This window comes from Candidatus Nitrosopumilus sp. bin_6a (assembly GCF_054095695.1).
In genome coordinates this window covers 112311-169981 of the sequence record NZ_JBSWSR010000003.1, presented here as the reverse complement: position 1 = coordinate 169981, position 57671 = coordinate 112311, and the positions used below count along the sequence as shown (strand labels likewise).

General features: G+C 32.7%; 55 protein-coding genes, 3 tRNA genes, 1 other RNA gene and 1 pseudogene (2 of these 60 cut by a window edge). 31 read left to right on the top strand and 29 right to left on the bottom strand.

Annotated elements, in window-relative coordinates; translation table 11 throughout:
- Positions 1 to 1136 (bottom strand): annotated as a pseudogene (locus tag ACW9XA_RS04870) (hypothetical protein); its annotated part reaches 168 nt to the left of the window's first position; the annotation flags it as partial.
- Between the two features lie 28 nt (positions 1137 to 1164).
- On the opposite strand from ACW9XA_RS04870, the gene ACW9XA_RS04865 reads away from it, so the two are divergent.
- Positions 1165 to 3273: a hypothetical protein gene (locus ACW9XA_RS04865; protein WP_457763256.1), complete on the top strand. Its 2109-nt coding sequence runs from the start codon at positions 1165 to 1167 to the stop codon at positions 3271 to 3273.
- Positions 3274 to 3290: 17 nt separating this feature from the next.
- Here ACW9XA_RS04865 and glyS read toward each other — a convergent pair whose 3' ends face one another.
- Positions 3291 to 4748 (bottom strand): glycine--tRNA ligase, encoded by a 1458-nt coding sequence (gene glyS, locus ACW9XA_RS04860; protein WP_457763255.1) that lies wholly within the window; start codon positions 4746 to 4748, stop codon positions 3291 to 3293.
- A 31-nt stretch (positions 4749 to 4779) separates the two neighbouring features.
- Positions 4780 to 5619, bottom strand: a complete 840-nt coding sequence (locus ACW9XA_RS04855; RefSeq protein ID WP_457763254.1) for a deoxyribonuclease IV — start codon at positions 5617 to 5619, stop codon at positions 4780 to 4782.
- Positions 5620 to 5702: 83 nt separating this feature from the next.
- Here ACW9XA_RS04855 and ACW9XA_RS04850 point away from each other — a divergent pair, with 83 nt between their 5' ends.
- The 5 genes from ACW9XA_RS04850 to ACW9XA_RS04830 are packed head-to-tail and all read left to right on the top strand — an operon-like array spanning position 5703 to position 12291.
- Complete coding sequence (locus ACW9XA_RS04850; RefSeq protein ID WP_457763253.1) at positions 5703 to 6728, top strand: DNA primase; 1026 nt, start codon at positions 5703 to 5705, stop codon at positions 6726 to 6728.
- Complete coding sequence (locus tag ACW9XA_RS04845) at positions 6728 to 7849, top strand: DNA primase small subunit domain-containing protein (protein WP_457763252.1); 1122 nt, start codon at positions 6728 to 6730, stop codon at positions 7847 to 7849. The genes ACW9XA_RS04850 and ACW9XA_RS04845 overlap by 1 nt, the downstream gene beginning before the upstream one ends.
- A 47-nt stretch (positions 7850 to 7896) precedes the next feature.
- Positions 7897 to 10752 (top strand): UPF0182 family protein, encoded by a 2856-nt coding sequence (locus ACW9XA_RS04840; RefSeq protein ID WP_457763251.1) that lies wholly within the window; start codon positions 7897 to 7899, stop codon positions 10750 to 10752.
- Entirely contained in the window at positions 10753 to 11295 is a 543-nt protein-coding gene (locus ACW9XA_RS04835) for a type 1 glutamine amidotransferase (RefSeq protein ID WP_457763250.1), read from the top strand. It begins immediately after the preceding gene.
- Between the two features lie 33 nt (positions 11296 to 11328).
- Positions 11329 to 12291: a tetratricopeptide repeat protein gene (locus ACW9XA_RS04830; RefSeq protein WP_457763249.1), complete on the top strand. Its 963-nt coding sequence runs from the start codon at positions 11329 to 11331 to the stop codon at positions 12289 to 12291.
- Here ACW9XA_RS04830 and ACW9XA_RS04825 read toward each other — a convergent pair.
- Positions 12292 to 12365, bottom strand: a tRNA-Gly gene (locus ACW9XA_RS04825). It lies immediately after the preceding gene.
- 52 nt (positions 12366 to 12417) lie between these two features.
- Between ACW9XA_RS04825 and ACW9XA_RS04820 the strand changes: the two genes are divergently transcribed.
- The 6 genes from ACW9XA_RS04820 (at position 12418) to ACW9XA_RS04795 (ending at position 17524) form a co-directional block, all read left to right on the top strand.
- On the top strand, positions 12418 to 12591 hold the full coding sequence (locus ACW9XA_RS04820) for a zinc-domain-containing protein (RefSeq protein WP_457763248.1): 174 nt from the start codon (positions 12418 to 12420) through the stop codon (positions 12589 to 12591).
- Between the two features lie 198 nt (positions 12592 to 12789).
- Positions 12790 to 13191, top strand: a complete 402-nt coding sequence (locus ACW9XA_RS04815) for a 30S ribosomal protein S6e (RefSeq protein WP_457763247.1) — start codon at positions 12790 to 12792, stop codon at positions 13189 to 13191.
- 31 nt (positions 13192 to 13222) lie between these two features.
- Complete coding sequence (locus tag ACW9XA_RS04810) at positions 13223 to 14485, top strand: translation initiation factor IF-2 subunit gamma (protein WP_457763246.1); 1263 nt, start codon at positions 13223 to 13225, stop codon at positions 14483 to 14485.
- On the top strand, positions 14478 to 14846 hold the full coding sequence (locus ACW9XA_RS04805; RefSeq protein ID WP_457763245.1) for a PIN domain-containing protein: 369 nt from the start codon (positions 14478 to 14480) through the stop codon (positions 14844 to 14846). Before ACW9XA_RS04810 ends, ACW9XA_RS04805 begins: the two co-directional genes overlap by 8 nt.
- Before the next feature lie 34 nt (positions 14847 to 14880).
- Positions 14881 to 15333 carry a YbhB/YbcL family Raf kinase inhibitor-like protein gene (locus ACW9XA_RS04800; RefSeq protein WP_457763244.1) on the top strand — a complete coding sequence of 151 codons (453 nt, stop codon included), beginning with the start codon at positions 14881 to 14883 and terminating at the stop codon, positions 15331 to 15333.
- 64 nt (positions 15334 to 15397) lie between these two features.
- On the top strand, positions 15398 to 17524 hold the full coding sequence (locus ACW9XA_RS04795; RefSeq protein ID WP_457763243.1) for an STT3 domain-containing protein: 2127 nt from the start codon (positions 15398 to 15400) through the stop codon (positions 17522 to 17524).
- Here ACW9XA_RS04795 and ACW9XA_RS04790 read toward each other — a convergent pair.
- Genes ACW9XA_RS04790 through cobO form a run of 3 tightly spaced genes read right to left on the bottom strand, consistent with a single transcriptional unit; the run spans position 17521 to position 19068 of the window.
- Positions 17521 to 17676 (bottom strand): RNA-protein complex protein Nop10, encoded by a 156-nt coding sequence (locus tag ACW9XA_RS04790; RefSeq protein ID WP_457763242.1) that lies wholly within the window; start codon positions 17674 to 17676, stop codon positions 17521 to 17523. The genes ACW9XA_RS04795 and ACW9XA_RS04790 overlap by 4 nt on opposite strands.
- Before the next feature lies 1 nt (position 17677).
- Positions 17678 to 18475, bottom strand: a complete 798-nt coding sequence (locus ACW9XA_RS04785; RefSeq protein WP_457763241.1) for a S1 RNA-binding domain-containing protein — start codon at positions 18473 to 18475, stop codon at positions 17678 to 17680.
- Positions 18476 to 18516: 41 nt separating this feature from the next.
- Entirely contained in the window at positions 18517 to 19068 is a 552-nt protein-coding gene (cobO, locus tag ACW9XA_RS04780) for a cob(I)yrinic acid a,c-diamide adenosyltransferase (RefSeq protein WP_457763260.1), read from the bottom strand.
- 69 nt (positions 19069 to 19137) lie between these two features.
- Here cobO and ACW9XA_RS04775 point away from each other — a divergent pair, with 69 nt between their 5' ends.
- On the top strand, positions 19138 to 20493 hold the full coding sequence (locus ACW9XA_RS04775) for a cobyrinate a,c-diamide synthase (RefSeq protein WP_457763240.1): 1356 nt from the start codon (positions 19138 to 19140) through the stop codon (positions 20491 to 20493).
- Here the strand turns inward: ACW9XA_RS04775 and ACW9XA_RS04770 are convergent.
- From ACW9XA_RS04770 to ACW9XA_RS04755, 4 genes are read right to left on the bottom strand one after another with little or no spacing between them, the layout of a single operon-like run.
- Positions 20482 to 21123, bottom strand: coding sequence for a precorrin-8X methylmutase (locus tag ACW9XA_RS04770; protein ID WP_457763239.1), 642 nt, complete (start codon positions 21121 to 21123; stop codon positions 20482 to 20484). The genes ACW9XA_RS04775 and ACW9XA_RS04770 overlap by 12 nt on opposite strands.
- Positions 21113 to 21865 carry a sirohydrochlorin chelatase gene (locus tag ACW9XA_RS04765; protein ID WP_457763238.1) on the bottom strand — a complete coding sequence of 251 codons (753 nt, stop codon included), beginning with the start codon at positions 21863 to 21865 and terminating at the stop codon, positions 21113 to 21115. Before ACW9XA_RS04765 ends, ACW9XA_RS04770 begins: the two co-directional genes overlap by 11 nt.
- A complete protein-coding gene (locus tag ACW9XA_RS04760) occupies positions 21862 to 22914 on the bottom strand; it encodes a cobalt-precorrin 5A hydrolase (protein ID WP_457763237.1) in 1053 nt (350 codons plus the stop codon). The genes ACW9XA_RS04765 and ACW9XA_RS04760 overlap by 4 nt, the downstream gene beginning before the upstream one ends.
- Before the next feature lie 31 nt (positions 22915 to 22945).
- Positions 22946 to 24049, bottom strand: coding sequence for a cobalt-precorrin-5B (C(1))-methyltransferase (locus ACW9XA_RS04755; RefSeq protein WP_457763236.1), 1104 nt, complete (start codon positions 24047 to 24049; stop codon positions 22946 to 22948).
- Positions 24050 to 24128: 79 nt separating this feature from the next.
- Between ACW9XA_RS04755 and ACW9XA_RS04750 the strand changes: the two genes are divergently transcribed.
- Complete coding sequence (locus tag ACW9XA_RS04750) at positions 24129 to 24989, top strand: SDR family oxidoreductase (RefSeq protein WP_457763235.1); 861 nt, start codon at positions 24129 to 24131, stop codon at positions 24987 to 24989.
- Here the strand turns inward: ACW9XA_RS04750 and metK are convergent.
- Both metK and ACW9XA_RS04740 read right to left on the bottom strand, forming a co-directional pair.
- Positions 24975 to 26141 carry a methionine adenosyltransferase gene (gene metK, locus ACW9XA_RS04745; protein ID WP_457763234.1) on the bottom strand — a complete coding sequence of 389 codons (1167 nt, stop codon included), beginning with the start codon at positions 26139 to 26141 and terminating at the stop codon, positions 24975 to 24977. The two genes, ACW9XA_RS04750 and metK, sit on opposite strands and share 15 nt — an antisense overlap.
- 15 nt (positions 26142 to 26156) lie before the next feature.
- On the bottom strand, positions 26157 to 26402 hold the full coding sequence (locus ACW9XA_RS04740) for a U6 snRNA-associated Sm-like protein LSm6 (RefSeq protein ID WP_012214473.1): 246 nt from the start codon (positions 26400 to 26402) through the stop codon (positions 26157 to 26159).
- A 108-nt stretch (positions 26403 to 26510) separates the two neighbouring features.
- Between ACW9XA_RS04740 and ACW9XA_RS04735 the strand changes: the two genes are divergently transcribed.
- On the top strand, positions 26511 to 27170 hold the full coding sequence (locus tag ACW9XA_RS04735) for an ATPase domain-containing protein (protein WP_457763233.1): 660 nt from the start codon (positions 26511 to 26513) through the stop codon (positions 27168 to 27170).
- A 98-nt stretch (positions 27171 to 27268) separates the two neighbouring features.
- Positions 27269 to 30010 (top strand): DEAD/DEAH box helicase, encoded by a 2742-nt coding sequence (locus tag ACW9XA_RS04730; protein WP_457763232.1) that lies wholly within the window; start codon positions 27269 to 27271, stop codon positions 30008 to 30010.
- Here ACW9XA_RS04730 and ACW9XA_RS04725 read toward each other — a convergent pair.
- Positions 30007 to 31404, bottom strand: a complete 1398-nt coding sequence (locus ACW9XA_RS04725; protein WP_457763231.1) for a single-stranded DNA-binding protein — start codon at positions 31402 to 31404, stop codon at positions 30007 to 30009. The two genes, ACW9XA_RS04730 and ACW9XA_RS04725, sit on opposite strands and share 4 nt — an antisense overlap.
- 223 nt (positions 31405 to 31627) lie before the next feature.
- Here ACW9XA_RS04725 and ACW9XA_RS04720 point away from each other — a divergent pair, with 223 nt between their 5' ends.
- Positions 31628 to 32566, top strand: coding sequence for an ABC transporter ATP-binding protein (locus ACW9XA_RS04720; protein WP_457763230.1), 939 nt, complete (start codon positions 31628 to 31630; stop codon positions 32564 to 32566).
- Complete coding sequence (locus ACW9XA_RS04715; protein ID WP_457763229.1) at positions 32550 to 33311, top strand: ABC transporter permease; 762 nt, start codon at positions 32550 to 32552, stop codon at positions 33309 to 33311. The genes ACW9XA_RS04720 and ACW9XA_RS04715 overlap by 17 nt, the downstream gene beginning before the upstream one ends.
- 3 nt (positions 33312 to 33314) lie before the next feature.
- Here ACW9XA_RS04715 and ACW9XA_RS04710 read toward each other — a convergent pair.
- Positions 33315 to 33387, bottom strand: a tRNA-Gln gene (locus ACW9XA_RS04710).
- Between the two features lie 71 nt (positions 33388 to 33458).
- Positions 33459 to 34487, bottom strand: coding sequence for a DUF354 domain-containing protein (locus ACW9XA_RS04705; RefSeq protein ID WP_457763228.1), 1029 nt, complete (start codon positions 34485 to 34487; stop codon positions 33459 to 33461).
- Positions 34488 to 34550: 63 nt separating this feature from the next.
- On the opposite strand from ACW9XA_RS04705, the gene ACW9XA_RS04700 reads away from it, so the two are divergent.
- From ACW9XA_RS04700 to ACW9XA_RS04675, 6 genes are all read left to right on the top strand, one after another.
- On the top strand, positions 34551 to 35702 hold the full coding sequence (locus ACW9XA_RS04700; RefSeq protein ID WP_457763227.1) for a hypothetical protein: 1152 nt from the start codon (positions 34551 to 34553) through the stop codon (positions 35700 to 35702).
- A gap of 22 nt (positions 35703 to 35724) precedes the next feature.
- Positions 35725 to 36279 (top strand): nucleotide exchange factor GrpE, encoded by a 555-nt coding sequence (locus ACW9XA_RS04695; protein WP_457763226.1) that lies wholly within the window; start codon positions 35725 to 35727, stop codon positions 36277 to 36279.
- 10 nt (positions 36280 to 36289) lie between these two features.
- Entirely contained in the window at positions 36290 to 38179 is a 1890-nt protein-coding gene (dnaK, locus tag ACW9XA_RS04690; RefSeq protein ID WP_457763225.1) for a molecular chaperone DnaK, read from the top strand.
- 48 nt (positions 38180 to 38227) lie between these two features.
- Positions 38228 to 39286 carry a molecular chaperone DnaJ gene (dnaJ, locus tag ACW9XA_RS04685; RefSeq protein WP_457763224.1) on the top strand — a complete coding sequence of 353 codons (1059 nt, stop codon included), beginning with the start codon at positions 38228 to 38230 and terminating at the stop codon, positions 39284 to 39286.
- 9 nt (positions 39287 to 39295) lie between these two features.
- Complete coding sequence (locus ACW9XA_RS04680; RefSeq protein WP_457763259.1) at positions 39296 to 39835, top strand: 5' nucleotidase, NT5C type; 540 nt, start codon at positions 39296 to 39298, stop codon at positions 39833 to 39835.
- Between the two features lie 235 nt (positions 39836 to 40070).
- Positions 40071 to 40155, top strand: a tRNA-Leu gene (locus tag ACW9XA_RS04675).
- A gap of 5 nt (positions 40156 to 40160) precedes the next feature.
- Here ACW9XA_RS04675 and gatE read toward each other — a convergent pair.
- From gatE to ACW9XA_RS04660, 3 genes are read right to left on the bottom strand one after another with little or no spacing between them, the layout of a single operon-like run.
- On the bottom strand, positions 40161 to 42071 hold the full coding sequence (gene gatE / locus ACW9XA_RS04670; protein WP_457763223.1) for a Glu-tRNA(Gln) amidotransferase subunit GatE: 1911 nt from the start codon (positions 42069 to 42071) through the stop codon (positions 40161 to 40163).
- Between the two features lie 12 nt (positions 42072 to 42083).
- A complete protein-coding gene (gene gatD, locus ACW9XA_RS04665; protein WP_457763222.1) occupies positions 42084 to 43373 on the bottom strand; it encodes a Glu-tRNA(Gln) amidotransferase subunit GatD in 1290 nt (429 codons plus the stop codon).
- 32 nt (positions 43374 to 43405) lie between these two features.
- A complete protein-coding gene (locus ACW9XA_RS04660; RefSeq protein ID WP_300323704.1) occupies positions 43406 to 45592 on the bottom strand; it encodes a CDC48 family AAA ATPase in 2187 nt (728 codons plus the stop codon).
- 105 nt (positions 45593 to 45697) lie between these two features.
- On the opposite strand from ACW9XA_RS04660, the gene ACW9XA_RS04655 reads away from it, so the two are divergent.
- Together ACW9XA_RS04655 and ACW9XA_RS04650 are read left to right on the top strand one after the other, a co-directional pair.
- Positions 45698 to 46432 (top strand): 50S ribosomal protein L2, encoded by a 735-nt coding sequence (locus ACW9XA_RS04655; RefSeq protein WP_300323701.1) that lies wholly within the window; start codon positions 45698 to 45700, stop codon positions 46430 to 46432.
- 49 nt (positions 46433 to 46481) lie between these two features.
- Positions 46482 to 46760, top strand: a complete 279-nt coding sequence (locus ACW9XA_RS04650) for an acylphosphatase (protein WP_457763221.1) — start codon at positions 46482 to 46484, stop codon at positions 46758 to 46760.
- Here ACW9XA_RS04650 and ACW9XA_RS04645 read toward each other — a convergent pair.
- The 4 genes from ACW9XA_RS04645 to ACW9XA_RS04630 all read right to left on the bottom strand — a co-directional run bounded on the left by ACW9XA_RS04645 (position 46757) and on the right by ACW9XA_RS04630 (position 49573).
- Positions 46757 to 47089, bottom strand: a complete 333-nt coding sequence (locus ACW9XA_RS04645; RefSeq protein ID WP_457763220.1) for a hypothetical protein — start codon at positions 47087 to 47089, stop codon at positions 46757 to 46759. The two genes, ACW9XA_RS04650 and ACW9XA_RS04645, sit on opposite strands and share 4 nt — an antisense overlap.
- 31 nt (positions 47090 to 47120) lie before the next feature.
- Positions 47121 to 47431, bottom strand: an RNA gene (gene ffs, locus ACW9XA_RS04640) — signal recognition particle sRNA.
- Positions 47432 to 47464: 33 nt separating this feature from the next.
- Complete coding sequence (locus tag ACW9XA_RS04635) at positions 47465 to 48379, bottom strand: TIGR00269 family protein (RefSeq protein WP_457763219.1); 915 nt, start codon at positions 48377 to 48379, stop codon at positions 47465 to 47467.
- Positions 48380 to 48421: 42 nt separating this feature from the next.
- Positions 48422 to 49573 carry a site-2 protease family protein gene (locus tag ACW9XA_RS04630; protein WP_457763218.1) on the bottom strand — a complete coding sequence of 384 codons (1152 nt, stop codon included), beginning with the start codon at positions 49571 to 49573 and terminating at the stop codon, positions 48422 to 48424.
- An 88-nt stretch (positions 49574 to 49661) separates the two neighbouring features.
- Between ACW9XA_RS04630 and cutA the strand changes: the two genes are divergently transcribed.
- Positions 49662 to 49973 (top strand): divalent-cation tolerance protein CutA, encoded by a 312-nt coding sequence (cutA, locus tag ACW9XA_RS04625; RefSeq protein WP_300323686.1) that lies wholly within the window; start codon positions 49662 to 49664, stop codon positions 49971 to 49973.
- Here the strand turns inward: cutA and ACW9XA_RS04620 are convergent.
- Positions 49970 to 51022, bottom strand: a complete 1053-nt coding sequence (locus ACW9XA_RS04620; protein WP_457763217.1) for a pelota family protein — start codon at positions 51020 to 51022, stop codon at positions 49970 to 49972. The genes cutA and ACW9XA_RS04620 overlap by 4 nt on opposite strands.
- A gap of 32 nt (positions 51023 to 51054) precedes the next feature.
- Positions 51055 to 51468 carry a hypothetical protein gene (locus ACW9XA_RS04615; RefSeq protein WP_457763216.1) on the bottom strand — a complete coding sequence of 138 codons (414 nt, stop codon included), beginning with the start codon at positions 51466 to 51468 and terminating at the stop codon, positions 51055 to 51057.
- 171 nt (positions 51469 to 51639) lie between these two features.
- Between ACW9XA_RS04615 and ACW9XA_RS04610 the strand changes: the two genes are divergently transcribed.
- Positions 51640 to 52059 (top strand): secondary thiamine-phosphate synthase enzyme YjbQ, encoded by a 420-nt coding sequence (locus ACW9XA_RS04610; protein ID WP_457763215.1) that lies wholly within the window; start codon positions 51640 to 51642, stop codon positions 52057 to 52059.
- Here ACW9XA_RS04610 and ACW9XA_RS04605 read toward each other — a convergent pair whose 3' ends face one another.
- The 3 genes from ACW9XA_RS04605 to ACW9XA_RS04595 are packed head-to-tail and all read right to left on the bottom strand — an operon-like array spanning position 52060 to position 53492.
- A complete protein-coding gene (locus tag ACW9XA_RS04605) occupies positions 52060 to 52224 on the bottom strand; it encodes a hypothetical protein (RefSeq protein ID WP_457760885.1) in 165 nt (54 codons plus the stop codon).
- Between the two features lie 49 nt (positions 52225 to 52273).
- Positions 52274 to 52723, bottom strand: coding sequence for a metal-dependent transcriptional regulator (locus ACW9XA_RS04600; protein WP_457763214.1), 450 nt, complete (start codon positions 52721 to 52723; stop codon positions 52274 to 52276).
- 1 nt (position 52724) lies between these two features.
- A complete protein-coding gene (locus ACW9XA_RS04595; RefSeq protein ID WP_457763213.1) occupies positions 52725 to 53492 on the bottom strand; it encodes a TrmB family transcriptional regulator in 768 nt (255 codons plus the stop codon).
- Positions 53493 to 53608: 116 nt separating this feature from the next.
- Here ACW9XA_RS04595 and tes point away from each other — a divergent pair, with 116 nt between their 5' ends.
- Both tes and ACW9XA_RS04585 read left to right on the top strand, forming a co-directional pair.
- Complete coding sequence (tes, locus tag ACW9XA_RS04590; protein ID WP_179361020.1) at positions 53609 to 55273, top strand: tetraether lipid synthase Tes; 1665 nt, start codon at positions 53609 to 53611, stop codon at positions 55271 to 55273.
- 51 nt (positions 55274 to 55324) lie between these two features.
- Positions 55325 to 56275 carry a glycosyltransferase family 4 protein gene (locus tag ACW9XA_RS04585; RefSeq protein WP_457763212.1) on the top strand — a complete coding sequence of 317 codons (951 nt, stop codon included), beginning with the start codon at positions 55325 to 55327 and terminating at the stop codon, positions 56273 to 56275.
- Here ACW9XA_RS04585 and ACW9XA_RS04580 read toward each other — a convergent pair.
- Entirely contained in the window at positions 56264 to 57178 is a 915-nt protein-coding gene (locus ACW9XA_RS04580) for an NAD-dependent epimerase/dehydratase family protein (RefSeq protein WP_457763211.1), read from the bottom strand. The two genes, ACW9XA_RS04585 and ACW9XA_RS04580, sit on opposite strands and share 12 nt — an antisense overlap.
- An 82-nt stretch (positions 57179 to 57260) precedes the next feature.
- Here ACW9XA_RS04580 and ACW9XA_RS04575 point away from each other — a divergent pair, with 82 nt between their 5' ends.
- Positions 57261 to 57671 carry the 5' portion of a nucleotide sugar dehydrogenase gene (locus ACW9XA_RS04575; protein WP_457763210.1) on the top strand. 969 nt of this gene lie beyond the right edge of the window, so 411 of the gene's 1380 nt are visible here — the first part of the coding sequence; the start codon lies at positions 57261 to 57263; its stop codon lies off the right edge, out of view.

Below are 57671 nucleotides of genomic sequence, written 5' to 3'. Positions count from 1 at the left end.
AAATCTGTCTCCCTGTCAGAGTCACTATCACTATCTGACGGTACAGTTAACACTGATGCAGCATTTACCACTTCCCTATCAGAGTCACTATCACTATCTGATGGTACAGTTGGTGTAACTGGAGCCAAATCTGTCTCCCTCTCAGAATCACTATCACTATCTGACGGTACAGTTAACACTGATGCAGCATTTACCATTTCTCTATCAGAATCACTATCACTATCTGACGGTACAGTTGGTGTAACTGGAGCCAAATCTGTCTCCCTCTCAGAATCACTATCACTATCTGACGGTACAGTTAACACTGATGCAGCTAAACAAGTCTCCCTCTCAGAATCACTATCACTATCTGACGGTACAGTTGGTGTAACTGGAGCCAAATCTGTCTCCCTCTCAGAATCACTATCACTATCTGACGGTACAGTTAACACTGATGCAGCTAAACAAGTCTCCCTCTCAGAATCACTATCACTATCTGATGGTACAGTTGGTGTAACTGGAGCCAAATCTGTCTCCCTATCAGAGTCACTATCACTATCTGACGGAACAGTTGACACTGATGCAGCATTTACCACTTCCCTATCAGAGTCACTATCACTATCTGACGGTACAGTTGGTGTAACTGGAGCCAAATCTGTCTCCCTCTCAGAATCACTATCACTATCTGACGGTACAGTTAACACTGATGCAGCATTTACCATTTCTCTATCAGAATCACTCCCACTATCTGACGGTACAGTTGGTGTAACTGGAGCCAAATCTGTCTCCCTCTCAGAATCACTATCACTATCTGACGGTACAGTTAACACTGATGCAGCATTTACCATTTCTCTATCAGAATCACTCCCACTATCTGACGGTACAGTTGGTGTAACTGGAGCCAAATCTGTCTCCCTCTCAGAATCACTATCACTATCTGACGGTACAGTTAACACTGATGCAGCATTTACCACTTCCCTATCAGAGTCACTACTCATTGCTGGCGGTACATTTACACAAAGAACACCATCTAATCCTTCTACTTCTAATCCAATCATTATTAATCCGGCATCTGATGCTAAAATAATCTCTGTCACGTCAGTTAACACTAATGTTGTAGTTCCTACAGGAGGACTTACTTCAGCTACAATCAACATTAATGCTGCAAACACTGATAATGTATTCTTGGATTCTAGTGCTCTTGCAACTACAACTGCAACAACAAAAACAGTAACTTACTCTTCTGGATGGACAGTCAATCGTGATGCTGATAATAATTCTAGCATAGAAGCAAAAACAACAGTATTTGATAACACTACTTTCTCTGGTACAAACACCTGGGATGGAAAAATTGAATTACTTAGTGCTACTACAGCAACAGTTCCACCTACTACATCAGGTGATACCACCACCACATATGAAACTCCTGTACTGGTAATAGAACTTGGATCTGATCAATCTTTATCGCTAAGTAAACCTATACGAGTAGAATTCCCAACACAAGGTAACAAAGGACTATTTGCATTCTTCAAACAAGGTACTGATGCAGCCAAAGTTATAACTACTATTTGTAATGGTGATACTCTTGCTATAATTGATGGAATTAATGGAGCAGGGCAACTCAAAGCTGGTCAAGAATGTTGGAAAGATGATGGTTCTCATATCTATATCTGGACTACTCACTTGACTCAGTTTGGTGTAGCAAAAGGTACTTCATCTTCATCAGCTACTTCATCTTCATCAGATACTTCATCATCATCTAGTGGTGGCGGTGGTAGAACAGGTGTAAGTGGAGGTGCAGGTGCAAGTGCAGCAGGCTTTGGCGGAATCTTAGGCTCTCCACTTGCAATCAATGAGATTTCCTATGACAAGTGTTCAGACAACATGGCAAAAATTCTAATCTCCAGCGATGCCGATGTTCCACCAACAGTTAGAGTATCTACTGCAAAATCTGGAGTTGTATTTGGAACGTTATCTGACATACAACCATATGCTGAACTCAACGAATTCTCTGCTGTTGACAAATATCTCTATGAAATACCAATCTCATCTGATGAATCATTTATGATGGTGGTTGTTACAGAAGAAATCGGAAACACTTCCAATGTTGTACAGACTTCAGTTAAACTACTTTCATGTGAAGGAACAACAATAGTTGTTGCACTCCCTGAAGATGTTCTTCCAGAAGTTCCTGAATCCTCTACAAGATTCTTTGACACTAAAGTTAAGATTGGAAACAATACTTCAATTGATGCATCTGAATCAGAATTTTTATTCATTAACAATGAAGAGTTAACAGTATCTTCAATTGTTGATAGTCAAACAACAGTACAAAGTGTTGAACTAAGATCAATTACAATGGGACAAACGGATGCTGATTATATTGCAGTAAAGATGAGTCTGACCCAACTATTTGCTGAAAGCAATACATATGCTGTAAGTGGATCAATCCCATCATTCTTCCTTGTAGAACCAGGAATGACTTATTGGTTACACGTTACTGATGAAAATGGCGCACAAACCGAATCAACTCATTACAACATTGGTGTAAAACCAAGCATTGTATCTGACATTACACTTGAAGTTGACATACCAACAATTAGTGCATCTAACTCTATTGTAAAACCAGAGTTTTATCTATTCAACGAAGATGAGCCATCATATGGAATTGTATCGTTAGTAGTTGATGGTGAAACTGTATCACAAAAATCACAACTAATAGGTACTGGGCAAACCCAAGTCATCTTTAATTGGAATGTTCCAAGCTCTGATAGTTACGTATCATATGATATTCAAGGTATAGTTGAATTATTTGACGGAAAAGTTACCACTTCTTCTTCTCCACTTGTTACCAATCCAAAGACAATAACTGTATCTGGAACTGATATGCCTACATTAGAAATCATAGAAAGAGATGGCTCAGTCCTTGCAGATCCAGCACTAATGTATGCATCAAATACTGACTCTACTGTTAGATTTACAGTAACTGATCCGCAAGGCCAATGTATCATTGGTGGCGGAGATGAATGTCTTGTTAATGATAGTACTATGGAACAACGTGGTGGATTAAAGAGTGTTCCATATGGAGATCAAATACTTAGAATAAAGTACAGTGGTGCAAATAATTCACTTGAAAGATTCTCAATTACATCAATCGATCCAATCATTGGTCAATGGAATATATCATTAGAATCAGAAGATGGATTAATTCAACATGCAGATGCATCTGAAGATATTGATGTGAAAATAAAGTATAGATTTAATCATGATATTGTTACAATCTATTCTCAATAATTCATAAAGTAATTTGTTTATGGAAATGCAATTGATTGGATAACTTCAGAATCTAAATCAGAAATATTGATTCTTTTTTGTTCCATGGAATCTCTCATGCGTATTGTTACTGTCTCATCTTCTAGTGTCTGATGATCTACTGTGATTGCAAAAGGTGAACCAATCTCATCGAGTCTTCTATACCTTCTACCTATTGCGCCAGAATGATCCAAAAATGCATCACATTTTCTTTTTAGTTTCAAATAGACCTCATCAGTTTTCTCTTTTAATCCGTCTTTTTTCACCAAAGATAAAATTCCAATATGAACAGGAGACAAGTATGGTTTTAGGGCTAAAACTATTCTCTCATGTTCTTTGTCGTCTTTCAAACTGTGCTCTAATATGGTGTATAAACTTCTATCAATTCCCATTGAAATCTCAAATACATGTGGCAAAACTTTGTCATCTCCATCCATTATTTCGAACTTTTGTTTACTCTTTTTTTCATGACTAGACAAATCATAGTCAGATCTATAGTTGCATGCCACTAACTCCAACCACCCAATTGTAGTCTCTACTTCAAAATCAAATGCAACTTCAGCATAGAATGCTTTTTCTTTGTCACCTAGTTTTCTGAATCTACTTTTTGTAATATCTATTCCAGTTTTCTCATAAAATTCAGTCAATATTCCCAAGTAGTATGCAACAAATTTGTTTGGAATAATACCTGATTCTACTGCATCTTTACATGTCATGGAAACAGATTCTGCATCTGTTTGAACTCTAATGATGACATCTTGAATTTCTGAAAACTTTTCCATCTCTGATAGTTTATTTGGATTACAAAATACCTCAATTTCTGCCTGATAAAACTCTCTTAATCGAAGCAGACTCTGTCTTGGAGCTATTTCGTTTCTGAAACTCTTTCCAACTTGGGCAATTCCCAAAGGCAGTTTGCCTCTCATGGTCTTGTATAGTCTAGGAAAATCTACAAAAATTGATTGACATGTTTCTGGTCGTAGATATGCTTCTTCTTCTTCAGGACCAATACCTACTTTGAACATCATGTTGAAATTTTTGGTTTTGCCAAAATCACCTTTACATTTTGGACATTTGATATTATTTTGTGCAATTGCATTATCAAACTCTTCCAAGTCTGCGCTTTCAGGAATTTCAATTTGTATAAGTTCTGCAATAGTTCTATCTGCTCTAAATGTTGCATTACATTTTGTGCATTTTATAATCGGATCAGCAAAATTTCCCAAGTGCCCTGATGCCTCAAAAACTGACTTTGACATTATTTGAGAACCGTCAATTTCTAGCATTCCATCCCTTCTGACAAGTTCTCTTCTCCATAATTCTAAAAATTTATTTTTCAGACTAACTCCTGATGGACCATATTCCCAAAACCCTGCTTGCGCATCAGCATATACTTCACAGCTAGGAAAGTAAAACCCTCGCTCAAGTGCCAATTTCATAACTGCTTCATAATCCATTATAACATCAATTCACTCATGAAATAAATTTCTACGCAAATCCTTTTGCAACTCTAACGTTCTCAAAGTCATCACGGTCATCATCAATGGGAGTTTCTAAAATTATGGGGATCTTTCTCTTGTTGGCAAATTTAACAACAGATGAAATCCCTTTTTCTCCAATTCCACCTAATCCCAAATGATAATGTCTATCCAAATTACAACCTACTTCTCCTTTTGCATCATTTAGGTGAAGAATTTTTAAATTATCAATCCCAACATGTTTGTCAAATTCTGAAAAGGTTTTCTTTACGTCTTCTTCAGTTTTCAAATTATATCCTGCAACAAACGCATGACAAGTATCTAAACAAACACCAAACTTTTTTGCAGGCTTTAACTGTTTGAAAATTTCCCCCAATTGTTTAAAATCAGAACCAACAGAATTTTTTTGTCCTGCTGTATTTTCTAGCAAAATCATTACGTCATTTTTTGTCTTTCCAGCTCTGGTCAATCCTTCAACGAGCCTTTTAATTCCAGCTTCATCGCCTGTTCCCAAATGACTTCCAAGATGTGTCACTAGATACGGAATTCCTAACTGTGCACATCTTTCCATCTCATCTATCAAAGTTTTAACAGACTTCTCAAATCCATCATCTTTTGGTGTTGCAAGGTTTGGTAAATATGGCATATGTGCACAAGTTGCCAATCTATCAATTTTGCTTGCTTTGAGTTTTGCTTTAAAATTATCAATATCTTCTTTGGCAAGTGGTTTTGCATGCCATCCTCTTGGATTTCTTGTAAAAATTTGAAATGCAGAGCATTCTCTCTCAATAGCATTATCTACTGACTTGTCAATAGATCCAGATATTGAGACATGGCAACCGACTTGCATATGCAATGTTTCTTAAAACATAATTTAAACCAGAGTCAAAATCTAAAAATCAGATTTTTAAGTGAACTTAGCAAATTACTTTCATGCTTGCACTAGGACAAGATGAAATTGCGAAATATCCCTTTCTAGCAGATGCAGGACAGTATCTCAAAGATCAAGGGTTTTCACTTGAACAATTTGGATCTGATCCTGACTTGAAACAGCTTGTTGAGAAAGCATATGAAAGAATCAGAGTTGCAGCAGACGGAAAAATCTACAAATCTGATTTAGATGGAGATCATGTCTCAAAAGAGGCTGCTTTACCAAGAGAAGTCTTCTCCTTTTTGTTAGCGATTGTATTATTGAAACTAAGTGGAATGCATACTTTGATCAAAAGATTTTCCTTAGCTGAGGCAAGAAGAGCAGAAAAATACCTGGAAAAAGATCTTGCCAACATTTCAGATGAATCAAAAAATCAACTTGCAATAAGAGTAATTGATGATCTTTTTTCAGTTCAAGTAGAAAAACTAGATGACTATTTTGTTATTCCAGTATCTAATTACCTAAAACACTCTATTAATTTCCATGAAAGAGAATGGAAACTAATTAATCGACATGTAGAAGATGGCAAAGTCTATCTTTCACCACACGAAACAGTCAGACTGATAAGAAAAGAATTAGGGACATACATCAACTCAAAAATCATTAACGCAAGAACCCCTACCATGATTCCTGGTTTTGAAGACTCTGTAAGCAAACTAGTATCACTATCAAAAAAGTTTGTAACTTATACCGTTACTACTGGAGAATATCCGCCATGTGTAAAACATGCAATTGAAATCCTTGAAAAGGGAGAAAACCTCCCTCATTCTGGACGATTTATGCTGGCAACTTTTCTTTTATCAAAAGGACAGTCAGTTCAACAAATTGCACCATTATTCAAAAATGCTCCTGATTACAATGAACGTGTTACTTTGTATCAGCTTAATCATCTGGCAGGTACATCAGGATCTGGAACTCATTATTCATGCCCATCATGTGAGAAATTAAAAACACAAAATCTATGCTTTGCAACATCAGAGTGTGATAATATAATCAATCCCTTACAATTTGGAAGGAAGAAAAAATAATGCAAGATGCTGATATACAATTTCTGGAAAATTCTTTTAAGAAATATTATTTTGAACATTTTGATCAAATCAAAGTTCCAGAAAGAACCTCTGAAAGAGAATTTGGCTATCAAAAATTCAATTCTGGAATGACTCGTCATATTGCAATAAAGGATGACAAAGAATTACATCTAATGTTAATACAAAACATTCCGTCTGATGTTTACTGCTCTAATGCATACTATACATTTCCTAATTTACCTATGAATGAAAAAGATTGGAAAGAGGCTGATCTAATTTTTGACATTGATGCAAAAGATCTTAATTTGTCATGTAGAGAAAATCACACAGTATCAATTTGCAATGAATGTAATGAGGTAACAAAAAACTCTCTACAATGTCCAAAATGTAATTCCACTAAATTAGAAAAAAAATCTTTGCCATGCAAAAATTGCATTGATGCATCAAAAACAGAAGTCTCAAAACTGTCTCAAGTTTTAATTGATGATCTTGCAATAATCAAAGATAACATACATGTCTATTTTTCTGGTAATGAAGGATTTCATGTTTATGTGTATGATTCACAGTTTCAGGAAATTGGATCAAGAGAAAGATCAGAGTTAACTGATTATATTTCATTGCGTGGAGCTATTCCCGAAACATTTGGAATGAAAAAACTAAAACAAGATCGTGCATCATTTCCTGACTTTAATGAGAAAGGTTGGAGAGGAAGATTTGCAAAACAAATTTTTGGCTCAAAATCTAAGCGCTCAAAAATAATCACAGAATTACTTGCAAATGGCTATTCTTCTTTTCAAAAAACTCTTGATGATTTATCTGAAAGCATTGGAGTAAAAATAGATCCTAATGTAACTATGGACATTCACAGAATTTTTAGATTGCCTGGTTCAATTAACAGTAAAAGTGGATTAACAAAGATTCAATGCAATGATTTGACAAAATTTAATCCATATGTAGAAGCATCTTTTCTTAGCGATGATACGGTAGAAGTTTTTGCAAACTGTCCAATTGAATTTAAATTAAAAAATAAAACATTTGGACCCTACATCAACGAAAAAGTAACGGTTCCCACATTTGCTGCAGTTTACATGATTTGTAAAAAACTAGCTAGAATCGCTTGATTTTGCTGGTAAGACATTAATTTACCGAATCTGAATAAAATTTAGTTTTGTATAGCGCCTCTACTGATAAGCAAGCTCCACCCCCTGATGCTGGAAAATACATCAGATTAGGTATTGTTGCAATTATTGGAATTGTGATTTTCACTATGGTGGGTAACCAGGCAGTAATTTTATCAATGAATTTCACTGAATTTGGCGATCAATTTTCTAAACCTCTCTACTATACACTTGTTTCTGCAATAATTTTATCTGCTATTGCTCTTATTCGGGTCAACATCGCAGGACGTTCTTCAATTTTCTGGTATGCAATTAGTACTGGAATCGGATTTCTAGGTGGCGGTGGACAACAACCAATCTCAAACACACTGAAAAGTTTTAGAGATCACAAATTATCTATACCGCAATTTGTAATCTGGCAAATCACAAAGATTCTGCTTTTTGGAGCTTTCTTTGCAAATATCATGTTTGGATTTGCAGCCATGTCCTTTATTGATGGAAATACTTTGGGATTGGAACATTTACCATCCTTGTTTACTTTGCCATTTGTAACTCCAGATACCAATCCAAACTATGCATCAGAAAATGTTATTCCGATGATTCCTGCTTTGGCAATTTTGATTCCACCATTACTTGCAGCCATTGGACTACGTCTAGTTTTGTATGTTGGAATTCACAGAATAATTAATGTAATTACGTCTTATCTTCAAGATTCTAATGAAGGAAAACCACGATATCTAAATTACGTTTCAACAATTGAAGGAATAATTGGTATAGGCATTATTTGGGCTGGAATCAATTTATTTTTTACAGATCAAATTGATTACAACACAAGATATGTAATTGGAGGTACTCTTGTCATAGGTTTTGCATTAATTGCATTTTCAGTAGTTGATAGAATCAGAGCACGTGTTTTAACTCATATGTTTAAGAGAGATGTGTATATCAGATTTTTGACAATCGTTGCTATTGCAATAATTGTAGCTGGAGTTGTTTCAGTTAACAATAGTATTGCAGATGCTAAAAAGATTGAATTTTTGGGCCCATATACAGCTCAACAAATAGGAGTAAATCGTTATTTGGGTGAACTAAATGATGTACAAGAAAACATTCATGACGTTCAACTAAAATCTGTCTCAGCAAATAATATCAAAAATTATGTAAAACAAAACAGTGATGTTCTTGATGTCATTCGAGTTTGGGATTGGGAAGCAGCTTTTGCTAAATTAAAACCAGAGATAGGATTGATTCCATATGTTGACTTTGAAGACAATGATATTCTCCGCTTTAACAATACTTTGTACTGGACAGCCTCAATGAAACCAATCTTGCCAACATCTGTCAGCCTTGAAAACAGATGGTACAATGAACATCTTGTTTATACACATGTTCCTGATGGATTTCTTACTCTAGAAGCAACTGATGGGCAAATTGTTGACAGTGGTGAGTTCTTCAAGCAACGAGAAATTTACTATGGTGAGGGCGGATTATTTGAGCAGACATGGTCTGCTTATCCTAATTCACGAGGCGATAATAGTGCAGAACTTGGAGGAGCATCTTATTCAGGACTAGGTGGACTGGATGTTTCACCACCATTAAGTTGGATATTTGAGCCAAACTTTTTGCTTTCATTTCCAGGAGAATCAGTACACATTATGAGATACAAAGATGTTCATGATAGAATGGAAATCCTATATCCTTACTTTCTTTATGATTTGTTTGGAAAAGAATTAGATTCACTTCCTGTAACTGATGGGGAAAATTCCTATTGGCTTATTCCACTAATTATTGGATTTGATACTGGAGATGTTCCATGGTCTGTCGGAAACCCATACTTGCGTTTAGTAGGTTATGCACTGGTCGATTCTTACAATGGTGATATTCAGTTATTAAAAACTGGAGATGATTTCTTTACTGAAATGTTTGCTAGCCAATACTCTGAACAATTCAAACCAATGCCTGCTTGGTTAGAAGAACAAATCAGATATCCTGTTGAATTATTCAATTGGAAAACAGAGATGTATAACATATACCACGTTACTAATGTAGAGACATTTATCCAAGCCAATGAATTTTATGAAATTCCTCGTGGACTTGACACATATTATGTTGAAGCAAAACCTCCTGGTTTTGATCAAACAGAATTCGTGGGATTACTCTCTTTAGAATTACGAGGATCTCAAGGCAGAAACCTTGCAGGATACATGGTAGTAGAAAATGATCTTACTAACTTGGGAGATATGCAATTTTATGAAGTACCGTTAGATTCTACAACTAAACTTATTGGTCCTACAGCAGTCAGAGAGGCACTTGATAGAGATCCAGAATTTGCTCAACTGAAAACTCTTCTAAGAAATCCAAGAGTCGGTGATAATATTCTGTACCGTGTAGGTGATCATGATATTTACTTTATTCCTGTTTATACTGCAGGTGCTGGTGGAGTTGTTGCTCAATTAGGAACCATTGCAGCAGTAGGTGCTGCATTTAATGGAGAATATTTTGTGGGATTAGGTGAAACTCAAGAAAAAGCATTTGAAGCATATTTGAAGAAAGTTTCTGGTGTGTCATCTACAACAACCACAGTTGATGATGATTATGTAGAATTGATTAGAAGTGATAGGATCGATATTATAAAATCGCTATTTGAAAGAAACGGAATCTCTGTTTCAGAGCCAACATCTATTCAAATTCCACTATCATTTAATGAAGGAGAGTTATTTTTCTTTACTGAAAGTGATCGTGTAGATGCAGAAGAATTCTTGCTTGAATTCATAGATGACTTTGTAAAACCACGTAGTGACAGAGTCTTCATGTGGCAAGAAGATACAAATCTCAACATTGGAACTGTATTTGTAAAAGATGGACTTCCTGAGATACATTATGTCTCAATAGAGGTAGGCAACTAATTGCTTCTTGTTGTTGATAACGGTTCTATATACACAAAAAAATTAACTGATTTTTTAACTCAAAAAAATATTTCATTTGAAAAGCAATCTCCACAACTTCTAAACTTGGATCTCCTTTCAAACTATGAATCTTTCATTCTTTCTGGAAGAAGAAAAAATGAAAAAAAGATCAATGAAATAAACTCCAAAATTATTACATATTGTATAAAAAACAATAACAAATTACTTGGAATATGTTATGGTGCAGAAATTTTGGCTCTCACTTTAGGCGGTACTATAAGAAAAACTCTTTCACTTCAAAAAGGAAGTGAATCAATACAAATTATGATGGAAAGCCCAATCTGTAAAAATTCAATAAAAGTTTTTGAAAGCCACAGTTATGAAATATCTAAACTACCTACTATCTTGATTCCACTAGCTGAATCAAAGAATTGTAAATATGAAATTATCCAATATGAAAAAAAACCAATCTTTGGAACCCAATTTCATCCTGAAATGAGTCAAGACGGTAATGACTTGATTGAAAAATTCTGTTCACTCTGATTGATTTTAATAACTCCAGAATTTCTTCATTTTATGGAAGAAGAAAATCATGAATTATTATTGCCACTTGTAGATGAAGAAAATATTTGTCTCCCTTTACCAATTAACGTGGTATCAAAATATTGGAATATTGATTTGCCTATGGCAGAAGCCTTAGAATCTGCAAAAAAATATTCTGGATTTGATGGCAGTATTCTGATTGAGGGAATAGAAACAGCAGAAAGACATGGATTAACCTGTAAAATAATTCATTCATCCTTGTCTGAACTGAAAAAAATTATTGATTTAGGAATTCCGCCAATTGTTATCCTTCCAGGTATTCCTGAGATCACACAACACGCTTCTGTAATTACTGGTTATGATGAAGTAGAGAAAACAATTTTGCATTATATTCAAAAGGGAAATCAAGAGGGCGAGCAACAAGAAGGTGCAATTCCTCAAGATGTTTTTGAGAAAGAATGGTCTGAAGAAGGAAGATTGATGATAATCTTGGCTCCCTCTGACATTTTACATTCAATAGATTTGAAAAATGACTCTAATGAAAAATCAAATAGATTATGCCTTGTTTCTGAAAAACAAAATATTTTAAAAAATAATGCTGAAGCACTTGAATCATTAAAACAAGCTTTAGATCTTGATGAAGACAATTCTACTGCACTTAATCTATTTGGCGCGATGCTTAACGCTCAAAATTCTCTAGAATGCATAAAATATTATGAGAAATGCTTGCAAGTCAACAGTAATTCATACTTGAGTTATAACGGCCTAGGAAATTTTTATCTTAAAACAGGCCAATTTGATAAAGCAGAAAACTCATACGATAAAGCAATTAAAATTAATCCTAAACGTTCTGCAAAAATATACAAAAACCGTGCTTATCTTAGGGAAAAACAAAACAATAATTCTGGAGCAAAAGATGATCTTAAAAATTATCTAAAATATTTTCCTAAAGCTCCTGACAGGGGAATAATAGAGCAAGCAATAAGAGAATTATAATGCGGAGTGCGGGATTTGAACCCGCGGCCTTCAGCTTGGGAAGCTGACATCTTACCAGACTAGACAAACTCCGCCCAATAGAAATTCATTGATTATGATTAAATATCTTAATTTGTTAACAAAAACATGGATGCAAGATGTCCTGAATGTGAAAAAGTTGCAATATTAGATGATGATATAACCAATGTGAAATGTCCACATTGTAACTTTAAAGCAGATTACGAATCATACATTGAAATTATGAAAGATCAAGCAATCAACATGTCATCTGATTATATTCCAGATAGACCTGGACTTTAATTACCAATAATTTCCTTTATCAGAACAATCTAAATGAGCTCCACAATTAGGGCAGAACATATGACACACTTGCATGTCTACCATCTTATTATCACATCTTGGACATCTGATCTCATCCACCATGACTATCTTTGTTAATCTTGATTTAAAAATAATGTCCAAAGGTTAATTAGTCGTTCAACTTTTATTTTGAAATAATTGGCAAACTTCAAGCTTACAATATCTGACATTAAAGGAAAATCTGTTTCAAAGGAACTCAAAGACAGTGATGCCAACCCTTTGTTGGGATTGCAGTTAGGAAATGAAACTGATGCATCAGTTGTCGGATTGACTGGAAAACTAAAACTCACTGGAGGCAGTGATAAATCTGGTGTTCCAATGAGAAATGATGTTCATGGTGCAGCAAGAAAAAAAGTTTTGCTTTCAAAAGGTGTTGGTTTACAGGATGCAGAATATGGACAGAGAAAAAGAAAACTAATGCGCGGAAATACAATATCTGAAGAAATCTATCAAGTAAATTGTAAATTTGATGGAGAATTGCCAGTTGAAGCTCCTACTGAAGAATCTGCAGAAGAAAAAACTGAAGATAAAAAAGAATAACTTAACATATACCGATTTTACTTTTTGACTCATGCATTGGAGAGAAACTCTTCCTGATTGGTACATCAAAAAATATGGTTATCAGCCATGTGTTAACATTGGTACTGCCGGCCACGTAGATCATGGAAAAACTACTCTAATTCAAGCTTTGACTGGTTCATGGACTAGTGTACATAGTCAAGAACTAAAACGTGGAATTACTATACGTGTTGGTTATTCTGATGCAGCTTTTTACAAATGTAAAAAATGTGAAGAGCCTTTAGGATATTCTACAACTCCAAAGTGCAATAATTGTGGAAAAGAAAGTGAATTATCAAGAGTCGTTAGTTTTGTAGATAGTCCTGGACACGAGAGTCTTATGGCAAACATGCTTTCAGGTTCAGCATTAATGGATGGAGCTTTACTTTTAGTTGCAGCAAATGAAAAAGTTCCTAAACCGCAAACAAAAGAACATTTGTTAGCTCTTCAAACACTTGGAATTCAACAAATTGTAGTTGTACAAAATAAAGTAGATTTACTTTCTTACAATGAAGCTCTTAAAAATTATCAAGATATTACAAAATTTGTTAAAGGAACACATGCTGCAAAAGCACCCGTAATACCAATTTCTGCGCAATCTGGATTAAATATAGATGCATTAATTGGAGCAATTGAATCAACGATAAAAACTCCTGACAGAGATGAGAAAACAGACACTGTTATGCATGTTTTACGTTCTTTTGATGTAAACAAGCCTGGAATAAAACTAAAGGATATGAAGGGCGGTGTAATTGGTGGGAGTCTTACTCAGGGAGTTTTCAATATTGGTGATGAAATTGAGATAAAACCTGGAATTATGAATGAAAAGAAAAAGACTTACGAACCACTCTTAACAGAAATCACTTCGTTAGGAACTGCCGCAGGAATTGTTGAATCAGTAAAGCCTGGAGGTTTGGTTGCAATTGGAACAAAATTAGATCCTTCCATGACTAGAAGTGATTCGTTTATTGGATCAGTTATTGGTAAACCTGGAACCCTACCAGAAAATTCCACTCTATTAAAATTAGAAGTAAATTTGTTTGATTCTGCTGTAGGCATAACTGAAGATGTAAAAGTTCAACCAATTCAATCAGGTGAATTACTCCGATTAAATATTGGAACTGCACCTGTATTGGGCAAAGTAATCCAGGTTAAATCAAAAAATATTGAAATTGAACTAAGAAGGCCTGCATGTATCTTTGAAGGTGGTAATGTTGCAATTAGTAGGAGAATTGCTGAAAGATGGAGATTAATTGGTGCAGGAATAGTTGGTTGAAGTAATCTGTGATACATCTTTCCTTATTCATCTAGCTACTAATAGAATTAAAAATATTGATAATTTGGATGTAGAGATAGGTCAAATCACTTTTGTCGTTCCACAAGTTGTAAAAAATGAATTATTACAATTGGAAAAAATCCCAGAAAAAAAACAAGAAATTAGACTAACTCTAGATTATATCAAAAATTTCAAAATAATTCCAATTCTAGGTTCATTTGCTGATAAAGAATTGATTAGTTATGTTTCAAAAAATCGAGTGATTATAGCCACAATGGATAAAGAATTAAAAAAAAAGATCAAAAATAATGGGAGTTCAATTATTTCATTTTCAAATAATAGAATAATTTTAGAATCTTAGAAATATTTAACTTAAAGATCTACCAAGTGATAATATGGCTTTAATATTGACAAGTACAGCATTTGAAAATAATGGAATTATTCCAAAAAAATATGGATATAAACATGGAAACATTAGTCCTCCTTTGAAAATACACGAAATTCCTGAAAATACAGTTTCTCTTGCATTGATAATGGATGATCCTGATGCGATGGGAGCTGTTGGAAAAGTTTGGGTACATTGGGTTGTGTGGAATATCGAAACTGAAAATAATGAATTTAAAGAAAATTCTATTCCTTCAACCTGTATTGAAGGAGAAACTGATTTTGGTGAAATTGGTTATGGTGGGCCAGCTCCTCCAGACAAGGAGCATACATATATTTTCAAATTATATGCATTAGATCAAAAATTAATTGCGAATAAAGGCTCGACTAAAAAAGAAATTGAATTAGAAATGAAAAACCATATTATTACAGAGACTGTCCTTCGAGGAAAATATGCTCCTTGATTTTTAACTATTTTAGGATTTTTTATACAAAGAATAATAAGCAAAGTTTTTTGGGAAATAATGATTGATAACTAACTCTAAACTTGTTTCCATTGGTAACTTTGATTTCAAATTAAACCATTTACTAGTCATTGGAATTCTTATTTTATCATTTACTGTGTCATTTCTTTTACGTGTTCAACCTGCTGATTTTGGTTTTGAATTAAATGAATTTGATCCTTTTTTTAATTATCGTGCAACTCAATACATTATTGATAATGGTATTCCAGCATATTTTGAATGGAATGATGATCTTAGTTGGTATCCTCACGGTAGAGATGTGTCTTCAAACTCTCAAGTTATGCTTCACCTTACAGCAGCTATAACTTATTGGATTTTTGGTGGAGGTATAGATCTATATGATTTTACAATTATGTTTCCAGTGATCTTTTCTTCATTGTCTGTAATTGTAATCTTTGCATTGGTTAGAATAATTGGTGGTACAACCGCTGGATTATTTTCAGCTATTTTGTTTTCTGTTTCTATTCCATTGATACTTAGAAGTCCTCTTGGATGGTTCAAATCTGAACCTCTAGGAATATTTTTTAGTCTTTTGTTTATTTATTTATTATTAAGTGGAATAAATTCAAAAAATAAAAAAATTGCATTTATCAAACTTGTCGGTGCAGGAATTTTTACAATTTTTTCTATTTCTGCTTGGGGTGGCAATCAATTTTTTATTATTCCAATAGTAATTCTATTTTTAGCTTTACCTTTTTTGAGAACAGATCATAAATTCATAATGTGGGCTATTCCAGTTTATGCAATTACTGCAATTTTAATTTCTTTCATGTTTGAGCGAGTGAATATATTTGGATTGTGGGGAATTTCATTAATATTTTCTACTATACTTTCAATTTCTTGCATTTTGATTCAAAGGAAAAGCTCAAAAAACAAACAAAGAAATGGTTTGTTATTTTTAGTTGCTCTTTTAGTCATCACTGGTATTATTTTTATAATAGGTTCTGAATCAGACTTTTTACCATCCGCAAGTCATAGATATCTTAATGCTATAAATCCATTTTTAACTACAACAGATCCATTAGTAGATTCAGTTTCTGAGCATGCAACAACAACATTAGCTCAATCATTTTTATTTCATTCTGTTTTAATGATTTTCTCAGGTATTGGAATTTGGTTAATAATTAAAAATATTCAAACAAAAAATTCTAATTTTATAAATAATGACATGTTATCTTTTTCATTAGCTTTAGGTATTTGTGGAGTTTATATCAGTTCAACATTTGTTAGATTAGAAGTTTTTGGTTCAATTGCTGTTATTATTTTAGCATCTTTGGGTTTAACAGCATTAACAAAAGGATTTTTTAAAAATAATTCTCAATCTAAAAAACCAATTCATAAATTATTACAACTTTCATTTGTTGCAGGAATAATTCTTCTTTTGCTATCTCCGTTAATTTATCCTATAGGTTCAGAACCTTCATCAATTGCACATGCTCCGCCTACAATTTTGAATGGTGGTTCATCTTTTACAATTAGCACTAATGATTGGCTGGATGCATTAGATTGGATGAAAAATAATACTCCTAATGATGCTGTAATTGCAGCATGGTGGGATTATGGATATTGGATTCAAACAATGGGTGAAAGATCTACATTGGCAGATAATTCTACAGTTAACACTCAAATAATTAAAAATATAGCAAAAATGTTACTTAGTAATCCTGATTCTGCTTGGAATACTCTTAATGAAATGCAAGCTGATTATGTATTGATATTTGTGGCTGGTGAAAAATTGAATATAAACACACCTGAGTCGTATTATACATTATCAGGTGGTGGCGATGAATCAAAAAAACAATGGTTTATGAAGATAGCTGGATATGATCTTTCAAAATATTTGGAGGCAGATAGTATTAGCGGAACTGATTATTTTTGGAATGAAACTTTACTTGGAAAAATGACTCCATTCTCTCTATTAGGATATGTAAATCCAAACAATCCAAATCAACAATCTCCTACATTTGTTCCAGGAATGATTGGTATCTATGAAAAAGATATCAAATTCTCTAGTGATGATGGACCATTAAGATTAGTCTATGCATCATCTGGCTTTACTGAAGAAAAAGTTGGACCAATGCTTGGAATTTTTATCTATGAAATAAACAAAGATTACAAATCCTTGTCTTAGGAATATCTTTCAGCTAATCTATATCTCATGTATTTATCGTCTGGTGAAAATTTTGCAGGATGTACAGAAACAGTCTCTTCATTACACTTTGGACATTTTTCTTTTAGTGTATAATGATTACACTTTGAACATTTTCTTAATAAAAACCTCATACTAGTTTTCTCTCGTTTTCTTTGATTCTTCCCTGATGAATTTGAATGATCCTTTTTTCTTTTCAATGTTTGTTTGAATTTCTTCAACAATAGGCTTTAGTAATTTCTCAGCAGATTTGAAATCCTCTGAAACTATAGAGAGTCTGTATTTTGGTGCTCCTAAATATGTAATGTCTATAGTAGAATCTTTTTTAATTACATCTAATAGCGTCTTTTTAATTATTTCAACCCCGTCTGATTTATTGTTTGTAATCTCCATAATTCCTCTGATTTCTACTGAAGGAAGTTTTATTTTTGAACAAATATCTTCAATTACTGTCGCAGTTTTTTTAGCAATTTTTAATTCCTTTACTGACTCTATGCCATTTCTTCCAATAGATATGAAAGCATCATACACTGAATCAAATTTTGAATAAATACTATCTTCTAACTTTTCAATTTCTTCATCTGTTAATTTAGCCTTTTCCTGAACATTTTGTAATAATGTTTTACCTTTTTCGAATTTTTTAACTTCTTTTAGCTTTTGTTTTTTCTGATCTTTTGATACCTGTTTTAATGAAAGATCTATGTCTCCACGTTGAGCATTTACTTTTTTTACTAGGAGAACTTTTTTCTCCCCGTCTCTTACAAATCTATTAACTGATCTAATCCAACCTGGAGCAATTTCTGAGATGTGTAAAAACCCTTGAATGTCATCATATTCATCTAATGTAACATATGCTCCATGATCCATTACTTTGGTAATTGTAGCAAGAACAATTTCTCCCTGCTCAGGCATTTCTTGAATTTCAGTAGACATTTCTTCTAAAACTCTCTTCTGCGTAAATTAATGTTTGCTGGTTAGAAATCAATACCTTCCTTTGCCTTGATTCCTTCCTGAAATGGATGTTTAATCTCTTTCATTTCTGTAACTAAATCAGCAATTTCAATGATTTCATCTTTGGCATAATTTCCAGTTAGTACCAAATCCACATTTTTTGGCTTTGATTTAATAATATCTAAAACATCATTTACTGAAATCAAATTAAGATTCACTGCATAGTTTATCTCATCCAAAATTACAATATCATAGTTACCTGATTGAATTTTTTGATTACTTACTCTTATTGCCTCTTTGGCAATTTTTTGATGATCTTCTTTTGGACTTTTATCGTCAATTATACCAACAAACCCTTTGCCCACAGCTACCATTTCAAATTCAGGCTCTAGTCTTTTTGATGAATCCATTTCTCCATAATGCCAGGAACCTTTGATAAATTGAATCATACATGTTCTCTTTTCATATCCGGTAGCACGTAATGCAATACCTAAAGCTGCAGTAGTCTTCCCTTTACCTTTTCCAGTATAAACAATTGTCAATCCATCCTTTTCCATAAATGATGCTTGGTGGATCTTACTAAAAACATTAAGGATTTTTTGGAATCTATCAATTTAAATAAAAAATGATTATAGTCATGCAAATTGAGAATACCTAGAATTGTAATTGCTGGTGCTACAAGTGGAGTAGGTAAAACATCAATCACATGCTCAATAATTTATTCTCTGCAAAAAAATGGATTTTCTGTTCAACCTTTTAAGGTTGGACCTGATTATATTGATCCAGGCTATCTGTCAAGTATTTCAAAACATGAAACATACAACTTGGATGCTTGGCTGATGGGTAAAAATCATCTTTTGAATAGTTTCATTTTAAATTCTAAATCTGATATATCTGTGATAGAAGGTGTAATGGGATTCTATGATGGCTATGGCGGTAATTCAAACTATGCTAGTACGCATCATGTAGCCTCGCTAACAAAATCACCTGTACTGCTAGTTTTGGATGCAAGTAAAACTTCTCGTTCTATTGCTGCAACTGCACTTGGATTCTTAAAATTTCATAGAAATTCTTGTATTGCTGGAATTATTCTTAATAAAATAGGCAGTAAAAAGCATGAGCTATTATGTAGAACTGCTCTTGCTGAAACAAAAATCCCAATCGTTGGCGTAATTCCAAAAAACCCTTTACTTGAGATGCCCTCAAGACATCTCGGATTAATTTCTACATTAGAGAATAAAGTTCTAAAAATTCAAATTCAAAAAGTTGCAAAAATAATTTCAGAATATATTGATATAAATAAGATAATTAAAATCGCAAAAAATTCTCCCACTCTTATTAAAAAACTAAAACCCATACACAAAAAAGTAGAAACTACTATTGCAGTTGCCCTTGATACTTCATTTAATTTCTATTATCAAGATAATTTGGAAGCATTACGTCGTGAAGGAGCAAATTTAAAATTTTTTAGTCCTGTAAAAGATAAAAAAATTCCAAAATGTGATGGGCTTTACATTGGTGGTGGTTTTCCAGAAATTTTGGGTGACTCACTTTCAAAAAATCAAACAATGAAAAAATTAATTAAAAAATTGTCCGAAGACAATCTTCCTATTTATGCTGAATGTGGTGGGTTGATGTATTTAACAAAATCTATCTCATCCCAAAACAAAAAATACAAAATGATTGGTATTTTTGATGCTGAAACTAAAATGACAAAGAAAATGAAACTCAACTATACCAAAGGTAAAATTATTTCAAATAATCCAATTTCTGAAAAACTACATGATTTTCATGGTCATGAGTTTCATTACTCTGAATTAGATTCCATATCACCTGATTCAAAATTTGCGTATTCATTAGAAATTGGTGATGGAATTAGAAAACAACAAGATGGATTAATTCAAGATAATACGTTGGCGTCTTATGGTCATCTGTATTTTGATAGTTCAAATTATGCCCAAATTTTTGTTGAAAATTCTTTAAAATATTCAAAAAGATGATTCTGCACGGATCAATTTGAATAATGCATTAATTGTAGCAGACACTGAAGAACTTCCGCCTTTTCTACCAATATTGGTGATAAATGGGGTATCTTCCAACTTTGATAATTCTTCTTTTGATTCTGCAGCACAGATGAATCCAACTGGAATTCCAATAATCAATGCGGGTTTGACAATATCTTCTTTGACCATCTGAATTACTTCTTGAAGAGCAGTAGGTGCATTTCCTATTGCAACAACTCCCCCATCAATATCTGATGCAGCAGTCCTCATTGATACTTGAGAGCGAGTTTTGCCTTCTTTTTTTGCTAATTCCATAATTTCTGGCTTTGAAATATTACAAACTATATTGTTTCCAAAATCCTTAGGATTTTGTTTATTCATTCCTCCAATAACCCCATTTACATCAACTACTATACTGCAACCATTTCTCAAAGCATTCATACCACTTTCAATTGCATTCTTATGAAAAATTAATCTATTTTTATCTGCAAAATCAAAGTCTGCTGTTGAATGAATGATTCTTCTGACAATAGGCCATTCTTTTTTGCTAAAATTATGTGGACCTATCTCGTTTTCGATCATTTGCATACTTGCGTCTTCAATTGATTGCCCTTTCTTAGTTTGCATCTTCTACCTCTTTTGCTCTTTCTAAAATCAAATCTATCATCTTTTGATCAGTTCCAATATGTTTTGTAATGAATGCTTTTTCTATGGAGGATTTTTCAAGTGCTGGTATCAAATCATTGTTAATATCGGTTTTAACATGAGCACCTTCATGAAGAAAATAAAACACAATTATCAATACTTTTGGATTATCTTTTTCACATTTTTTAATTCCTTCAAAAATATCTGGTTGCTCAATTTCTAACCAGCATCTACTAACATTTCTATACGAATTTGTTAATGAATTTACTATGTAATCTAATGATCTTTGTGCATTAGGATCTTTACTTCCATGACCAATAATCATTATGTCTATCTCATCATTTGAGAGTGTAATTCCATTTTCTTTTAATGTTGTAGATATTCTATTTTGAACAACATTCACCAGTGTTTTATGCATACTCATTTGTTTTGTAACCACAAATTTTACTTTGGTATTTGCTTGTAATTTCATAACATCTGTAACTGCATTTTTTACTTTTTTACCTGGATACAAAAAATAAGGAACAATAGTTAAAGAATCAATATCTTTTTTGAGGCATTTAGTAATTCCATCCTCGATATATGGGGGTTCGACCTCTAGAAAACAATAATCCACAATAACATAGTCGCCTTTTGCCTTGATTCCTTTGCAAATCACATCTAGTTCTTCAGATGCCTCTCTTTCTCTACTTCCTCTATCAATTAGCAGCAATCCTCTTTTCAATTCATTATCCTCGCTATAGCTATAGTCAAATTTGGTGGGAATTTTTGCTTTTCTACTATTAATTCCCCTTTTGATACTTTGATAGCAGCAGCTTCCGAAACACTTGGAGTTCCTTCAAATGCTTTTACTATTTTTGAGGGATTTGGAGCAGTAATTTCTGCCAAATCTTCTCTATTTACATATTCTATCGGAATATTCATCTCCTTGCCAAGATCAATCAATCCTTGAACATCTTGAGGTTTTTTTATTGACACCAACTTTGCAATAGATTTTGGACTGAGATTAAATTTTTCTAAACAATGTTCTATTCCTTCTCTTATGGTATCTTTTGTTGTATCCCAATGTAATCCAATTCCAACAACCAAGCTTGGGGGACGATATATCACAGATTCTCTAGAAATTTCTTTTTCAATAATTCTATCTGAAATTATAAGATAAGCCTTGGAATTTGATTTTTTTAAATTTTTCATATTATCATATATCGCAACATTTTTTGGCAATTTTTTATACCACTTTCTTTCTCCTGCCTCTTGAAAAACACCTATTGGTTCTTCATTTACCATATGTGCACTAATTTTTGTCACAGTTGATTCATCCTCTATTTTCCAATTGTATTCTCTTCCAACTAGATCAACTGCTATTGTTTTGTTAACATCTGCTGCAGTAGTAATTACAGGCATGGCTCCAAGCTTGTCTGCTATTTCTTGAGTTAGTTCATTGGCTCCTCCTATATGACCAGATAAAACACTGATCACAAAATTTGTTTGATCATCAATTACAATTACGGCAGGATCTGTCTTCTTCTCTTTCAAATATGGTGCAATTAGTCTAATTACTGCTCCTAATGAAAAAATACAGATTAATGCATTATTTTTTTTAAAAAGTTCAACAATTTTCTCTGTAGTAGGCTCAGAATACCATGTAATTCCAACTGATTCATTTGTAAGTTTTGATGGAGCAAATACATCCCAATCTGGAAAGAATTTTTTTAGATTTTCTCCTATGTTTATCCCATTTTTAGTAATAGCAAGAACTGAAATTTTTTCCATATTCAAAATCTTTTGACTTTAATAAAATACCTTACTGTTCAGATTTTCTAGCTAAAACTTTTCCTTCAAAATCAAACAATATCACATCAATTGGAACTTTTTCTTCAGAATGTTTTCTCATATGTTTATACGTCTCGCCACAAATCAAATCAAAAAACCCCTCAATTTTATTTTCTTGAACAATCTCTGAAACATGTCTTGCTGTATTTGCTTTTTTTATCTCTTGAATTACACTTTCACTAGCATTGCATTTTCTAGCTAACTCTGCTAGAAAGCTCATATCTACTTTAGACCCTTTAACATGAGTTTGTTTTACACCAGCTGCCATTTTTGCTATCTTCCCAATAAAACCAACAACATACGCTCTTTTGATATTCTTTCTACTGCATTGTTGAATCGTATATCCTGAAAAATCACCCATTTGCACAAAACAATGAACTGGTAAATCTACAATTTTCTTTGCAAAATCTTCACTTCTTCCTCCTGTTGTTAGAACAACGGTATCATTTCCAACTGCAATTGCAACATCCAAGTTTTGTCTTATTGATGCTGCATATGATGCTGTAGAAAATGGAATTACAATTCCACTGGTTCCTAAAATTGAAATTCCATTTATGATACCTAATCTTGGATTATCTGTTTTAGGACCTAATTCTTTTCCTTTAGGAACTGAAATAATCACTTTGATTCCTTTTTCTAAAAGAACTTCTTTTCCAATCTCTCTTAGATTTTCAATAATCATTTTTTTAGGAACTGGGTTTATTGCAGGTTTGTTGATTTCTAAACCTAATCCTGGCTTAGTTACAACACCTACTCCTTCCCCACCATCAATTTCAATCTCATTTATTTTTTCAGTAAATGATAAATCTACAATAATTTCTGCTCCATGAGTAACATCTGGATCATCTCCTCCATTTTTTATTACAGAACATTTTGCTTTATCCGATTCAAAATGACATGAATGTATTGGAATTTGAACATATGATCTTTTTGGCAATAAAATATCTACATTCTCAATTTTTTTTTGGCCAATTATTGATAGTAATGCTGCTTTTGATGCTGCAGTCGCAGAACTTCCTGTAGTATAACCTGTCTTTAATTTTGTCTTTTCCTCTTTCACATTAATTGTATTCATTTTGTAGTATTAACTCTTATTTCACAATTTTTGAAGATTATTCAAATAGATTTAAAATTAAAACAAACTTTGTTCTATTATGGTAGAAAACCTAAAGATTGTTGTTACTGGAGCTAGTGGTTTTGTTGCAAAAAATCTTAGAAAATATTTATCAGAAAAAAATATTGACTTGATATCAATATCTAGAAGTAACTTTAAGAATTTTAAATGTGAAACTAAAATTATTTCAAAAAATTATAACGAAAAAGACATTCTAAAAAAGATCAGAAACTCAGATGCATTAATTCACCTCGTTGGAATAGGAAAACAGTCTGTAAATACAGATTTTGATTTGATAAATACAGATTTAACAAAACATATAGTAAATCTATGTAAAAAAGCTAAAGTCAAAAAAATTGTCTATCTGAGCGGACTAGGGGTTTCACCAAATACATCTTTAGGTTATTTTATTTCAAAGTATAATGCGGAAAGACAAATCACTAATTCTGGTTTGGATTTCACAATTTTTAGACCTTCATACATTATTGGAAAAGATGATTTATTATCAAAACACCTTAAAAAACAAATGAAATCTGGAGAGATCAAAATTCCTGGTTCTGGAAAATATCTAATTCAACCAATATCTATTTCTGATGTTGTAAAAGTAATTTTTGAATCAACATATACATCAAAATTTAGCAATGAACTCATTGATCTTGTAGGGCCTGATTATGTCTCTTTTGAAAAATATGTTAAACTCTTTTCTAAAGGAACTGATGTCAAAATTAAAAAAATCAATCTAGAAGATGTATATCGTGATGCCATCACCAATCCAAAATCCGATTTTGGAATTGATGATCTAAATATTCTAATAGGCAGTTTTAAAGGAAATCATAAAAAATTATCTAAAATATCTAAAATTAAATTTCAATCTATAATGGAATTACTACAATCTGACTGATTGTCTTAATTTTTCAGCTTTGTCTGTTTTTTCCCAAGTAAATTCTGGCTCATTTCTTCCAAAATGACCATAAGATGCAGTTTTTCGATAAATTGGTCTCTTTAAATCCAATTGTGAAATAATTCCTGATGGCTTCATATCGAAATTCTTTCTTACTAAATCTTCAATCTGATTTTCAGGAATTTTGCTTGTTCCAAATGTATTGACATAAAGTGATACTGGTTCTGCAACTCCAATTGCATATGCAAGTTGAACTTCACATCTATCAGCTAATCCTGCTGCAACTAAATTTTTTGCAATATATCTGCACATGTAACATGCAGATCTATCTACTTTAGATGGATCCTTTCCTGAAAAAGCTCCTCCCCCATGTCTTCCAAACCCACCATAACTGTCAACAATAATCTTTCTTCCAGTTAATCCTGCATCACCATGTGGACCACCTATTACAAATTTCCCTGTAGGATTGATGTGAATTTTAATATCGTTATTCCATAGATTGCCTAAAACTGGTTTGATAACTTTTTCAATAATCTCTCTTGAAATTTCTTCTTGAGAAACTTCTGGTGCATGTTGTGTGGAAACCACTACTGTTTCAATTTTGGTAGGTTTATTGTCTTCATATCTAACAGAAACTTGTGTTTTTCCATCAGGTCTTGCCCAAGGAAGAACATTGTTTTTTCTAACTTCAGCTAATTTTTGTGCTAGTTTTTGTGAAAGCAAAATCGGCATTGGCATGAGCTCTTTTGTTTCATTAGTAGCATATCCAAACATCAAGCCTTGATCTCCTGCACCTTGTTCTTTATCTTCAGTTGCTGTGACACCTTGACTGATATCTGGACTTTGAGAATGAAGACGTAAAGTTACTTCACAAGATTCAGTATCAAACATCAAATCTTTGTTATCATACCCAATTTCTCTGATAGTTTTTCTAACTAATTCTTCTTGAGCTTTTTTATCAAAATTTGCTTTAGATGTTACTTCACCTGCAACTGCTACAAAATCAGTAGTAACCAACGTTTCAACAGCTACCCTTGAATCTGGATCTTGTCTAAGATATTCATCTAAGAATGCATCAGAAATATTATCACATATTTTATCTGGATGACCTTCTGTTACAGATTCAGATGTAAATAGAAAATTATTGGTCATACAACCACCCGTTAACTAGAGTTCATTTTCTAGTTTGATAAATAATACATTGTTGCCCCTTACAATTACTCTACCATAATTTGCAATTGTTTTACCTTCATGAAGCTCTTCTGCATCAGTCATTATCAAGTTCATGTAAGAATCAACATTATCCATTTTACCTTTATACTCGACTTCGTTTTTCAGTCTTACAGTTACTTTCTTCTTAGTACTTTTCTGAAGAGTTGTTAGAGGTCGTTTTGCACTGTTTGATTGGGACACTAATTGTTCACTTGTTTTGCAACTTTGTTATCTAGCATAAAAGCCTTACCTCTTTTGCAAAAATTGAAATTCCTTAAATTTTTTCTCCTTTTTCTAATAATTATCCAAATGATTTCTACAGGTTTACAAAAATTAGACAAATTCTTGTCTGGAGGAATTCCTCATAGTGTGATTGTAGATATTTTTGGTGGAGGTGGAACTGGAAAAACTCTACTATTGTTACAATTATTGATTAATTCAATTAAAAACGGCGGTCATATTTTGTATCTAGACACATCTGGTGGATTTAGACCTGAACGTATATTAGAAATTCAAAAAGAATCTAAAATAGAGATTGATTTACTTGAAAAAATCACAGTATCAAGAATTACCAATACTTCAGATCAAATCAAATCCATCAAAAATATCGAAGAAAATAATTTTACCCTAATAGTAATTGATAATATTACTGATTTATTTTCTTATGAATATCAAAATGAAAAATCTATTTTTGAAAAAAATTCATTGTTTATGAAATACATGCATGAATTATCAAAACTAGCCATAAGAAAAAAAATCCCAATAATTGTCAGTAATATGATTAGAAACATGGATGACAAAGAGATTGAAAATATGCAAAATGCAATTGATCCTTTTACACATATCAAAATTCATCTTTTTAAAAATTCATCAAAATTCAATGGTGAAATTTATTGGGCATTAAAAAAAGAAACCTTTTCTTATACCATTACAAAAATTGGACTTGTTGATCATACTGAAGATTTTTAATGGTCTACTTTTAGGTTAAATAATGGCAGGAATTTTTGATTCAATCCCAATTATCACTGTAGCTTTATTTGCACTTGGCTTAGTTGGTGTAATTGTTTATGAAAAAACAAGATCAAATGAACCAACTCAATCCAATTCTTGATTCTTTATTTGGAAAATTTGGATTTTCTAAACTAACTGAAATTCAAAAGAAAGCATCACCAATAATTTTACAAAAGAAAGATTGTCTTGTGATTGCACCAACAGGTTCCGGAAAAACTGAATGTTCTGTAATTCCAATCTTTTCGCTTTTAAAAAATTCTAAAAAGATTGGAAAAATTAAAGCTCTCTATATTACTCCACTAAGAGCATTAAATCGAGATGTATTTAGGAGAATTACAACATATGCACATGAAAATAAATTAACGATTGAAATTCGTCATGGAGATACTAGTCAAAAAGACAGAAAAAAGATCACTGAAAATCCTCCAGATGTACTAATTACTACACCTGAAACTATGGTGATTCTTTTAACACAGGTCAAAATGTTAAATGCATTATCTGAGTTGGAATGGATTGTAATTGATGAAGTTCATGAGTTACTATCTAGTGAACGTGGTTCTCAATTATCATTAAGTATTGAAAGACTTGAATTGAACTCAAAATTTCCGCTTTCAAAAGTTGGATTATCTGCAACTGTTGGAAATTTTGATGAAGCAGGAAAATTTGTTGTAGGAACCAAGCGTAAATGTGAGATAATTAGAGATACTTCTGTAAGAAAATATGATGTCGAAATCAAATATGTTGATGGAACAATTTCAGACGTAGCAGAAAAAATTACTGAATATGTATCAAAAATGGATTTAGATTCACCTATTCTTCTTTTCACAAATACTCGAGGAGAAGCTGAATTTTTAGCATCAATATTAAAAGAAAAATCATCCATTCCTATTGAATTACATCATGGCTCTCTCTCAAAAGAAGTAAGAGAAGAAACTGAATTAATTTTGCGTGAAGGAAAAAGTGGTATTGTAGTGTGTACTTCTTCACTGGAGTTGGGATTAGATATTGGTTCAGTTGAATTAGTAATCCATTATGGTTCTCCAAGACAAGTTTCAAAATTTGTACAAAGAATAGGTAGAAGTAAGCACAATAGAAATGAATCAGCTCAAGGATTAATTATCACAAATAATCCTGATGATGAATTTGAAGCACAAGCAATTCTTGATCGAATTCAAGAGGGTTCTATAGAAGAACAAAAAATTCACGATGGCTCCCTTGACGTTTTAGCACATCATTTAGTAGGATTATCCATGCAAATTGGTGAAATTTCAGTTGAGCAAGCTTTTGAATTAGTAACAAAGGCATATCCTTTTAGGAATTTAAAAATTAAAGATCTAATCGATGTTTTAGATTTACTTGATTCAAATTACTTGATATTTTTTGATAGAACAAAAATGACTTTCTGGAAAAAAGGCCGCTCATTCAAATATTATTTTGAAAATCTTTCAACCATTCCAGATATTCTCAAATTCAAGGTTTTTGACAGCGTTGGAAAAAAAATCATTGGATCTTTAGATCAAAGATTTGTAGGTGATTTTGGCGACTCTGGAAATATTTTTGTCTTAAAAGGTTCTCAATGGAGAATTCTCAATGTTGATGAAAAATCACTCAGTGTAAATGTTGAACCTTTTAGAGGAGCTGGAATCACTGTTCCATATTGGGAGGGTGAAAATATTCCAATTGACTACAAAACTGCAAGTAAAGTAGGAAATTTTCGTAGCAAAGTTAAGAATGGAAATTTTAAACTAATTAACAAAATAATTGAAAAATTGAATTTTGATGTAATTCCTGATGAAAACAATATTGTAATTGAATCAAATAGATCTCAAGGATCAATTGTAATTCATTCTTGTTTGGGAAGCAAAATTAATTCAACATTAGCCACATTACTTTCTTCAATGCTTTCGGCAATGTTGGGAACTATGGTTGATTCTCGTTCTGATGGATATAGAATTGTTTTGTCTTCTAGATCTAGAATTTCAGAAAAATTATTCATAGATATTCTAAAAGACGATTATGATTTACAGTCTATAGTTAGTGCATCTTTAACAGGAACCCACAATGTAAATTGGAGAACATGGTGTGTTGCAAAAAAATTTGGTGTGGTTGGTAGAGGTGCAATATATGAAAAAAAATCTGCCAGATTTTTGTATGAGCGATATTCTAAAACAGTACTTGTTAATGAAGCTCTTCGAGAATTATTTCATGATAAATATGATCTCAAAAATTCTGAAATAATTCTAAAAAAGATCAAAGATGATAAAATTCATGTCATATGGTTGGAAGTTGATCAATTTTCAAAACTGGCAGAACCCATATTAGATCATACTGCAAAATATTATTCTTCTCCTGTAAATCTTGACAAGGGAATTCTTGATCTTGTAAAAGCTAGATTAGAAAAGACAAAACATCGTCTGATTTGCGCTCGTTGTGGAAAATGGGAACGTGTGTTTCAAACATTTGAGGTAAAAAATTCACCAATATGTCCATATTGTAAAGCTAGACAAATTACTGCAACATATTATTCTGATTATGATTTACCTAAAATCATAAGAAAAAAACATGATGGAAAAAAACTGTCTGCAGATGAAAGGCACAAATTTGATCGTGCATGGAAAGTTGCATCTTTAGTAGAAAACTTTGGAAAGATTGCCATTACTGTGATATCTGGATATGGAGTTGGTGCAGATACTGCAGCAAGAATCTTGAGAAACATGGTTGATGAAGAACATTTATTCAAACAAATCTATGAGGCAGAAAGACAGTATGTAGTAACCAGAGGTTTTTGGGATTCTTAATTCTTCTTTGTAATTTTAGAGAATGGGGTGATAAACAACTCTATTCTTCCTTCTAATCCTGCTTTTGCATTTAATCCTGTAATGGAAATAATTTCTCCTAATTCACACTTGTCGATTATTCTTGCTTGATTTCTCCAACCCTTAACCCAAATTTGCCCTGTATCGTCTTCAACAAACATCTCTGAAAGTGCTATTGATTCTCCTGATTTTGTCTGAACTTCGCGTCTTTCAGGAACTTTTAACACAATTGCTTCAATACAATAATTTTCATCCGCCTTGACCTCATTAATTTTTGTTCTGAGTTGAGATAATGAAGGAATTGATTCATCGTTATCTAATTTTCTAACAAAGGAATTTTCATCCAAAGTAATTGAATTTCCATAAACTTTTGATGGCATGCATTCTATTACATCTCCTTCTACACAGATACTAGTTGAGTTTGAAAAATCACTAATATTGAATAAATTCTTTTTATTGTCAACTGCTAAAATTAGATTTTTTCCATTTTCTGTTGGTGATATAGATAGAATTCTAGCAATTACTGGTTCTGCTTCTTTGCCCCCCTCAATTTCAATAATTGTTGCATCATTTCCATGAATTTCCAATCCTTGATTTCCTGATTTTACTCTGACACCTAGTAATCTCACCTTGGCTGATTGTGAAATCATATTTGGGATAGTTGATTCATCTTTACCCCATAACACTACTCTCATTGCACTCCCATCTTTTCCTTTCAGTCTCATTCTCAGTGCTTTTCCAGGCATACCACGAGAATTTGTAAATTCCATTCCAGTAATTATTCCATCAATTGTTCCTGAAACTACTAAATCTTTTTCTCCCTCATGAGATTCACTCACATCTTTTGTAATAGTGTCTATTGTGGGAATTTCACTTTTCGTATCTGTAGTTTCTATGTTTGATCCAGAACCGATGTTTATGGTTGGAGAACCATCAAGATCTGATTTAACATAAGCTTTGATAATTTTGATTAAATCTCCCGGTTTTAGATTTTCAATTCCTGGAAGATTTGCTTTTTCATCCCATAATTTTACACTGGCAGTTGAATTTGTATCATAGACAGTCATTGTCCTTAGATAAAATGGAGAGCCATCTTTCCTAGAAAATTGTTTTGCAGGTGAAAGATTCAAAACCCTAGTTTCTAATGAAATTTCTTTTGCTCCTGCATATAGATCCTTTAAACTAATCTCCGTTTTTTGTGGTTCTGATAATGTTATTCCATAGTCTGAAGCGATTAAAAATAATGCACCCTGATCAGTCAAATAACCTGCTCCAATCTTTTCTTTTTTCTGTTTTATCTTGTCTTCAAGTTGTTCTTTAGTTAATTCCGGTTTTTGTTCTAAAAATTTATTGATAAGATTCTCAAATTCTGACAACTCAGTTTTGCTAAACTCATTCTATTAATAAAAATTTCATTCTTTTGTCAATTTGATTTAATGAAAAAATGATCGCTATAACGTACTGATTTTATATTTTTACAAAATTCTATAATAGTTCTATTAATTTTCTACATTGTTTTATCTTAATTAATTCAATTCTTCTAAAATATGCCGTCACTTATCTCACTAACTAAATTAATAGGGAGATCGCAGTTTTATCATGTCTTGTATTGATGTCAATCATCTTTCAAAATTATATGGTTCAGTTAATGCAGTGTCTGATCTGACTTTATCTGTAAAAGCAGGTCAGGTTTTTGGATTTTTAGGTCCTAATGGAGCAGGAAAATCAACAACGATAAAACTTCTAACTACTCTTATTCCGCCTACTACTGGCTCATTAACTATTTTAGGTATTGATGCTATCTCAAATCCTCTCAAAATTCGTCACAAGATTGGTGTAGTTTTACAGCAACCTAGCTATGAGCCTACACTCTCGGTTGAAAAATCACTTGAGAAATACGGTATGATGTGGAATGTTCCTAAAATTGAGCGTAAAAAAAGAATGGAACAACTTTTGAAAGACTTTGATCTTGTTGAGATTCGTAAGAAACGAAATGAGGATCTATCAATTGGTCAAAGAAGGAGAGTGCAAGTTGCACGAGAATTCATGCATGATATGGAGCTGTTATTTTTAGATGAACCAACAGTTGGATTAGATCCTAGTGCAAGAAGAAAGTTATTAGATTATTTAAAAAATAAGGTTAAAACAGGTTTAACAATATTTTACACAACACATATTCTATCTGAAGCTGAATATCTCTGCAATCAAATAGCAATTATTGATAAAGGTAAAATTATCACTGTTGATTCTCCAGATGCTTTAAAAAATAGATTTGGAAAAGAAAAAACTATTAAAATTCATTTGTTGGAAAGAAAATCTGAAATTATTTCTCTTTTATCCAAAATACCAGACTGTAAAATTGATTTTGAAACTGGAACTAATATTATTATTCGTTCAGAACAGTCTGAATTAGTATTGTTACAAATTCTAAAGGTGCTTTATGATAATAAAATCGATATCGAAGACCTCTCTGCTGTACCAACAAATCTTGAGGAGATATTTTTAAACATGGTAAAAGAAAATGCATCCAATAATTAGATTAACTAATAGAAATCTTACGATTTCTCTTAATCCTGGATTTTTAATTTGGCAAATAATTTTTCCTTTAATCTATATTTTTGTAGCAGGATTTGCATATGCTCCATTGATTAATGCAGTTCCATTTGGAAATAAAGATCTTGATTATCCTGCATTTTTAGCTTCAGGTATGATTGGATTTAATATTATGAATAGCACTCTAATTTCTGGCATTATAATTTGGAATGATAGAAAATATGGTATGTTTGAACAAATTATGTCCGGCCCGTTCACTAGAAGTCATTATATTCTTAGTAATATTTGCACAATAGGCATAATTGGAATAGTTAGCGCATCTCTAATAGCCGTTGTTGGATATCCTGTATTTTTTGAATCTGTAGAATTTTCATTAGTGACAATTCCAATAATCATTTTTGGGGCTATTACTGGTTCAGTACTTTTTGGTTCTCTAGCATCAATAATATCTACCAGATTACGCTCAAGTGAAGGATTTAATGTAATAATTAACACAGTTTTTCTTTTCTTTGCTTTTGTTAGCACTGCATTTTATCCCGCAGATGGCGCACCTGAACCATTACGAACAGCATTTTATCTTAATCCCCTGACATATTTAGTTGATGTAATTAGAGCTGGAATTTTTGGAACTGTTACTGAATTTGTAATTGTCGAAATGATAATTCTTGTTACTATTGCATCAACTTTATTTGCAGTTGCCTCAAAACTTCTTATAAAATTAAATTTTTGAAAGTAGCCCGGCCCAGACTCGAACTGGGGTCAAAGGCTTCAAAGGCCTCTATGCTTGACCGCTACACTACCGGGCTGCTAAACCAAACACTCTAGCTCCCTTAATGAACTTTTTTTCTAATATTGGTCCAAATAATATGTACATGTGTTATGGTTTCAATTCTTTAATCAGTTTTTTAATAGGATCTTCCATTTCTGAAACAAATTTCTTAACTCTTATCTGATGTTTTTTGGAAGATGATAAAAGAATTTTGTTAATGTGATGACTAATTTTAGATGGATCTGTTTCTCTTTTCACTATATGTTTTTTCACTAAATGTGCTTCAATTATGTTTGGAACTGCATTATACGAGATTGTAGAAACTCCTAATAATGCAGATTCTGCAGTCATTGTTCCACCTGAACCTATGAATACATCTGTATTTTTTAACAAATGTTTTCCATCAAATGACATTTTTACAATTTTTGCTTTTTTACCAAATTTACTTTGAAGATTCTTAATTTGTTCTGGATATCTTGCTAAAATAACAATATTTTCATTTTCAAAATCAATTATGATCTTATTTATTATTGATAAAATATTACTTGATTTTAATACATATGATGCATGTTCTTCCGCCATTCTGACCAAAATTCTTTTTCTTTTATTATTTGGAAATGGTAAAATATTATTTTCATCAATTTTTCTCTTAATTGTAACATATGCATCAATGGCTTTGTATGAGATGATATTTTCTTTTTTAATTCCATATTTTGAGAATTCTTTTTTTGATATAACGTGTGGAATTAACAATTTTTGGATTAATGGCAGTGTTAATCGCATCACTGCATCAGCATGTGGAGAATCACAAAACGCTACGTGTTTTATTCCTAATCCAAAAGATATTCTTGCTGCTTCTGGAGAGCAAAAGCTAATCACAATATCTGGTGAAAATATCTCAATTTTTTTAGATAATTTTTCTATTCTATCAATACTGGCTCTGAGTTTAGTTTTTTTGTCATTCCCACCATGCTTTCCAACAAAAACAAGGTCAAAATTACGAATTTTTGCTAGTTTTGAAACTTCTCCATAGTATCTTGAAGTACACAAAAGATCGTGTTTTTTCCTTAATTTTTCAATTATTGGTTCAGAAAACAATAATTGTTTTGGTGTTAGAATATCAATCCAAATTTTCAAGTAATTTCCTAACTATAGTAAGTTCAATAAGTTTTTCTTAGTCTAATACTAGCTGTAAATATAATGGGAGGAGCAAAAGTAGTTGTTTATGGCCTTAGTACTGAAGGATATGCTATCGCATCCCAAATGGCAATCAAAGGAGCAGATGTCTATATCATTGATGAATCAACACCTTCTGCAATTTCACTCAAAGCTGAAATTGCAAAAACATATCCAAATGTCTCTTCTCTGAAAGAAGATGAACCTTTACTAGCTATGGAACCAATAGATGTTGCAATTTCTAAAGCACAATATCTATTCTTTACTCCTAGAATAAGAAAAACTGGACAAGATATCAAAACTGAAATTCATTCAAAATTCAAGGATGCAGTTTCTTCAATGAAAAAGAACAGCTCAGTAATTTTTACTCTTCCAACAGGATTTGGGGGTAACAATGAAAATATTTCATTACTTGAACATGTAACTGGTCTTGAAACTGGAAAGCATATATCATATTTTTATTACCCTCTAGAAGATCTTAAGGAACAACCGAAAATCATCGGTTCATTTAATGGAAAAGCGGATCCTGTTTTATCTGAACTTCTCACGGTAGGTAAAAAAGAGAAAAAATTTGTAGCAATTTCATCATCAGAACATTTTCATGCAATTGATGTTCTATCTAGATTTTCTAGTTTATGTAGTGTTTTAGAAGTTTGTAAATATGCTCAAGACGATGTTACTAAAAATGATCTTTCATCAGATGATTTTCAAGAAACATTCTTAGATAATATGGTTAGTGGGTTATTTGATTTGAAATCTTTAGGCTCTTCTTTTGAAGGAGCAAATACACTCATGTATCTAATTAATGGAAGTGTTAAAGGAATTGATGGTTACATAAAACGATTAATAGATGAAATTCGTTCAACACTAAAGAAAAATGATCTTAAAGCAAGTAGAACTAAGATTGCATTATCTTGGACACTTGATCAACATGCAATGCGTGGAGATAAAATTGAAATGCTACAAAACTTAACATCGAGGTTACGTGATTATATAGGTGATGTCGAAGCGTATGAAGACCCAAACTTTGATCTATTTCATAGTGATAAAACTACGATTGTAGTAGCATGTTCGAAATCTGATTTTGACAATATAGAAAAAACTAAACAAGACTCTAATCTAATTATTGTCAAAGCTAATCCTTTATGTGAAACAATCAATAATAGTATAAATTAGCTAAATTATTGTTTTAATTGAATTGTCTAGTGAATCTAACTCTGATGACATTCCAATTAATGTCATCACTGAAAATCAAACAGAAAATAATGAATCTAAAACATATTCAAAATCAAGCGTAAAAGAACTTTCTGAATTGTTGTCTTTGGAAAAACAAAAATCATCTGAATATGAAGGAAAATTAAAACTTGCATTAGCAGACTATCAAAATCTTAGTAGAAAAACTCAAACTGATATTGAAAATGGAGTTAATTCAAAAATTAATGAATTTGCATTGGATTTTCTAAAAATTTATGATGATTTTGTTAGAGCAAAAGAAGTTTTCTCTGAAAGTAAAGTTAATTCTGAAGGTTTAGATTCTATTTTAAAAAATATGGATTCTTTATTGAAAAAATATCAAATTGAACCAATTGAAGCATTGGGAGAAATTTTTAATCCCAATTTTCATGAGGCAATATCAATTATCAATGATCCAGATTTAGATGATAACACAATTACAAAAGAGATCAGGAAAGGATATATTTCTCATGAGAGAGTTATAAGACCGACATTAGTAGAAATTTCAAAAAAAGGATGATGATAAAAAAATGACTAAAATTATTGGAATTGATTTAGGAACAAGCAACTCTGCAGCAGCAGTAGTTATGGGTGGAAAACCAACTATTATCCCTGCAGCTGAAGGTGCAACTGTTGGAGGCAAAGCATTTCCATCTGTGGTGGCATTTTCCAAAGATGGCGATCTTTTGGTCGGAGAACCTGCACGAAGACAAGCAGTAACTAATCCGGATAGAACAATTGTAGCGGCTAAACGAAAAATGGGCTCAGATCATACTTTTAAAATTCTTGATAAAGAATACAAACCTCAACAAATTTCAGCATTTATTTTACAAAAAATCAAAAAAGATGCTGAGGCGTTTATAGGCGAACCTGTTCAAAAAGCAGTAATTACTGTCCCTGCATATTTTGACGATAATCAACGTCAGGCAACAAAGGATGCTGGAACCATAGCTGGACTTGATGTTGTTAGAATAATTAACGAACCAACTGCAGCATCATTGGCATTTGGATTAGATAAATCAAAAGAAGACATGAAAATACTCGTCTTTGATTTTGGTGGAGGTACATTAGATGTGACCATCATGGAAATGGGTGGAGGTGTTTTTGAGGTTCTTAGCACATCTGGTGACACTCAATTGGGTGGAACAGATATGGATAAAGTTCTAATTGATTTTATTGTTGATGAATTCAAGAAAAAAGAAGGCGTTGATCTCACTCAAGATTCAACTGCAATGACAAGAATTAGGGAAGCTTCTGAAAAAGCAAAAATTGAATTATCTACAGTTATGGAAACTGATGTCAATTTACCATTCATTGCACATGATCCATCATCAGGCGCTAAAAATTTAGAATTAAGGATTACAAGAGCAAAATTAGATGAATTAATCGGACCAATTGTTGAACGATGTAAGCCTTCAGTACTCAAAGCATTAGAAGATGCAAAGCTTTCAAATTCTGATATTAGTAAAATCGTAATGGTCGGTGGACCAACAAGGATTCCACTAGTAAAAAAATTTGTTAGTCAGTTAATTGGACAAGAATCTGAATCTGGCGTAGATCCTATGGAAGCTGTAGCCATGGGAGCAGCAATTCAGGCAGGAATTATTGCTGGAGATGTTAGCAGTGATATTGTTTTACTTGATGTTACTCCACTCACATTAGGAATAGAAACTTTAGGTGGTGTGCGAGAGCCACTAATTGAAAGAAATACTACCATACCAACTTCTAAGAGTAAAGTTTTCACTACTGCAGCTGATAATCAAACAGCAGTTACTATTCATGTTGTTCAAGGTGAAAGACCAATGGCAACAGACAACGTTTCTTTGGGAAGCTTTAATCTTACCGATTTGCCACCTGCTCCAAGAGGAATTCCCCAAATTGAAGTAAAATTTGATATTGATGCAAACGGAATTATCAATGTTACAGCAAAAGATCTTGGAACACAAAAAGAAGCTAAAATTACAATAGAATCTACTTCAAAATTATCTAAAGAAGAAATTGAAAAACTAAAAGAAGATGCAGAAAAATTCTCTGATGAAGACAAAAAGAAGAAAGAAAAAATTGATTTGAGAAATGAAGCAGAAAGTTATATTTACACTACAGAAAAACTGGTCAATCATGATCTTAAAGATAAAATTTCACAAGAACAAGGAATCAAAATCACCGATGCTGTGAAAGAAGTCAGAGAAGTTTTAGATAAAGAACCAGAAGAATTGAAGCCTAAACTTGAGACATTACAAACGTTGGTAAATGAAATTACTACAGAACTTTACAAAAATGCCTCGCCTCAACAAGGCGCAGATGGACAACAAGGCGCAGATGGACAACAAGGCGCAGATGGACAACAAGGCGCAGATGGACAACAAGGCGCAGATGGACATTCTGAATCATCTCAAACCGATCAAACAAAATCTAACTGAGATCCAAATTCAATCATTTATACTGTAATTATGATAAAGGTATGATTCATGGCTGCAAAACGAGATTATTATGAAGTTTTAGGTGTTTCAAAAACATCCACACCGGATGAAATTAAGCAACAATATAGAAAATTAGCACTAAAATTTCACCCTGACCGTAACAAATCTTCAGAAGCAGCAGAACATTTCAAAGAAATTTCTGAAGCATATGCAGTAATTTCAGATCCTGAAAAAAAACAAATCTATGATCAACATGGACATGCAGGTGTAGATGGCAGATATTCCACAGATGATATTTTTCAAGGAGCACAAGGTGGAGGATTTGATTCAATTTTTGAATCTATTTTTGGTCGTGGAGGTGGAGGATTTGGGTTTAATCAACAACAACGAGGTTCAGATATCCTTTATCAAACCTCTGTGACTTTAGAAGATGTTCTTCATGGTAAAAAAATGGAAATTAGTTTACAAAAACAAATTCAATGTGATATTTGTAATGGTTCTGGTGCTAAACCTGGTACCAATAAAAAAACATGTACAACATGTAATGGTCAAGGACAAGTTAGACAAACTCGTAATATGGGATTTGCTTCATTTGTAACTGCCGCACCTTGTTCTGCTTGTCGAGGTCAAGGATCAATAATTGAAACTCCTTGTAATGAATGTAAAGGACAAGGAAAGAAAAAAGGAACAAAAATAGTAACCTTTGACATTCCTCCTGGAATTGATTCAGGTGATTATACAGTTCCTGATGAAGGAAATGAGATTCCTGATGGAGTAAATGGTGATTTAATTATTAGAGTAAGAGTTCAACCTCATTCTAAATTCAATAGAGATGGAAAAGATATTTTTTATGATCATGATATTTCTATGATTGATGCTGCCTTAGGTTGTGAAATTACGGTTCCAACATTAGAGGGAACAGAAAAAATTAAAGTTGATTCTGGTAGTCAACCAAATACAATTATCAAACTAAAAGGAAAAGGTGTACCACACATTAATTCAAGAGGAAAAGGTGATCAGTTTGTTAGAATTGTAGTAAATGTGCCTAAAAAACTCAATAAACATCAAAAAAATCTCTTAGATGAATTTAGAAAAGTAAGTGACTAAATGACTGAAATGAAAATTGCCTTGGATGTTGATGGCGTACTTGCAGATGTGATCATATCCTGGATGAATTATAGTAATTCTATTAGGCAAAAAATAACTAAAAATCAAATAACAAATTGGGAATTTTGGAAAGAATTCCAAATAAATCCATTTGATTTTTATGCTGAACTTAGTTTATGTTGGAAAAACTGGATGTCAATACCTACCACAGAAAAAAACTTGCCATCTATTACAAAATCTCTATCTTCTATTGGTCAAGTGGATGTTGTTACTGCAAGAGAACGTTCTACTGATTCATTTGTAAAATCTTGGTTAGATTATCATGATATATCATACAATAATTATGTCTCAGTAATTGATGGTCCTATGAAGGCAGAACTAGATTATGATGTATTTATTGATGATTCACCACTAAATGTAGAAAAATTTCTAACAAATAACAAAAAAGTGATTTTGTATTCACAACCTTGGAATGAACATGTTTCTGATGATCAAATAATTCGAGTTTCTAATCTTTCTGAAGCAATAGAAAAAATTAAACTCATTTGATTTTTTCAAATTTTCTAATGTTTACTTGATGACCGTTTCTGACATGTGAGGAATGTGATGTGTTTATTAATTCACCAATTTTGTCTTCTGTATAGAATTTTACATTATACCGTCCTAGTATTTTTTTGCAATTTGAACAATAAACTTCTCTAAATTCCATTTTATCTCTTGATTAATTTTGTATGTGTGTTTCATATAATAAAGAAACTTATTCTAGATCTCAAGATTTTTCTATGCGGGAGTCACCCAGCCTGGTCAACGGTGTAAGGTTCAGATCCTTATCTTTTAGGAGTTCGTGGGTTCAAATCCCACTTCCCGCACCTATCTAGAATATACTATCTAATTTTTTCTTGATGTTTTTTAAAAGAAGTTTGTTAATTGTTTCACCAGAAGCTTTACCTCTTAACTCCTTCATGACAATTCCCATCAGTGGTCCAATTGCTCTTTCTTTTTGATTTTTAATTATCTCTTCATTATTGTTTACAATATCTTCGATTATTTTTTCTAAATCATCTTCATTAACAGATTGTATTGATGTGTTTTTCATAGCTTCTTCTACAGTTTTTGCTTTTCCAGCCATTATATTTTCAAATATTATTTCAATCGATTCTTTGGCAATTTTTCTTTTTTCTAATAATTGAAATAATTTGAAGATTTCTTCATTACTTAATAAATTAGAGTCCAATCCACTTCTTTCCAAATTTGTAATTGAAGAACAAAGAATTGATGCAACAAATGTTGGATTAATGCTAATATCTTCAACAATTCTTTCAAATAATACAATATATCGTGAATCAAAAATCTGTTCTGCAAGTTGAGGATTAATTTTGTATTTGTTTTCTAAATCTTTTATAGAATCATCCCAAGATTTTGGTACGTTTTTTTCAGATTGTGTTAATTCTTCTTTTGTAATGATTATTGGTGGAATGTCTGTTTCAGGATACATTCTTGCAGATCCTGGTCTTGGTCTAAGAAATTTTGTTTCTCCTGTCTGGGTAGCTAATCTTGTATCTATTGGAATACCTGTGTCTCTAATGTACTCAATTCTTAAAATAATTTGTTTTACAACAGTATCCACTTTTTCGTCAGGTGCTGCCAAAATTAAAAATCCGTCATTTTCTTTAATTCCTATGGATTTTTTAAATTCATCCAAATCTGATTCCTCGACTCCGTAATTAGGAAGCTCATCTGAATGAAATACTCCGCCTATTCCAAAAAATCTTACTAATTCTGCCACTTCTTTTCCTAATCTAATTCCTTCATATGGTAAAAATCCAAATATTCCGGCCATGTTTTTAAAATGTATTGCAATAATTTTCTGATTTTTCTTTATCGCATTTTGAATAATCTTTGATTTGCATTTTAAAAATAATTTTGTAACGTCTTTTTTATTCTCATTATCAAATTTCCAATTTCTTTCTTGAATTTTTTCTGAGATTACTAACAAACCATGTTGTCTTTTAGCCTCATATTCCACAACTTTTTCTAATTGATCTAATTGTTGAACCCCTTTAACCTCAATTACAACACCACCTCCATCTTTAATTGAAATATTAACATCTTGCCTGATTGATCCTTGTCCTCTTTTCACTTTTTTTGTACTTCGTAAAATTCTTCCTAGAGATAATGCAATTTTTTTAATTTCGGTTAATTCTACTTCAAAAGGTTCTGTTGCAATTTCAATCAATGGAATTCCTAATCTTTCTAGGCCAAATTTTCTTGTGGAACCCTCTTCACCCAATATTTTTGCTGCATCCTCTTCTAAACAAATTGATTGAATTCCTATTTTTTTATCTCCTGCATTGTAAAACCCCCCTTGTGAAATTAACATAGTACGTTGAAATCCTGTTGTATTGGAACCATCGATTACTGTTTTTCTCATAGGATAGATCTCACTAAAAACATGTGATTTTAAAGCAGAAGAAATTACTAGAGCAATTTTTCTTGCATCTTCATCTAATTCATGTGGAGGCTCTTCATCTTGTTCTACTAAACAGCTACTTTGAGGGTTGGCATAATACATTATTGTTTTAGATTTTGTACTTTCAAATAATGCGGCAGGATCAAATTCACCTAACTCACTTTTAGATACTCGTAATTTTCTTTGGAATTTAATTGAATATTCGTCTGATTCAATAGGGGTACAATTACAGAATAATTTTTTATTCGTTGCAAGCTGCTGATGAATTTCTAATCCAACTTTGACACCTACATCTTTGATTGAAAATTTCTCCATTTTGATTCCTAATTATACAGAAAATTCAGATGCAATTCTATTAAGCATGTTTTTCTTAATTTCGTCTAGGTTTTCAGTATTTCCAGTAACCCACATTGCTTTGACTAGTGCAATTTCTGGAATCATGTTTTCTAAAGGAATTATTCCTAAATCAAGTAAATCTCTACCGCTTTCATAAACTGTCATTCTGACTCTTCCATCTATACATTGAGAGGTCATTCCCATAAAGATGCGTTTTTCATTTCCCATTTTTACCATTGAATACATGTTTTTTCCAATATGTCCTAGTCCGGTACCTTCAAAAATTATTGCTTTATAGTCAGAATCTATAATATTTTTTAATAAAGATGGGTCGTATCCTGGATGATACTTCACTAGTGCAACTTTTTCATTTATTTTGATCTTAGGTTCAAATTTTTTAGATGTAAAAAAATCTGTTTTCATATTATCATGAATTTCATTATTTACAATTAAAAATGCAGGATCATCTCCAATTGTTTGGAATGCTCCTCTTTTGCTTGTATGGTTTTTTCTTACTCTTGTACCAAGATGACATGCAATTGTTTCGTCATTTTCATCTTGATGCATTACAATATAGATTCCATTTGTTTTACATTCAGTTAGAAATTTTGTAGCTCCAATTAGATTTAATGCAGCATCTGATGATGCCCGATCTGATGATCTTTGTGAACCTACTAGTGCTATTGGTATTGGAAAACCTGCAAGTGAAAAAGAAAGATAAGATGATGTGTAATGCATTGTATCTGTACCATGTGCAATAATAATTCCTGAATATTCAGATTTAGAATATTCTTTTAATGTTTCAGCAATTTTTAACCAATGTTCAGGCATAATATTTTCTGAATACTCTGAAAAGAGTACTTTTGTGTCAATATTTGCAATTTCTGCCAACTCTGGAACAGACGAATTCAATTCCTCAGCTGTTAATACTGGCGTAACTGCACCTGTTCTATAATCAATTTTACTTGCAATGGTACCCCCTGTTGATAATAACAGGATATTTGGCAAAGTCTCATTTTTTTCAATTCTTTCATTTTTTTCTGTTATTTTTTCTAAAGATGGATTTTTTTCAATCGTTTCAATTTTTGTGATCTCTAAACCAATATTGTATCCGCTCTTTAATTTTAAAACAATATGTTTGTCATCACTGTGTTCATATCTTGGCATAATTATGCCTGAATACCTTATATCCGCTAAAATTTTAACAGAATCTCCAATTGAAAGATGGTTTGTTTTTAGAAATTCTAATGATTTTCCATCATAGCCTGTATATTGTGACATTTATGAGGATTAGATTCGTAATTTAATTAAAACTATCTGTAATAGGAAGCTACTAATTTTTCTCCCATCTTAAGGTCTTTTTGCTCTCTTACTTTCTTAACTGCTTCTTCAAAGTGTTTCATCGTAACTTTGGCATCTATTGAAGTTTTTTCTATGTCTTTTACATCTGGATGTGAGTCTAAGAATTCATGAATTACTAGAGATACTGCGGTGTTTGCAATGGATGCTGTATCTGCTCCACTGAGTCCGTCAGTAATGTCTGCAAGTTTATCGAAATCAATGTGATTAGGATCACTTTTTTCACTAATAGTTGGAATCTTTTCAGCGTTAATTACCAATATGCTCTTTCTGCTTTCTTTATCTGGAAGTGGAATCTGAATAATTTTATCAAATCTTCCTGGTCTTAACAATGCTGGATCAATCATGTCTGCTCTATTTGTTGCAGCTAATACGATGACGCCATGCATGTTTTCCATTCCATCTAATTCTGTTAGTAATTGACTGACAACCCTTTCTGTTACTGCTGTTTCACCACCAGCTCCTCTGATAGGTGCAATAGAATCAATTTCATCAAAGAATACAACACATGGTGCTGATTGTCGTGCACGTTTGAAAATTTCTCTTATTCCTCTTTCTGATTCTCCAACCCATTTTGATAAGAGTTCAGGACCTCTAACTGAAACAAAATTAGCTTCACTTTGAGTAGCTACTGCTTTTGCAAGTAATGTTTTACCGGTACCACTAGGACCATGAAGTAATATTCCTCTTGGCATCCTGTGACCTAGTTTATCGTAAAGACCTGGATATTTCATTGGCCATTCTACAGCTTCCTGTAATTCTCGTTTGACATCTTCTAACCCTCCGACATCTTCCCATTTCACATCTGGATTTTCAATGAATACTTCTCGCATGCCTGATGGTGTTACTTCAATCAATGCTTTCTGGAAATCGTCATGATTTACAATTAGTTTGTCTAGTGTTTCTGGTGGGAGTTTCTCTTCTTCTAGATTTAAAACAGGTAATAATCTTCTCAAGCATTTCATTGCTGCTTCTTTACATAGATATTCCAAATCTGCACCAACATATCCATGGCTGACAGATGATATTTTATCTAAATTAACATCTTCACCTAAAGGCATATTTCTGCTGTGGATTGCAAGAATGTCTTTTCTTCCTTTTTTATCTGGAACTTTAATCTCAATTTCTCTATCAAATCTTCCTGGTCTTCTAAGTGCAGGATCAATTGCATTTGGTCTATTTGTTGCAGAGATGACAATTACTTTACCTCTTGCTTCTAATCCGTCCATTAATGATAACATTTGAGAAACTACTCTTCTTTCAACTTCACCAGTAACTTCTTCTCTTTTTGGAGCAATAGAATCAATTTCATCAACAAAGATGATTGATGGAGCCTTTTCTCTTGCTTCTTTGAAAATTTCTCTTAGTCTTGCTTCACTTTCACCATAGAACTTACTCATGATTTCTGGACCTGATATACTAATGAAATGTGCATTACTTTCATTTGCTACTGCTTTTGCAAGTAATGTTTTACCAGTACCTGGTGGACCATACAATAATACTCCTTTTGGAGCTTCAATACCTAATTTTTCAAAAATTTCTGGATGTCTTAATGGGAGCTCAATCATCTCTCTTACTTTTTTAATCTCATTTGAAATTCCACCAATGTCTTCATAGGTTACTTGTGGAACTCCACGTAATGTTTCTCCTTTTTCTGCAATGTGGAAAACAGTTTTTTGAGTTACTAAAACAGCATCAGCTGCTGGATTGACTCCGATTACTTGAAAAGTTAAACGTCCACCAAAATATGGAACCATTACATTATCTCCTTTGATCAAAGGAACACTCTCTAATGCATCTGCAAGATATCTTTCATCTATTGGAGGAATTGCTTCTAGTGGTGCAACTACTACTTTTTCTGCAGCTACAGCTTTTATTTTTCTAACAGAAATTGTATCACCAATAGCAATTCCTGAATTATTTCTTCCTAGTCCATCAATTCTGATAATTCCTTTTCCTTCATCTGAAGGATAAAGTGGTAGACATTTTGCTACTGTTCTTCTTTTGCCTTTAATTTCAATTACATCGCCTGTAGAGGCATTTAATGTATCCATAGAATCATAATCAATTCTTGCTACTCCTCGTCCAACATCTCTTGTATATGCTTCAAGAACTTTGAGAGAAAGAGCATTTTGACTCATACTCAATGGCCTCAATTCTAATTTTTATACCTTTGTGGTAATTTCTCTAACTAACAGTAAGAATACCACAAGCTTAAAATTCTCTTTAGGTCGGAAACGATCAACTTGGGTAAGAGACCATTAGTTCGAAGACGAGGCCGAGGAGGCAATCAATTTAGATCTACTTCTACTGGTAAAGTAGGAGTAAAAGCCAATTATCCACGTTTTCCACTAGCAGAACAACATGAGGGTGAAATTATTGATCTTGTTCACGAACGTGGTAGGGAAGCACCCTTAGCCAAAGTTAGATTTGAAGATGGTTCTGTTTCATTTGTACCTGCAGTTCTTGGAACTACCGTTGGTACAACTTTACAATTTGGGTTAAAATCACAAATAGAAAAAGGAAATGTCATTAGTGTTCAAAATATTCCTGATGGTACAATTGTATGTAATATTGAAAAGCACTTTGGAGATGGCGGTGCAATTGTAAAATCAGCAGGTACTAATGCAACTGTTTTCTCACATGGTGATGATGGTGTTACTGTAAAACTTCCCTCAGGAAAGTTTACTACTCTAAATCCTAAAAACAGAGCAATGATTGGTACTCTTGCCGGTGGTGGAGCTAGTGAAAGACACTTTATGAGTGCAGGTAACAAGTGGCGTAGTTTTAAAGCTAAAGGAAAGAAGTATCCTATTGTTAGAGGTGTTGCTCAAGCAGCTTACGTTCACCCACACGGTGGTGGTCGTCATCAACACGTTGGACAAAGTTCTACAGTCTCAAGAGATGCTCCTCCTGGTGCAAAGGTAGGTAGCATTGCTGCACGAAAGACTGGTAGAGCAAGAATTAAAGAAAGAAAGTAGTTTTCTTTTAACCTAAAATTGATTAATAGCTCTAAGAAATATTTTCATAGTGTCAAATTATCGTGTTAGACTCTTTGTTACTGGAAAAGTACAAGGTGTTTTTTTCCGTCAGTCTCTCAAAGTCATGGCAAAAAAAAATAATGTTTTTGGTTGGGTTAAAAATCTCAAAGATGGTAGAGTAGAAGCCGTTCTAGAAGGTGATGAAGAAAATATTAGCAGAATTATAGAATGGGCTCATGGAGGGCCTGCTAATGCAAGAGTTGAGGATGTAGAGATACGTAATGAAAAATTTGCCGCAGAATTTTCTAAATTTGATGTGTTATACTAGTGAATTTCTTCAAATGCGTTTTTAATGATTTGAGTGCATTCTAAAATTTCATGATCTTTTTTAATCTGAATTATCTGCATTGGTTCTTTTCTGCTTTTTTGGATTTTAATGATAATTCCTTCTCTTACAGGTTCAACATCTGCAAACCATCTAAATGTCATTGATTTACAAAAAACCACTCTATGCATTCTAACATCTTCAATTACTTTATCCCCTAATGAAAAACAAAATTCTCTTATTGAATCAAATAAAGGCAGTAATGAACTGGGAATTTGTTTTTTAAAGTCCTCATAACTTCTTTTATTCCCAAATGAGATAATTCCTTCCATAAATTTGAAAATCTGATTTTAATTATTAAGGTAGTAGATCTGCTGGCTCCAGTCTAGACGAATAGCCCCATTTCAAGGCATACAAGATCCGCCACGTTGACGAGGAAGCGTGGATGCTCCACCTTAGGATTGCTCCCTCCCGGACCTCATCCCTTTCGATGGTTCGGTCTTAGAAGTTATCCCTTCGGATATTTCTAGTCCTGCAACCACCCGCCTCGGCGTGATTTCATTTCCGCACACCAAGCGGGAATTACCCTTCTAGAGATTTACCCAACAGTTGCTGATCTCTGCATTAGCCGGTTTCAGAATAGGGCACGGCTGGCACCCTGATCCTACCTACTACCATTTTTCCTAAGAAAGTATGTTATATTTGCATTAGGTTTGATTTTCTTTTAGTTTTAAAACTACACTGCACACTGAGCATACATTACCTGTACAATCATTTCCACATTTTTCGCATTTTATTTTCTCTTTTGAATTTGAATTCTTTACTGTCTGTGAAATTTTGAGAATTGATTGATAAAAATTATTTTTAATTCCACTATGTTGATTTTCTAATGAATTTAAAAATTCACGAATTTCTGTTCTTATTCCTTCATTCATGTGTGGACAAGGTTCTGATTGAAATGGCATATTATTTGTAAAAGCATAAAATACAATTTCAGATTCATAAATTTCACAGAATGGCTTTATTTTTCTCAAATCATTTGTAGAAGTATCAGGATCCATCCAACCAACCTTTGTGGTGTCTCCTGAAAGCATGTTAATCACAAATGTTTGCAATGTATCATCTAAGTTATGCCCTGTGGCAATTACATCGGCACCTATATCTTTGGCTGCATGATCAATGGCTCTTCTTCTTAACGTGCCACAAATTGAACAAGATGAAGTTTTTTCATTTTCTCTCAAGTCTAATGCTTCATCAAGTGTTAATTCAAACAGATCCTTGTAAGAATAAACTTTATGCTCTACATTAAGTTCAGAACAAAACTTTTCAACTATTTCTAATGCTTCATTTCTATATCCTGGAATCCCTTCATCAATAGTTATTGCTATTATTCTAAAACTATGAGTTAATGCCATTTCATTAATGATTTTTAATAATGCTAGAGAATCTTTTCCTCCTGACACTGCAACTGCAACTAATTCATTATGTTTTATCATATTGTATTTTGAAATAGTTTTTGCAGTTTTTCTTACAATTGACCTTGAGAAACATTGTGAACAAAGCCTTTCTCCAGAGTATTTTCTTGTATATGCTGGAGGATTTTCACATCTGTCACATTTCATAAAATGAATTGATTTTTTTCATTAATGATTCTTTAGGTGATTTTAGATTGTAAACCATCCAGATTTCAAATATGACAAGGCAATATTGAGGCCAAATAATACAAAGGTGAATGCATAGATTCCCCACATTACGATATTGACTGATTTGTCTGAAATTCTTTTATCAATAATTGTGTGAATGAATTTTCCTCCATCCAAAATTGGCAATGGTAGCATGTTGATGATTCCAATGAAAAATGAAATCATCCATAGCCATAGGAAGAACATTGAAACATTTGGATCATTCCATTCTATGAAATTCATTATGGGTTTGTATGCAAATGAATTGTCTCTCATTATGCCAATCAGGCCTCTTTCAGGATCTTCCGGTGCAGACATTATTTCTACACCAAAGTTCAATGTTTGACCATCTCTGATTACTGAAACACTTGCAGTTTCTCCAGGACTAAGAACAGGAAAATCAACTGGACTGTATATCGGTATGTCATTAATTGAAGTAATGATATCATTTGCAAGCAATCCTGCTTGCTCAGCACCAGAGTTCTCTATTATAGAAAGTATCAAAACTCCTTCAGGTAGTTCATAAAATACACTCAAAAGTGGTTCTGGTAATACCATTGCAAAAAATGGATTTGTTAACAAAATAGCACCCAACACAAATGCAAACATTACATTTGATGTAGCACCTGCTCCAATCACTCTTAATTTTGAAATCTTTTTGGCTTTTTCAAATTCTTCTTCATCAGGCTCTACAAATCCTGCAAACATTGCAATAAATATTGCAAATCCACCAGTTTTGATTTTAATTTTTTCTAGAGCTGCTACAATACCATGCGCTCCTTCATGAATTACAAGTACGATGGGTATAGATAGCAAAAAGTATGTAATTGATGATGCAGACGTTAATGTAACTCCTGGAATCAATACTGTCAATTCTGAAAATTCTGATTGTGCAACAAAAAAGTTTGATACATTATTTAGCAAAAACCAAAATGCAAAGGCCATCATAATAAAACCTGCAATCACACTTGTGTCTGCAAAAACCCTAATCCCTCGTTTTGTTCGACCTAATATTTTTATGAGAACTTGATTAACTCCCTTGTTTTTGTATACTAGACTGTATGCTTTTAATTCAAAACCATATTTTTCTAATTTGAGAGCTTTTGCAATTACAATAATGACTACCCATGCCATTAAGACATAGATTATAGAATTCTGGGTAATAAAATCAAGTTCCAAACTAATTGTTAATTTTTTAAGGTACGGTCATTTATCGTTTACTATGAAACTAGTTGTAATTATCTCAACATACCCTGACAAAAAATCAATCTCTAAAATTGCAAATCAGCTTGTAAAAAATAAAACAGTTGCTTGTGTCAATATTTCTAAAATATCCTCAATTTATTCCTGGAAGGGTAAAGTAGAAAACTCATCAGAATACATTGCTATTTTTAAAACTGTTCCAAAAAACAAGAGTCTATTAAAAAAGAAAATTAAAGAAACTCATCCTTATGATGTTCCTGAAATAGCTGAAATCGATGTTAATTCAATTAATAATTCTTATCTGAAATGGGTAATAGAGTCAACAAACTAAGATTCTACTGGATATCGTAACAAAGAAACAATTCCACCCAAACCTGTCACTCTAAGACCAATGTCTGTAGATGAATCTACACTGTAAATTGTCACTCCTTTATTTTCTGCATCATTTAAAAAATCCATCATTGCCTGTTCGTCATTTTCCTGAATTGCTCTGTCAGAAAATACCAGTGATTCAACTGCTCCCATCTGATTGGCGTTAAATGTTTCATTATACCCCATAGTAAATTTCCTACTTTTCTTGTTTGCAAGAATCATTACTTCATCAATTATTGATGATGCTCTGGCTAATTTGCTGTCTGACATTATTTCTTGCATTGCTTGGGATTTTGTAAATGTGTAAATTCCATCTTCTCCACCAGAATCAATCCCATCGACCACTTGAATTTTGTATTTTTGTAATTTTTGTGATTTTTCAACAAAATTTGCGAATCTCTTTTTTGTTTCACCAGGACCAAAGATAACTATTGTATCTCCCTCTTTGAAAATACTTGACACTGCTTGTAACACTTGATCAAAGAATTTTTCAATATTAAAATTAGTTTTGTATCTTTTTCCGCCAGAACCTGAATAGATATTTGGCATAAATTCCAAATGAGTACCTCTTAACCTTGCAATCCCACTATCACTTGTGTCAATTGCAACTAGAACAAAACTGACTTGGTTATTAGTTGATTCTAAAAGTTTTTTTTCAATTGGTAACCATTTTTTCTTTGAAATTGTAATTCCATCATTAAGTTTGAGAATAAAAGAATGATGTGAGCCATGAGGAACTGATTCGTTACTTGATTCAGAAATTGTACCGCCTACTCTTAATCTATCTAGAACACCGTCAAGTGAAATTTTTTCCACAATTAATGCAATCCTGACTTTGATTCTCTCACCTTTATCCGGTCTTGAATAATCTCTATCTTGTTTTAGCACTCTTGTTGTATCTCCAATCACTTTATCATTTTCTTTGATTATGCGCCGTAAATTCAAAAGATCTTCAGAATCTTCTGGTATGACAGACATTGAATTTTCATCTATTTCTTTTGTAATCATGATATTATTCTAATTCACAAAAAGAAAAGAGTTTAGCTTGTTTCTTCAGTTTTTGTTTCTTGTGATTTCTTTTTCAGATAATTTTCAACCCATTCTAAAGTTAGAACACCTGATTCAGACAAATTTGTAAGAGAGTTTGCAGATGCTTCCCCTGTCACTTTTCCACTGTTTTTTCTAATTTGTCTCCATTTGAGAGATGTATTTCCACTTTTTGAATTATAGATTATTCCTAAGATATCTTTAGCATTGACAAATGTGATGTCTCTAATTTTTTTTAAAGTAACTTTATCTGCTGCTTCTACATAGATTGCTCCTAGACTATCTTCTCTTTCTGCAAAAACCTCAAAATCTTCCAAATAAGCTCTTGGTGCATAAGATTTGCAAGTACTAGAGATGACAAATCTTCTAAAACTTTCCAATGAGGCAGGAGTGTCTATTGCAACCATTTTGAAAGAATGAACTATTGGCCATTTATCAAGCTTCTTGAAAGACTCAATAGGAATCCGCTTGAAACATGCCTTGCAGGCCATGATGTACCTATCCCTTTGATTGATGATGAGGATCTTGAGTTCTGAGCCTGCATTAGGATTTTAATGGATGGAATTTCAAATAGAAATATGAAATCTCTAACTGAATATTTGACATTTGAAGTTACAACTAGAAGAGCCTTTGTCAATATAACATCTGATGTAAGAAAATTGGTTACAAAAAGCAAAATTCAGGATGGCCTCTGCCTAGTCAATGCAATGCATATCACTGCAAGTGTTTTCATTAATGACAATGAGGGTGGATTACTACATGATTATGAAAAATGGTTAGAAGGATTAGCTCCGCATGAACCGATTAGACAATATGATCATAACAAAACTGGGGAGGATAATGCAGATGCTCATTTGAAACGACAAGTAATGGGACGAGAAGTCGTTGTTGCCATTACTAATGGCAAATTAGATTTTGGACCATGGGAAGAAATTTTCTATGGTGAATTTGATGGAAAAAGACCAAAAAGAGTTTTAGTTAAAATTATTGGCGAATAACTATCCAAAGTCTGCATCACGTTTTTGACTTTGTGATTCGTTCTTTCTTGCTGCATCTCTGAATTCATCATTGTGGTTTTGAGGTCCGTGTCCGCATTTTACACATGCAATTTTGAATCCGTCATCATTTTTTTCATATGTCTCACAGCCACAGAAACATGCCATGATTGAATATAATTTCTAAGATGATATATCTTTTGGGTTATAATTTCAGTTATGCAGATTTACAACATTCGCCCATTGGAATTTCGTGATCATGTGGACATTTTCTTGGATGTTTTAACATTATACATAGGGCATCTGTGAATTGTTTATTCATGTGATGTTCAATTCCACATACCATCTCTTCATCAATTTCTACCTTTAATGCACTATCCATTAGAACCTCTAACAGTCTGCTGTTTCTCATCATGCTTGAACCTATTCTTTCACCATCATCTGTAAGCTTTACACCTGCTTTGTTGTAATTTACAAGATTTTTACTATTTAGTTTTTTTAACATCTGAACAACACTAGGCTGTCTTACATTGAGCATCTTTGCAATGGTGCTAATTTTAACATCTTCTCCTCTTTCTTTTATGTGCCAAATTGCTTTGAGATACATCTCTACATGTTCAGCTTCTGCAGTTCCTACGAACAATGCTTCTTCATCTAATGCATCCATGTTACACCTTCTTTGAATCTTTTAATAAGTATTCAAAATATTGACGTGCAAATCCTGCCAATCCTGTATGATCTGCCCATATTGCAACAACTTCTGAGGAATTTACACCTCCTATTTCTGGACCTAAAAGAATTACAACATATCTTTTATCTGAAATTATACCTCCTCCAAACAATCCTTTCTTGATTGTTACAGTGGCTACTCGTTTGATTGCTTTAATTGATTCCTTATCCATCTTATCTGATGTTAGAATTGTAATCTCTACACCTTTATCATGAAGTGATCTTAATTTTGGCAATGCTTGTTTTACAAGCTCCACTCCTGCCTCAGGCAATGCAATCATTACTTCATTTCTACAAGTCTCTACCATCTCTAAAATTTTAGCTGCAATGTTTACTGCACCAGATAAAACCCAAATGTCTGGCCTTTCACTGGTACCACTTTTCTCATACAATGGAACTAATTCATTTAAGATAACATTTTGATTCTGTGAAAAATCAGTTTCCATTTTTTGTTTTGTAGTTTCTAGACCTGTAGATGGAGACTTTGCAAAGTATTTTGTTGGTCTTGAATCATCTGAACCAATCCAACCTTTTTCTTCCAAAGTTCCCAATACTTCATAAATTTTTGAGTATGGTACTCCTGATTTTTGACTAAGATCTGATGCTGTCAATTCCCCTGATTTGAGTAAAGCTGAAAATGTTCTAATTTCATAACTGGTAAGACCAATTTTTTCCAATGCCTTTCTTGTTTTATCTGAAATGCTCATCTGCGATCTAGTCGATCAGTTTTGATATTTAAATCAGGTATGCCTACCTCCTAAATTCCACCCGGGGGCAAGTATGAAATCGATTATATACTATCCCAGAAAAATTTGAATTACATATGGCACTAATTCAGATATCAAATCAATCAACTAAAAATTTAGGTAAAAAATCCACAATTAGATTCACTCAAAGCATCTGTCCAGACTGCAATATGATTCTAGATGCTGAAGTCTTTGAGAGAGACAATCAAGTCTTCATGTCAAAGGTATGTCCAACGCACGGTGAATGTGAGGAATTATACTTTGGCTCTTATGAAATGTACAAGAAATTCAGTACATACTGGATGGATGGCAAAGGCGCTCATTCTCCAAACGTAATGATTGACAAGTGTTCATGTCCAAATAACTGTGGATTATGCTCAAACCACTTATCACACAGTGGACTAGCAAACATGATTGTAACTAACAGATGTGACTTGACATGCTGGTACTGTTTCTTTTATGTAAAGAAAGGCCTTGAAGGCGCTTACATGTACGAGCCAGATCATACACAAGTTAGAGGCATGATGAAGACTCTCAGAGCTGAGAGACCAATTCCAGGAAACTCTATGCAAATTACTGGTGGTGAACCCATGCTTAGAGAAGATATTGCTGATGTTATCAAAATTATGAAAGAAGAAGGCGTTGACCATATTCAAATGAACACAAATGGTATCAGACACGCAATGGATCCAGAAGCTGCAAGAGAAGTAAGACTTGCTGGATGTAACAACTTGTACCTTTCATTTGACGGTGTAACTGCAAGAACAAACCCAAAGAACCATTGGGAAATTCCATATGCACTTGACAGTTGCAGAAAAACAGGTACTACTGTAGTATTTGTTCCAACAGTAATCAAATCAATCAATGATCATGAATTAGGTGGAATTATCAGATATGCACAAAAGAACATGGATGTAGTACATGCTGTAAATTTCCAACCAGTATCACTAACTGGTAGAATGGGCAAATCCGAACGTGAAAAATATAGAATTACAGTTCCTGACTGTGTTCAAAGAATCGAAGAGCAAACAAACGGTGAAGTAACTGTTGATGACTGGTTCCCAGTTCCAAGTTGTATGCCCCTAACTAATGTAATTGAAGCATTCTCAAGCAAACCGAAATACGAATTATCTATTCACTTTGCTTGTGGTGCAGGAACATACATCTTTGAGGATGCAGATACAAAGAAGTTCGTTCCATTAACAAAGTTCTGTGACATTCAAGGAATGTTAGAATTATTTGAAGATAAAGCAGAGGAAATCCGTTCTGGTAAAAACAAGTACTTTACAATGCTTGAAGTTGTAAGAAAACTCAAAGGCTTTGTTGATACAAAGAAGCAACCTGCAGGATTAGACTTGGCAAAGATGTTTGGTAACATACTCATGAAGAGATCATTTGATTCAGTTGGTTCATGGCACGTCAAAGGGTTATTCCTTGGCATGATGCATTTCCAAGACAAATACAATGAAGACTTGGAAAGACTTCAAAGATGTGATATTCACTATGTAACTCCAGACCTTAGAATAGTTCCATTCTGTGCATTCAATGTAATTCCAGAATGGTATAGAGATAGAATCCAAAAGAAATATTCTATCACTGTAGAGGAATGGGAAGAAAGAGAAGGCGTCAAATTAGAAGATGGCCTGTACAGAGGTCTTATGAGACGTGGAGCAGGTGATGAACTTGCTGCTGGCTGTGCAAAGAGTCAGATGTTCCATGATGCTGCTCAAGCAACAATGTAAATCTGATTTTTTAATCCAAGACCTTAAAAGGTCTAGAAATTATTTTGTTTTGTGAAATTTCTTTTTATCTCGCCTAGATATTCTGGAGGAATTGGCGGGCATGCATCAATGCTTGCAAATCAATTACAAAATTCTGGACATAATGTTAAAAAAATGAAAACACCTCATATTCCAATAAAAAATCTAAAAAATCCAAGTTATGCAATATTTGGAGCATTAAAAGGCATGATTGATCGAGAAGATTACGATATTATTCATGGTTTCAATGTTCCCTCTGCATTTGCTATGCATTATGCAAATGGAAAGAAAAAAGTCCTTTCTGTTCATGGGGTTTTTAGTGATCAAGTTAAAACAATACATTCTTCAGCAACAAGTTTTATTGCGACAAATGTTGAATCACGAGTTTTGAAATGGGCAGATATACTAACTACTGATTCAAAAACATCTCAAATTGAATATAAAAAAAAACTAGATCTAAATTTTGAATATTTACCATCTCCAATTGATACTGAAATGTTTAAACAAGTTCCAGAAGTAAAAAAATCAAATAATCAGATTGCGTTTATTGGGAGGAATAGTTTTGAAAAAGGAATTGATATACTAAAAAATATCGAATCTAAAATTAATGGAAAGGTAGTTTATTGTGTAAACAAACCTTGGGAAGAAACAATGAAAATACTAAAGTCATCTACAATACTAGTTGTTCCTTCTAGAATGGAAAGTCTTCCAACTGTAATAAAAGAAGCATTTTATCTAAAAATCCCTGTGATAGCAACATCAGTAGGTGGAATTCCAGAATTAATTAAAAATAATGAAAATGGACTATTAACAGAATCTGAAAATTCTGTTATGTTATTAGAAAAAATTAACCAATTATTATCTGATCCATCTTTTCAACAAAAACTCTCTTCAAATGGATATGATTTTGTTATGAATAATTTTACATGGAAAACAATCTTGCCTAAATATATAAAATTCTATGAAAATTTGTTAAGAGCATGACTCTTTAACCATTAATTTTTTTAAACCCTCCTCCAATTCTATTTCATAATTCCATTCTATTTTTTCTTTGGAATGAGTTGTATCTGCTTGACTTTTTTCTATATCTCCTGGTAACTCTTTATCAAAAACTGGCTCAATCTTTTTACCAGAAATCTTGATCATTAGTTTTGCTAATTTCAAAATTGAAATTGATTTACCTGTACCTATATTCAAAAAATCTTGAGAAATATTGGATTCCATAGATTTTACATTTGCTTTTGCAACATCTTCTACAGAAATAAAATCTCTAATTTGATTGCCCTTACCATAAATGATTGGAGGTAAATCATTATCAATTTTTTTCATAAATTGTGTTATGACTCCTGCATATGATCCAGTTTGGCCTTTTCCATACACATTGAAGTATCTTAATCCAATTATGCTTACTTTATCATTCCAAAACTGTTGAGTTAACTTTTCTTTTTCTACTTTTGTTTGTCCATATGGGTTAATAGGATTTTTTTCAAAATTTTCTTTAATAGGAATTTCATTAACGTTTCCATATATGCTTGAACTGCTTGCAAAAACAACTTTGACATTCAATTTTTTTGCTATTTTGAAGATATTTTTTGTTCCATTAACATTAACATCATAATATTCTTCTGGTTTTTCAAAAGATTCTGGAACAACTGTTAATGCTGCTTGATGAAAAATTCCATCAATATCTTGAATATTCTGATTTAATTCTTCAAAATTTCTAATGTCAATTTTATTAAATGAAATCTTTTCTTTTACTTCTTTTAATCTTGAAAGATTACCTGTATGAAGATTATCTATAATGGAGACATCATGTCCTTTTTTTATTAATAATTTTACAATACTACTTCCAATAAAACCTGCACCCCCTGTTACTACATATTTCATGATTTGTGTCATTTTAATTGATTTTTTAAATTTTGGTAAATAATGATTAAAAAAGTAAATAATCAGGTAAATTTGGGGTATAATGACAAGTATGAAAAATATTTTGGAAATGAATGATTTAGAAATAGTCGAATCAATTCAATCAGGAAAATTATCTATATGTGTAATAGGGATTGGAAGAATTGGTTTGCCCACAGCTCTCTCATTTGCCAATTCAGGATTATTAACTATAGGAGTTGATATTAATGAAAAATTAATTGATATGATCAATTCTGGGAATTTCCCCTTAAAGGATGAGCCTGGGTATGATGTGATTTTTAATAAAGTAATCAAGGAAAAAAAATTCCGAACAACAAGTAATTTTTCTGAAGGAGTTAATTCTTGCGATGTGATAGTTTTGTCTCTTCCTACTCCTATGGATAAAAAAAATATTCCTGATTACTCTGCTTTACTTTCTGTAGCTCAAAAATTACATGATGAAATGTCTGATGGT

What these genes read in the sequence shown, in the direction of transcription:
- ACW9XA_RS04790 (WP_457763242.1), bottom strand. Translation starts at nt 17,676, where the DNA reads ATGAGGTTTTTATTAAGAAAATGTTCAAAGTGTAATCATTATACACTA.
- ACW9XA_RS04660 (WP_300323704.1), bottom strand. Translation starts at nt 45,592, where the DNA reads ATGAGTCAAAATGCTCTTTCTCTCAAAGTTCTTGAAGCATATACAAGA.
- ACW9XA_RS04580 (WP_457763211.1), bottom strand. Translation starts at nt 57,178, where the DNA reads ATGAAATATGTAGTAACAGGGGGTGCAGGTTTTATTGGAAGTAGTATT.
- tes (WP_179361020.1), top strand. Translation starts at nt 53,609, where the DNA reads ATGGCACTAATTCAGATATCAAATCAATCAACTAAAAATTTAGGTAAA.
- ACW9XA_RS04700 (WP_457763227.1), top strand. Translation starts at nt 34,551, where the DNA reads ATGGGAGGAGCAAAAGTAGTTGTTTATGGCCTTAGTACTGAAGGATAT.
- ACW9XA_RS04850 (WP_457763253.1), top strand. Translation starts at nt 5,703, where the DNA reads ATGCTTGCACTAGGACAAGATGAAATTGCGAAATATCCCTTTCTAGCA.
- ACW9XA_RS04715 (WP_457763229.1), top strand. Translation starts at nt 32,550, where the DNA reads ATGCATCCAATAATTAGATTAACTAATAGAAATCTTACGATTTCTCTT.
- ACW9XA_RS04760 (WP_457763237.1), bottom strand. Translation starts at nt 22,914, where the DNA reads ATGGAAAAAATTTCAGTTCTTGCTATTACTAAAAATGGGATAAACATA.
- ACW9XA_RS04620 (WP_457763217.1), bottom strand. Translation starts at nt 51,022, where the DNA reads ATGATTACAAAAGAAATAGATGAAAATTCAATGTCTGTCATACCAGAA.
- ACW9XA_RS04785 (WP_457763241.1), bottom strand. Translation starts at nt 18,475, where the DNA reads ATGTCTACTGAAATTCAAGAAATGCCTGAGCAGGGAGAAATTGTTCTT.
- ACW9XA_RS04610 (WP_457763215.1), top strand. Translation starts at nt 51,640, where the DNA reads ATGAAATCTCTAACTGAATATTTGACATTTGAAGTTACAACTAGAAGA.
- ACW9XA_RS04845 (WP_457763252.1), top strand. Translation starts at nt 6,728, where the DNA reads ATGCAAGATGCTGATATACAATTTCTGGAAAATTCTTTTAAGAAATAT.
- ACW9XA_RS04820 (WP_457763248.1), top strand. Translation starts at nt 12,418, where the DNA reads ATGGATGCAAGATGTCCTGAATGTGAAAAAGTTGCAATATTAGATGAT.
- ACW9XA_RS04855 (WP_457763254.1), bottom strand. Translation starts at nt 5,619, where the DNA reads ATGCAAGTCGGTTGCCATGTCTCAATATCTGGATCTATTGACAAGTCA.
- ACW9XA_RS04750 (WP_457763235.1), top strand. Translation starts at nt 24,129, where the DNA reads ATGGTAGAAAACCTAAAGATTGTTGTTACTGGAGCTAGTGGTTTTGTT.
- ACW9XA_RS04830 (WP_457763249.1), top strand. Translation starts at nt 11,329, where the DNA reads ATGGAAGAAGAAAATCATGAATTATTATTGCCACTTGTAGATGAAGAA.
- ACW9XA_RS04595 (WP_457763213.1), bottom strand. Translation starts at nt 53,492, where the DNA reads ATGAGCATTTCAGATAAAACAAGAAAGGCATTGGAAAAAATTGGTCTT.
- gatE (WP_457763223.1), bottom strand. Translation starts at nt 42,071, where the DNA reads ATGGAGAAATTTTCAATCAAAGATGTAGGTGTCAAAGTTGGATTAGAA.
- dnaJ (WP_457763224.1), top strand. Translation starts at nt 38,228, where the DNA reads ATGGCTGCAAAACGAGATTATTATGAAGTTTTAGGTGTTTCAAAAACA.
- ACW9XA_RS04615 (WP_457763216.1), bottom strand. Translation starts at nt 51,468, where the DNA reads ATGGTTGCAATAGACACTCCTGCCTCATTGGAAAGTTTTAGAAGATTT.
- ACW9XA_RS04730 (WP_457763232.1), top strand. Translation starts at nt 27,269, where the DNA reads ATGAAAAAACAAGATCAAATGAACCAACTCAATCCAATTCTTGATTCT.
- ACW9XA_RS04645 (WP_457763220.1), bottom strand. Translation starts at nt 47,089, where the DNA reads ATGGAAGGAATTATCTCATTTGGGAATAAAAGAAGTTATGAGGACTTT.
- ACW9XA_RS04630 (WP_457763218.1), bottom strand. Translation starts at nt 49,573, where the DNA reads ATGGCATGGGTAGTCATTATTGTAATTGCAAAAGCTCTCAAATTAGAA.
- ACW9XA_RS04735 (WP_457763233.1), top strand. Translation starts at nt 26,511, where the DNA reads ATGATTTCTACAGGTTTACAAAAATTAGACAAATTCTTGTCTGGAGGA.
- dnaK (WP_457763225.1), top strand. Translation starts at nt 36,290, where the DNA reads ATGACTAAAATTATTGGAATTGATTTAGGAACAAGCAACTCTGCAGCA.
- gatD (WP_457763222.1), bottom strand. Translation starts at nt 43,373, where the DNA reads ATGTCACAATATACAGGCTATGATGGAAAATCATTAGAATTTCTAAAA.
- ACW9XA_RS04810 (WP_457763246.1), top strand. Translation starts at nt 13,223, where the DNA reads ATGCATTGGAGAGAAACTCTTCCTGATTGGTACATCAAAAAATATGGT.
- ACW9XA_RS04800 (WP_457763244.1), top strand. Translation starts at nt 14,881, where the DNA reads ATGGCTTTAATATTGACAAGTACAGCATTTGAAAATAATGGAATTATT.
- ACW9XA_RS04770 (WP_457763239.1), bottom strand. Translation starts at nt 21,123, where the DNA reads ATGCAAACTAAGAAAGGGCAATCAATTGAAGACGCAAGTATGCAAATG.
- glyS (WP_457763255.1), bottom strand. Translation starts at nt 4,748, where the DNA reads ATGGATTATGAAGCAGTTATGAAATTGGCACTTGAGCGAGGGTTTTAC.
- ACW9XA_RS04720 (WP_457763230.1), top strand. Translation starts at nt 31,628, where the DNA reads ATGTCTTGTATTGATGTCAATCATCTTTCAAAATTATATGGTTCAGTT.
- ACW9XA_RS04600 (WP_457763214.1), bottom strand. Translation starts at nt 52,723, where the DNA reads ATGGATGCATTAGATGAAGAAGCATTGTTCGTAGGAACTGCAGAAGCT.
- metK (WP_457763234.1), bottom strand. Translation starts at nt 26,141, where the DNA reads ATGACCAATAATTTTCTATTTACATCTGAATCTGTAACAGAAGGTCAT.
- ACW9XA_RS04755 (WP_457763236.1), bottom strand. Translation starts at nt 24,049, where the DNA reads ATGAATACAATTAATGTGAAAGAGGAAAAGACAAAATTAAAGACAGGT.
- ACW9XA_RS04635 (WP_457763219.1), bottom strand. Translation starts at nt 48,379, where the DNA reads ATGAAATGTGACAGATGTGAAAATCCTCCAGCATATACAAGAAAATAC.
- ACW9XA_RS04680 (WP_457763259.1), top strand. Translation starts at nt 39,296, where the DNA reads ATGAAAATTGCCTTGGATGTTGATGGCGTACTTGCAGATGTGATCATA.
- cutA (WP_300323686.1), top strand. Translation starts at nt 49,662, where the DNA reads ATGAAACTAGTTGTAATTATCTCAACATACCCTGACAAAAAATCAATC.
- ACW9XA_RS04605 (WP_457760885.1), bottom strand. Translation starts at nt 52,224, where the DNA reads ATGGCATGTTTCTGTGGCTGTGAGACATATGAAAAAAATGATGACGGA.